We start from the raw sequence: 55,567 nt of genomic DNA, 5'->3' as shown, positions 1-55,567 counted from the left end.
TTCTCGTACTTCGGCAGGACCTTGTCGTCGAGGTAGGCGGTCCCGGCCATGTGGTCCTGGAGTCCGAGCTCCAGCATCACTTCGGTGGTGTGCTGGTTCATGGTGACGGCGCGCTCGGGGGGTGCGTCGTACGTCGTCTTCACGCCGCAGTTGGTGACGGTGTACGGGAACCCGGCCGTCTTGGCCGCGGGCTTGTCGTCGCCTCCGGCCTGCGATGACGAGCACGCGGCGAGCGGGACGAGCAGGGTGGCCGCGGCGAGCGCGCGTATGCCGGTGTGGCGGCGGGACATGGCTGGACTGCCTCCTCCAGGGGATTTCCGCGTCCCCTGCGTTGCGTGGAGCAAGGCGGCAGGTCAGTTCCTGACTCCCCCGCCCCGGAATGGGGTCTCCCCTTCTCGAGCGGAGCCGAGAGATTGGGGAAGGGCGGGGTCACAGTGGCGGGACCGTGCCGGGTTCGCACCGGCTTCCTGGCTCCTGCCGCCTCAATGGTGTGTGTCGGGGCTCAGTATGCCTCTACGACCTGCACGTCTTCCTCGGTGACCTCGCCGTCCACGATGCGGAAGGAGCGGAACTGGAAGGGGCCCGCGTCGTCGGTGTCCGCGGTGGAGACCAGGACGTAGTGCGCGCCGGGCTCGTTGGCGTACGTGATGTCGGTGCGCGAGGGGTACGCCTCCGTCGCGGTGTGCGAGTGGTAGACGATCACCGGCTCCTCGTCGCGGTCGTCCATCTCGCGGTAGAGCTTGAGCAGGTCACCCGAGTCGAACTCGTAGAACGTGGGCGAGCGGGCCGCGTTCAGCATCGGGATGAAGCGTTCCGGGCGGCCCGTGCCCTCCGGGCCCGCGACCACGCCGCAGGCCTCGTCGGGGTGGTCCTGGCGCGCGTGCGCGACGATCTGGTCGTGGAGGGCCTGGGTGATGGTCAGCATGGCAGTCAGGATAAGCAGAGGGCCCGCACCGTACCGAGGCGTGGTACGGGCGGGCCCGAATGCTGGACAGCGGCCTCTACGGAGAGGTCACTCCGGAGATCACTTCTTGTCGGCGGGCGCGTCTGCGGGGTCGAGGACGACGCCCGTCTTGCGCTTGCTGAACGCGGCCGCCTGCGGGTTGCGGCGCTTGAGGATCAGGTAGGCGACCGTCAGGATCGCGGCCCAGACCGGAGCGGCGTACAGCGAGATCCGCGCGTCCTTGTCGACGCCCATCATCACGATGACCATGCCGATGAAGGCGAGCGCGAACCAGCTGGTGAACGGGGCGCCCGGGGCACGGAAGATGGACTGCGGCAGCTCGCCGCGGTCGGCCTTGCGGCGGTAGCGGATCTGGCAGCACAGGATCATGATCCAGGCCCACATGCCGGAGATGGTCGCGAAGGAGACGACGTAGTTGAACGCCTCGCCCGGCCACTGGTAGTTGATCCAGACGCCGAACAGCATGAAGCCGGCGGAGACCGCGGTGCCGATCAGCGGCAGGCCGTTCTTCGTGAGCTTGGTGAAGAACTTGGGGCCCTGGCCGTTCATCGCCAGGTCGCGCAGCATGCGGCCGGTGGAGTACATGCCGGAGTTGCAGGAGGAGAGCGCGGCGGTGAGCACCACGAAGTTCACGATGGCGGCGCCGACGCCGAGGCCCATCTCCTCGAAGGCCTTCACGAACGGCGAGACGCCGGGCTTGAAGGAGGTCCACGGGACGACCGACAGGATCATGATCAGCGCGCCGACGTAGAAGACGGCGATGCGCCACGGCACGGTGTTGATGGCCTTGGGCAGAACGGTCTTCGGGTCCTTGGACTCGCCCGCGGTGACGCCGACGAGCTCGACGGCGAGGAAGGCGAACATCACGATCTGCAGGGTCATCAGCGTGGAGCCGATGCCGTTCGGGAAGAACCCGCCCTGGTTCCACAGGTGGGCGACGGTCGCGGTGTCACCGGCGTCGGAGAAGCCGATGGTGAGGATGCCGACGCAGATCAGGATCATGCCGATGATGGCGGTGACCTTGACCATCGAGAACCAGAACTCCAGCTCGCCGAAGAGCTTCACGGAGATGAGGTTCGCGCCGAACAGAATGACCGTGAACACCAGGGCATAGGCCCATTGCGGGAATGAGTCGTGTGTCCAGTACTGCATGTACTGGGCGGCCGCGGTGACTTCGGTGATGCCGGTGACGACCCAGAAGAGCCAGTACGTCCAGCCGGTCACGAATCCGAAGAACGGGCCCATGAATTCGCGTGCGTACTCCGAGAAGGAGCCGGACACGGGGCGGTACATGAGGAGCTCGCCGAGCGCCCGCATGATGAAGAAGATGACGAGACCCGCGATGGCGTACGCCAGGATGAGGCTCGGTCCGGCCTTGTGGATGGCCTTGCCCGCGCCGAGGAACAGGCCGGTGCCGATGGCACCGCCGATCGCGATCATCTGGATCTGCCGGGCACCGAGTCCTCGCTGGTACCCCTCGCCCTCGCCGGACGGGCCGGCGGCGGCCTGCACGGCCTCATTGCCGTCGTGATGCTCTTCGACCTGCACTGAGGTCATGGTGACGCCTTTCTCCATGCTGATCCGCGCCCGCACATCTGCGTTGGTGGCTGCGGATCAGGTCCTGATCCCCCCGGATATGGAATGGAGTGCTACCGGCGGTCTGCCGGCCCGAGCGCCCTCGGCGACATGGGTGGCGTCACCGAGCGGTCGTGAAGATTTATCACGGCGACAACAGTGAGGGAACAAGCCACTTGTGGCGCAGACCACAGGAAGAAGCGGACAAAATTCCCTTGACGTGGCAAACGCGGGCATTGAAGTGACGCGATCGTTATCCGGATTTGAGGCTCCACTGAGCGAACGGTCCGCCCGGTGAACGAAAGCTGTCACTTACACCGTTTTTCGGCCCCGCTCAGCCCAGCAACGTCCCGACCAGCGTCTCCTGCAGACCGCCGAGCCACAGATAGGCCATCACCATCGGCTTGCGGGGGTCGGAGTCGGGCAGCCGGTAGAGCAGATCCGCGTCCTCCTCGTCGCTGACCTCCAGACGCGTGCCGATCGCGAGACGGAGGTCGTTGAGGGCGCCGAGCCAGTGCCGGGACTCCTCGACCGACAGTTTCAGGACAGCTCCGCCCTCGCCCGAGGACGTCGTCGAGTCCAGCGAGCGGATCACGGCCAGGGCGTCGTCACGCTTCTTGGCGCGCAGGTCGTTCTCCGTGAATCGGCGGAACTCCGCCGAATACGCCCGCAGTTCGTCCTCGTCGCCCCGCTCGGTGCCGGGGCCGCCGTACGCGTCGGGGAGAAGGCGCTTCATCACCGGGTCGGCGGGCGGCTCGCTGGGGCCCTCGGCGAAGAGCTCCGCGAGGGGGTCGTCGGAGGCCTCGCCGCCCGGCCCCGGGCCGATCAGCTCCAGGAGCTGAACGGCGAGGGAGCGGATGATCGAGATCTCGACCTCGTCGAGCGCGACGGCGGCGCCGCCCCCGGGGATCGGTTCGAAGTGTCCTGGCATCAGATGCGTCGCTGCTTCCGGTCCGTGCGCTGCTTGCGGGCCGCTACTTGCGGTCCTGCTGAAGGGTGGCCCAGAGGCCGTAGCCGTGCATGGCCTGCACGTCGCGCTCCATCTCCTCGCGGGTGCCGCTGGAGACGACCGCACGGCCCTTGTGGTGCACGTCCATCATCAGCTTCGTGGCCTTCTCCTTCGAGTACCCGAAGTACGTCTGGAACACGTACGTCACGTAGCTCATCAGGTTGACCGGGTCGTTGTGCACGAGCGTGATCCAAGGAACGTCCGGCTCGGGGACGACGAACGTCTCTTCGTCCGATTCCGGGCGTGTGATCTCTGCGGGAGCCGTACTCACTTGCCCCATGCTGCCACCCCCAGGGGGGCCTCGCACAAATGGCCTCCCCAAGACCTCCTTGAAATCGTCAGAGTGACGAGATGCGGGGTAGCATCCCTCGTATGAACACAGCGGACCTTGGCCTGCCGGTGGATGTTCCGTCGACAGCGCTCTTCACGGACCAGTACGAGCTGACGATGCTGCAGGCCGCGCTGAAGGCGGGGACGGGCGAGAGGCGTTCGGTCTTCGAGGTCTTCACCCGCAGACTGCCCGAGGGCCGGCGCTACGGCGTGGTGGCCGGAACGGGCCGGGTCCTGGACGCCGTCGAGAACTTCCGCTTCGACGCCGACGTCATCGGCTTCCTGCGCGAGCGCTCCATCGTCGACGAGGCCACGCTGGAATGGCTGTCGGGGTACCGCTTCAGCGGCGACATCTGGGGCTACCCCGAGGGCGAGGTCTACTTCCCCGGCTCGCCGATCCTGCGGGTCGAGGGCTCCTTCGCGGAGTGCGTGCTCCTGGAGACCGTGATCCTCTCCATCCTCAACCACGACTCGGCCATCGCGGCCGCCGCGTCCCGCATGTCGTCGGCCGCCGGCGACCGCCCGCTGATCGAGATGGGCGCCCGCCGCACCCACGAGCTGGCCGCCGTCGCCGCCTCCCGCGCCGCCTACGTCGGCGGCTTCGCGACCACCTCGGACCTGGCCGCCGGATTCCGGTACGGCATCCCCACCGTCGGCACCAGCGCCCACGCCTTCACGCTGCTGCACGACAACGAACGCGACGCGTTCCAGGCCCAGGTCGACTCGCTCGGCCGCGGCACGACGCTGCTCGTGGACACCTACGACGTCACCGAGGCCGTCCGCACGGCCGTCGAGGTCGCGGGGCCCGAGCTCGGCGCCGTCCGCATCGACTCGGGCGACCTGCTGCTCGTGGCCCACCGGGTGCGTCAGCAGCTGGACGAGCTCGGCGCCACGAACACGAAGATCGTCGTGACCTCCGACCTCGACGAGTACGCCATCGCCTCGCTCGCGGCGGCGCCCGTGGACGCGTACGGCGTGGGCACGCAGCTCGTCACCGGCTCCGGGCACCCCACCTGCTCCATGGTCTACAAGCTGGTGGCCCGCGCGCACTCGGCGGACCCCAAGGCCCCGCTGGAGCCCGTCGCGAAGAAGTCGCTGGGCGCCAAGAGCTCCATGGGCGGCCGCAAGTGGGCCGCGCGCAGGACCGACGAGCACGGCGTCGCCGAGGCCGAGGTGATCGGCACCGGCCCCGTGCCGCCGGGCCTGGTCGACCGGCAGCTCCTGGTCGAGCTGGTCAAGGGCGGCGAGGTCGTCGCCCGCGAGCCGCTGGACGCGGTGCGCGACCGGCACGCCGCCGCCCGCGGCCGCCTTCCGCTCTCGGCGACACAGCTGTCGCGGGGCGAGGCGGTCATCCCCACCGAGTACGCGTGACACGTGCGATCGGGCGTCCGGCGCTGCCTCGCGGCGCCGGATGCTTCAATTGCCCCCTCCCGCAACGTACTTGAAGTCTCTACGCTCGTAGTCTCCCCAGCAGAAGGACACCCCCCATGCGCCGCGCACTGATCGTCGTAGACGTGCAGAACGACTTCTGTGAAGGCGGCAGCCTCGCGGTCGCCGGCGGCGCGGACGTGGCCGCCGCCATCACCGAGCTGATCGGCCAGGCCCCGGCCGGCTACCGCCACGTGGTCGCCACCCGCGACCACCACATCGAGCCGGGCGCCCACTTCTCCGAGAACCCCGACTACGTCGACTCCTGGCCGCCGCACTGCGTGGCGGGCACGGAGGGCATCGGCTTCCACCCGAACTTCGCCCCCGCGGTCGCCTCCGGGGCCATCGACGCGGTCTTCGACAAGGGTGCGTACGCGGCGGCGTACAGCGGCTTCGAGGGCGTCGACGAGAACGGGGTCTCGCTCGCGGAGTGGCTGCGGGCCAGGGAGATCACGGAGGTCGACGTGGTGGGCATCGCCACGGATCACTGCGTTCGGGCCACCGCGGTGGACGCGGCTCGGGAGGGGTTCAGGACCACCGTCCTGCTGGACCTGACCGCGGGGGTCGCCGAGGCGACCACGGAGCGGGCGCTGGATGAGCTGCGCTCGGCCGGTGTGGAGCTCACGGGTAAGCCGGTCGTCTGAACCGACACGGGCCCCGCCCCCGGACCCCGCTCCTCAAACGCCGGAGGGGCTGATTCTGCCGGCCCCGCCCTGCCTCTTGAGCGCCCTGATCGGATGCCACAGCTCCTCCGCGTCATCCGGTGCCGTCCGCCATATCAGGCCGTCCGGATGGTGCAGGACCGCCGTGATCTCGTCCGGCGTCGGCGGCTCCGCGTTGCCGCGGAGGTAGACCGCCCGCAGGCCCAGGTTCCGTAGCCGCGTCAGGGCCCTCGCGCGGTTCACGGCGTGCACGATCATGCGGACCGTGCCGCCAGCCGGCGACGGGTTCGGCAGGGTCAGTGCCACCACCACGCTGCCGTTCGGCAGCTTGCAGAAACCTCCTGCGGACATGCTTCGTCACACCCCCGTGAGACATCGCACGGGGTCCCTGGCCGGACCCCGCGTCAATAAGAAATCCACAGCACGCACCTAAACACGATCGGCCGCCGCCCGCTAGAGGGCGACGGCCGATCATGGCTTGACCTGCGAAAACACTAATTACTTCGTCGAGGGACCCACCTGGACCGTGATCGTCGAGCCGTCCTTGGGCTGCTTGATGATCTTGATCTGAGTGTTGGTGTCAGTGACCTTGACACTTCCCGTGGGGTTCTCCTTGTACCAGTAGGTGCCCTTGTGGTCGTCGAAGACCGAGACACCCTTCTGGGACTTGATCTTGAGCGCGACGTCCGCGTTGTGGAGCGTCAGCTTGTCGGTCGCGTACTTGCTGAACGGCGCGTCGAACGGCTGGATCTTGTTGCGCAGGAGCGTGCCGTCCTTCCACTTCAGCGGCTTCGCGTGCGCGTCGACCGGAAGGATCAGGCCCTGGCCGGGGTGCTGGCTGGTGTTGTTGTCCTTCTGCGAGGTGTCCCACTGCCAGACCAACAGGCCGGTCTGGTACGGGTAGTGCTCGACCCAGTCGGGGCGGGCCTTCGAACCGAAGTTGTACGGGCCGACCTTGAGGGTCTTGTCGTAGGACACGTACTGACGGTTCTCGGCGAGGTAGTACTGGTCGTACTTCTTGGTGAAGGACTCGCCGATGCGCGAAAAGCCCTTCGCCGTCCAGCCGTTGTCGTCGCCCTCGGCGCCGTCCTCGAAGAGCTTGGCGCCGTCCGCGGTGATCGCGAGGGAGTCGGCCGCGAAGCCCTTGCCGCCCGCGCCGCCGTCCGTGGAGTAGCGGAAGCGGACGTCGACCTTCTTGCCTGCGTACGCGTCGAGCGGGAAGACCAGCTTCTTGTACTTGGCCGAGGCGCCGGTCAACGCGGGCTTGTCACCGGCGTCACGGGTGATCGGCTTGCCGTCCGCGGTGCCGTCGATCGGCGTCCAGTTGGCGCCGTTGTCCGTCGAGACCTCGGTGTAGAGGTAGTCGTAGTTGGCCTCGATGTCCCACCAACCGTCGAGCGAGAGCTCGGCCTTGGACTTGCCGGTCAGGTCGACCGAGCGCGTCAGGGTGTTCTTGAGGTCGTCGCCCTGGTCGCTCCACCACTGCTTGGCGCCCTCGGTGGGCTTCACGACGGTGGTGGTGACGGACTTCTTCGGCAGGTCGACGACGAGCGCCTGGCGGTGGCGGGTGTTGTACTCCGCGACGCCCAGCTTGTGCTCGGAGGTCGTGGCCGCCTTGGCCTTGGCGTAGTCGAGCCAGCCCAGCTGGAACTTGTCCCAGGCGGTCATGTCGCCCGGCAGGTCACCGATGGAGTCCTTGCCGGTGCCGAGCCAGGAACCGGCCGACATCAGCGACCAGAAGCCGACCGAGTTCTCGCCCTTGCCCGTGGTGTCGTACAGGTCGGGCAGGCCGAGGTCGTGGCCGTACTCGTGGGCGAAGACGCCGAGGCCGCCGTTCTCCGGCTGCATCGTGTAGTCGCCGACCCAGATGCCCGAGTCGCCGATCTGGGTGCCGCCGGCCTTGTTGTTCGAAGGGCCGGTCTTGCCCGCGTCGTTGCCGTACGCGTACCAGCGGTGGGCCCACAGGGCGTTCTCGCCCTCGGCGCCGCCGCCGGCCGACTCGTCCTCGCCCGCGTGGACGATCTGGAAGTGGTCGATGTAGCCGTCGGGCTCGTTGAAGTTGCCGTCGTTGTCGAAGTCGTAACGGTCCCACTGGTCGTACTTGGCGAGGTCCGTCTTGATCTGCTCGTCCGTACGGCCCTTGGCCTTCTGGTCCTTGGTCCAGGCGGTCACGCCGTCCTTGACCGCGTCCCAGACGTTCGGGCAGTTGGTGTCGCCGCAGTAGTTCGAGCCGTAACGGGCCTCGTTGTAGTCGACCTTGACCCAGTCGGAGACCTCACCGTCGACCGAGTAGCGGCCGGACGAGGTCTTCTCGTAGTAGGTCTTCAGGGACTCCTTCTGCTTGCCCTTGGAGTCCTTGCCCTTCCCGAAGTACAGGTCCTGGAAGTGCTTCTGGTTGTAATCCGCCTGCCAGGCCGTGCTGTTGTCCTTCGCACGGTCCGGCTTGGCTATCTTGTTGTGCAGCGGTCCCGGCTTGCCGCCGTACTTCTTGACCGGCTGCTCCGGGCCCTCGGGGCCGTCCGGGTCGTACATGGTCGTGTCGTCGACCTTGTCCCCGAACTCCACCAGGATCGTGAAGATCTTGTCGGTCTTCTCCCGGCCCAGCTCGACGTACTTCTTGTCGTCGAGCTTGACGACCTTGGAGGCGCCCTTCTTCTGGACCTTGGCGTCTCCCGCGACGACCTGCTGCAGGGCAGCCTTGCGCTGCTGCGCCTGCTGCTTGCTGAACGGTCCTTCGAGGTCGTGGTCGACCTCGGCCTTGGCCCGCGACGGGTCCTGCCGGTCGACGGCCGGCGCGCCGCCCCAGGACGTGTCGGCCGAAGCCGTCGCCGCCGAGAACGTCGCGGCGGCCGCGGCCATCGCCACGGCCACCGCGGTGGCTCTGAACGTCCGTGTTCTGCCTGTCACTTGATGCTTTCCTCCCCCGCGCCCGCGCGAAAATGGCGGACCGAGATCCCGGTCGGAGGAGGTCCGCGCGCGATGTACGCGTCACAAGTGACGACATTCGACCGGAAGTACGGGAGAAAAGACAGACCTTGACTTGAACAGGCCAAGTGCACTATGCAGACCCCGCGCTCCGGTATCCGGACACGGGGCACTCGCCCACGGGAAACATCAACAGGCGCGCCGCACCGTCCACTTGATGGACGCCATGAACCCGTGCGCCCCCTGTGCTCCGGCACCGTGGGTAAGGTCACGCTTACCACTCGTTCCCGTCGGGCAGACAGCGGAATAGAGTCAATGGAACAAAGCCAATCGACGGTGCGCTACAGCGCGAGGCGGCACATCCCAAGTCGTCGCCGTCGAGTGCCCTTTGATTCGCAAACGACCAGATCACCATCTGCTGTCTTGAGGACGGATCCCGTCATGCCTCGTCCCATGCCTCGTCCGACCGCCGCGCAGACCGTCTACGGCGCCGTGACCGTCGTCTTCTCCACGCTCGCCATGCTGCTTCTGTCCCAGACGAGTTCAGGCGTGGGAATCATGGTGATAGCCCTGGCCGCACTCGGCCTCGGCTTACTCGTCGCAATGACGGTCCCGCTGCCGAAACCGGCACCCGCGGCCGCCTCTACACCCGCGGCCCGCACCGCGGAAGAGCGCGTCCCGGCGCAGCGCGCGATGCTCGCCGAGTCCGTCCACGAGCCCGCGGGTCCGTGAACGCGGACCGGCGGACCCGTGGATCACGAGCCCGCCGGTCGAGAGGTGCCGCCGCACCAGGCACCCTCTGTCAGACGCTGACCACCACCGTCTTGGCGGCCTTGTCGTGCAGGCCCTGCTTGTAGGGCTTGTCGAAGAAGCTCCAGCCTCCGCAGATCGCCGTCCAGATGCAGGCGCAGCAGAAGGCGAACGGCAGCCAGAGCACCGCCGCGCGGGCGAGCGCGGTCTGCATGCTCGGCGTGGCCCCGTCGTTGAGGTTCGCGACGCGCAGCCCCAGCCACTTCTTGCCGAGCGTCTGGCCGGTCTTGGAGATCATGAAGGTGTCGTACGCGATGTAGAGCACCGCGGCCAGCAGGGACTGGCCGAACGACTTGCCCGTGTTCACCTTGTCCGGGTCGATGTCGTACTCGGCCGTGCCGAACAGCCAGGACAGCAGTCCGACGACGATGCCCACCAGAATCATGTCGATGATGCGGGCCAGGACACGCTTCCCGCTGTCGGCGAGCGGGGGCATTCCGGCGAGGGGATCCTGGCCGCCGTAGCCGCCGGGTCCACCGCCGTAGGGGTCGCCTCCGTAGGGCGGGGGCGGCGCTCCGTAGGGGGAGCCACCGCCCGGGGGCGGGGTACCCCCGCCCGGTGGCGGGGCCCCGTAGGGCGAACCGCCGCCCGGGGGCGGGGTGTCGTACGGTGAGCCGCCGCCCTGTGGGGGCTGCTGCGGCGGCTGCTTCTTGAACGGGTCGTCGTCCGGCGGCGGGTATTGCGGCGGTTCGGTGCTCATGGCCCGAGTCGACCGCGCCGCTCCCCTCTCCGCATCCGGCGAGCGGCTGACCGGGTTACCCGGCCCTCACCCCGCGACGAACGTGCCCGCCGCCTTGTCGTGCCAGCACTGCCGCCAGGGCCGGTCGAAGAGGCACCACAGAACGCCTACGACGCCGATGACGAGGACGCCCGGCACGCTGTACACCAGCCAGCGCTTCAACGCCGCCCCGAACGTCGGCGCCTCGTGCTCCTCGATGTCCCGCACCTCGATGCCGCACACCTTCTTGCCGAGGGTGCGGCCCCACTTGGCGGTGGGCAGCGCTTCGTAGACGACGCCGAAGAGCAGGAGGACGGCGAGGACGAGGCCGAGGTAGCCCGCGGTCGTGCCGTCGAGCAGCCAGACCGTTGTCTTCTCTCCGGACAGCTTCGCCGCGTCGATCTTGCTGTCGATGTGGTCGGCGGCCTTCGTGCCGAGCGGCAGCGCGGCGGCGCCGGTGACGGCGACGAGGACGACGGTGTCGACGAGCCGTGCGGCGAGACGCCTGCCGAGTCCGGCGGGCCGGGCCGCGGCCTGGCTCCGCACCGCCGCGAGGAACGGGTCCTCGGTCACCGGCTTCCAGGGCACGACGGGCTGTCCCTCGCCCTCCTGGGCGGGGCCCGGCGCGGCCGGGGACTGTGCGAGTTGGTGCACCTGCTGGGCCCAGGAGGGCGAGCCGCCGCCGGGCCCGGAGGTGACGGGGGTGGGGACGCCGCCCTGCGGGGGCACGGGGCTCGGCTGGGGCTGCGGCTGGGGCTGCTGGACCGCCGGAGCCGACGGTGCGGGCGCGGCCGCCTGCGGGGGCGCCGAGGGGGTCTGCTGCTGCGGTACGGAGGTCTGTGCGGCGGCGGTCCGACCGCCCCGCTGCCCGGACTTGGGGCGGATCGCGCGGATCGCCATGGTGCCGTCGGTACCGGCGGAGGCGGCGGGCGTGGCCTGCCCACCGGGCTTCCCCGCCACGGGCGCGACCGGGCCCGTGGGCCGACGGAACGTCACTGTGCCTTCACCGGTGGGCGGCTTGGCGGCACCGGGCTTGGCCGTGCCCGGCTTGACGGCGCGGATGGTGACGGTGCCGGGGTTGCTGTCGTCCTCCGACGGCTCGGGCGTCTTCGAGGCCGCGGCGGCCTGGGGGGCTTCCGCGCGGGGCGCGGCGTCGCTCGGCACGCGCGGGTCGGCCTGGCCGGGGGCGCCCCAGGACACCCGGCGCTCCTGCTCGCCGCCGAGGCCGGACTGCCGGGCGGCGTCGGCCTGCCAGGCGGACGCGGGCTCGGGCCTCGCGCCGTGCTGCGCGGAGTCGTCGGCGGCGGGGGCGGGTTCGGCGGCGGGCTCGGCCTCGGGCTCCTCGTCGAAGAAGACGGGGCCCGTCTCCTCCACGGGCGCGGGGGACGCCGGGGCCGCGGCGCCCGCGCCGGGCGGGGCCGGCAGCGGTTCTCCGTCGGACGGGGCGGGACGGCTCGTGCCGGGTACCCAGGCGGCGCCGTTCCAGTACCGGACATATCCGGGAATGGACGGGTCCGGGTAGTAGCCTTCGCGCGGCCGGTCGTCGCCTGGGGCCGGAGTTGGGGCGCTCATGTCCGTCGTCCCGTATCTGCTCGGGGGTCTTTTGAGGGCTCCACATCTATCAGACCTCCGTGTCCCACCGGGCGGGTCCCGCCCTTCGGACCACTTTCCGGGCACGCTCCCCACACATTCACTCGCGTCCCCTCACGACGGTCGGGCCCCCTCCTGGTCACCGCTTCAAAAGTCGCGCGAAGAAATTTTCCGGAACCCGCGTAATGCTTCGGGGATCACGCGCTCTCCACTCGTACGGGTCCGCTCCCAGGGCCCCTACGAGGAAGGAAGCACACGACATGCACTCCGTGGTGGAACGCGAGCTCGAACTCAAACTGGTCCTCTCCCCGGAACGGGCCATCCCCGTCCCGGCCCGCCTCAGCTACCGCACCGACGACCCCTTCGCCGTCCACATCGCCTTCCACATCGGCTCCGAGCATCCGGTGAACTGGACGTTCGCCCGCGAGCTCCTGGTGGAGGGGGTGTTCAGGCCGTGCGGCCACGGCGACGTGCGGGTCTGGCCGACGAAGGTGGAGGGGCGCAGCGTCGTCCTGATGGCGCTCAGCTCACCGGACGGCGACGCCCTCCTGGAGGCGCCGGCCGCCGCCGTGTCCGCCTGGCTGGAGCGGACGCTGCGGGTGGTCCCCCCGGGCTCTGAGGCCGAGCAGCTCGGCATCGACGACGGCCTCGCCGAGCTGCTCGCGCCCACACCGGGCCGTGTCGACGAACTGTGGCTGCGCGACCCGTGGCCCTCGGACGAGTCCAAGGACGGTGAGTGAACTCCGCCGCCACGGGGGCGGGAGCGGAGTCAGACCTTCACGAGGAGCGTCAGAACAGCTTGCCCGGGTTGAGGAGTGAGTGCGGGTCGAAGGCCGCCTTGACGGCCTGCTGCATCTCCACTCCCACCGGGCCGATCTCGCGTGCCAGCCACTCCTTCTTCAGGACCCCGACGCCGTGCTCGCCGGTGATGGTGCCGCCGAGCTCCAGGCCGAGGGCCATGATCTCGTCGAAGGACTCGCGGGCACGCCGGCCCTCGTCGGGGTCTGCCGCGTCGAAGCAGACGGTGGGGTGGGTGTTGCCGTCGCCCGCGTGCGCGCAGACCCCGATGGTCAGGTCGTACTTCTCGGCGATGCGCTCGACGCCGTCGAGCATGTCCGCGAGCCGGGTGCGCGGCACGCACACGTCGTCGATCATCGAGGTGCCCTTGATCGCCTCGAGTGCGGTGAGCGAGAGCCGCCGCGCGTGGAGGAGCATCTCGGACTCGGCGGCGTCCTCGGCCGGCACCACCTGGGTGGCGCCCGCGGCCTCGCAGAGCGCGCCGACGGCGGCGAGGTCCGCCGCGGGGTCCGGGGTGTCGAAGGCCGCGAGCAGGAGCGCCTCGGTGGTCTCGGGCAGTCCCATGTTGGCCAGCGCGTTCACGGCCTTCACGGTCGTACGGTCCATCAGCTCGAGGAGCGACGGGACATGACCGCCCTCCATGATCCGGCAGACGGCGTCGCATGCGGCCTGCGTCGAGGCGAACTCGGCCGCGAGGACCAGCTGCCCGGGCGGCTGCGGCTTGAGCGCGAGGACGGCGCGGACGACGATGCCGAGGCTGCCCTCGGAGCCCACGAACAGGCGGGTCAGGTCGTACCCCGCGACCCCCTTGGCGGTGCGGCGTCCGGTGCTCATGAGCCGTCCGTCGGCGAGGACGACGTCGAGCCCGAGGACGTACTCCGCGGTGACCCCGTACTTCACGCAGCACAGCCCGCCGGAGGCGGTGCCGATGTTCCCGCCGATGGTGCAGGTCTCCCAACTGGAGGGATCCGGCGGGTAGTACAGGCCGTGCTCGTTCACCGCGCGGGAGAGGGCGGCGTTGACGACGCCCGGCTCGACGACCGCGATGCGGTCGACGGGGTTGATCTCCAGGATGCGGTCCATCTTGATCAGGGACAGGACGATGCAGCCCTCGCTGGCGTTCGCGGCACCGGACAGGCCGGTGCGGGCGCCCTGCGGGACCACGGGGACGCGCAGCTCGGTGGCCGTGCGCATCACGTGCTGGACCTGCTCGACGGTGCGGGGCAGGACCACGACGGCGGGGACGCCCGCATCGCAGAAGCTCGCCATGTCGTGGGAGTACGAGGAGGTGACGTCGGGGTCGGTGAGGACCGCCTCGGCCGGGAGGCCCTCCTCGAGGCGTTCGATCAGGGTGCGGCTCATGATCACAGCCTCGCACTCGGGGCCATCGGTGTGAACCCGTGTGCGACGCCGTTCCGCGCCGCCGGGATGTGCTCTTCGTATTGAAGTGATTGCCGCACAGTGAGCGTCATGGAGCCTTCCAAGTCCCCCATGAAGCCTTCGATGAAGCGTGTGCTGATCGCGTCCGTCGCGGGGAGCGTGGTGCTCGGCGGCGTCTTCGTGCTGCTGCCCCCGGACGGCGGGGACGCGGCGCCGCCCGCCCTGGGCCCCGCGGGGCGTGCGATGGCGGCCGTGGGGGCGGGTGCGCCCGCCGCGCTGCCGGATCTGACCGCGCTGATCGGGGAGCGCGAGACGCATGTGCGGGCGCACCCCGGCGACGACCAGTCCTGGGCGGTTCTCGGCCAGGCGTACGTGGCACAGGGCGTGCGGAGCGCCGATGTCGCGTACTACCCCAAGGCCGAGAGCGCGCTGCGTACGTCATTGAAGGCCAGGCCCCAGGGCAACGCGGAGGCCCTGACGGGGCTCGCCGTCCTCGCCAACGCCCGGCACGACTTCCGCGCCGCGAAGAAGTGGGGCGAACTGGCGGCGAAGCAGGCACCGAAGCGGTGGACCGCCTACCCCGCGCTGATCGACGCCTACAGCGGGCTCGGCGACGCGAAGGGTGTCGGCAGGGCCCTGGAGTCCCTGCAGGAGCTGGGCTCGGGCCCCGCGGTGATGACGCGCGCCGGGCAGGTCTACCGAAGCCGCGGCTGGCGCGAGGACGCGAACGCCGCGCTCACCGACGCGGCCGCGCTCGCCGAGGCCCCGGCGGAGAAGGCGGCGTGCCTGCACCGCGTGGCCGAACTCGCCTGGGAGCGGGGCGAACCGACGGAGGCACTGCGCTACTACGACGCGGCGCTCGCCGCCGACGCCGACCACCACCCCTCGCTGGCGGGCCGGGGCCGCGCCCTGGCCGCCCTCGGCCGTTCCTCGGAGGCGCTGCACGCCTACCGCTCGGCGCTCACGAAGCAGCCGCTGCCCGAATACGCCCTGGAACTGGGTGAGTTGTACGAGTCGCTGCGCCTTGCTCCCGCGGCGCGTGCGCAGTACGACGTGCTGCGGGCCCGGGTGAAACAGGAGAGCGTGGGCGGCGTCAACAACGAACGGATCCTCGGCCTCTTCGAGGCGGACCACGGCGACGCGGACGCGGCGGTGGAGCTGCTGACCGCGGAGTACGAGCGGCACGGCAGCCCGGAGACCGCGGACGCGCTGGGCTGGGCCCTGCATCGTGCCGGGGACGGCGAGGCGGGCCTGAAGCTGGTCACCAAGGCCATGGAGAAGGGGCCGCGCAGCGCCCTGTTCGCCTTCCACCGGGGCCAGATCGAGCGGGAGTTGGGCTACTACGGGGCGGCGCGGCGGCACCTCGGCGAGGCGCTGCGCATCAATCCGTACTTCTCGCCGCTGGGGGTGCCTGCGGCCAAGGAGGCGCTCGATGCCCTGGGCGAGCCGCCCGAGGGCGGGCCCGCCCAGATGTACGCGCCCCGGCCTGCGGCCCCCAGGCAGACTGCGAAGCCCACGTCGCCCCGCAAGCCCTCGGCTTCGGCGCCCGCCGGAAAGCCTCGCTGAGTCTTCGCCTGCGGGTGCGTCGTGGCTTGTCGCGCAGTTCCCCGCGCCCCTGACGGGGCGCGGACAACGCTCGGCAGGGAAAGACCCTTACAGATTGCCCCGCTTCTCCTGCTCCCTCTCGATCGCCTCGAACAGGGCCTTGAAGTTGCCCTTGCCGAAGCCCATGGAGCCGTGCCGCTCGATCATCTCGAAGAAGACGGTCGGGCGGTCCTGGACCGGCTTGGTGAAGATCTGCAGCAGGTAGCCGTCCTCGTCGCGGTCGACGAGGATCTTCAGCTCGCGCAGGGTCTCCACGGGCACGCGGGTCTCGCCCGCCCACTCGCCGAGGGTGTCGTAGTACGAGTCGGGGGTGTCGAGGAACTGCACGCCCGCCGCGCGCATCGTGCGCACGGTCTCGACGATGTCGTTCGTGGCGAGCGCGATGTGCTGGACGCCCGCGCCGCCGTAGAACTCCAGGTACTCGTCGATCTGGGACTTCTTCTTGGCGATCGCGGGCTCGTTGATCGGGAACTTCACCTTGAGGGTGCCGTCCGCGACCACCTTGGACATCAGCGCCGAGTACTCGGTCGCGATGTCGTCGCCCACGAACTCCTTCATGTTCGTGAAGCCCATGACCTTGTTGTAGAAGCCGACCCACTCGTTCATCTTGCCGAGCTCGACGTTGCCGACGCAGTGGTCGATCGCCTGGAAGGTGCGCTTGGCCGGCGGCTCGACGATCGGGTTCGCGGCGACGAAACCGGGCAGGTAAGGCCCGTCGTAGTCGGTGCGCTCGACCAGCGTGTGGCGGGTCTTGCCGTAGGTGGCGATGGCGGCGAGGACGACCGTGCCGTTCTCGTCCTTCTCCTCGTACGGCTCCGTGATGCCGCGGGCACCGTGCTCGACGGCGTACGCGTACGCGGCGCGCGCGTCCGGGACCTCGATGGCGAGGTCGACGACGCCGTCGCCGTGCTCGGCCACGTGCGAGGCGAGGAAGGTGCCCCGCTCGGTGGAGGCCTTGATGACGGAGGTGAAGACGAAGCGGGCGGCGCCGTTCGTGAGCACGTAACTCGCGGTCTCGCGGCTGCCGTTCTCCGGTCCGGAGTAGGCGACCAGCTTCATGCCGAACGCGGTGGAGTAGTAGTGCGCCGCCTGCTTGGCGTTGCCCACGGCGAAGACGACCGCGTCCATTCCCTTGACCGGGAAGGGGTCGGCCTCGCGCGCGGTGTCGGGGGTGGTGTGGGTGGTGGTCTCAGTCATGCCCTGAGGCTCCCGCCGATCCACAAGGTGCGCAATAGTTCGCGTTTTCAGTGGTCAATCTGTCCAGCCACTGGCCAGGATGGGCGGGCTATCTGTACATCATGACCATCACGGAGGCGTCATGGCGATCGATCATCTGGACGGCCGGCTCATCGTGCTCCTGGCGCGGGAGCCGCGTATCGGGGTTCTTGAGGCGTCCCGCAGGCTCGGCGTCGCGCGCGGCACGGTGCAGGCGCGCATGGACCGGCTTCAGTCCAATGGAGTCATCCGGGGATTCGGCCCGGAGGTCGATCCGGCGGCGCTCGGCTACCCCGTGACGGCCTTCGCGACGCTGGAGATCAAACAGGGCCAGGGGGCGGACGTACGGGCGCATTTGGCGTCCGTGGCCGAGGTCCTCGAACTGCACACCATCACGGGCCACGGCGACATGCTCTGCCGTCTGGTGGCCCGGTCGAACGCGGATCTCCAACGTGTGATCGACCGGGTGGTGGGTTTTGATGGCATCGTCCGGGCCTCCACGGCGATCGTCATGGAAAACCCCGTTCCGCTGCGGATCATCCCGCTGGTGGAGCAGGCGTCCGAAGACTCCTGAGTCCGAGACCACCGAGCGCCTTCGGCAGGACGAACCTTCGGCAGGGCGAACCTTCGGCAAGACTCGGAAAGACGAGGTGAGCACTTCAGTGAACTTCTGGGACTACCTCGGCAACCGTCACCAACAGTTGCTGACGGACGCGTACCAGCACGCGAGCGCCGTCTTCCAGTGCATGGTCGTCGCGACCGTGATCGGCGTACTGATCGGCGTCTTCACCTACCGCAGCGAGTGGGCGGGCAACCTGGCCACGACCGCCACCTCCACCATTCTGACCATCCCCTCGCTCGCCATGATCGGCCTGCTGATCCCGGTCGTGGGGCTCGGCGTCGCGCCGACCGTCATCGCACTGACGCTGTACGGGCTGCTGCCGATCGTGCGGAACTCCATCGTCGGCCTTCGCGGCGTCGACCCGTCCCTGGTCGACGCCGCGAAGGGCATCGGGATGTCCAGGATCGCCCGGCTCTTCAAGGTGGAACTGCCGATCGCCTGGCCGCCGATCCTGACCGGCATCCGCGTCTCCACGCAGATGCTGATGGGCATCGCGGCCATCGCCGCGTACGCGTCGGGGCCCGGCCTCGGCAACGAGATCTTCCGCGGCATCGGCTCGCTCGGCAGCAAGAACGCGCTCAACCAGGTGCTCGCGGGAACGCTCGGGATCATCGTCCTCGCGCTGCTGTTCGACGCCGCGTACGTCCTGATCGGCCGGCTGACCATTCCGAGGGGTATCCGTGTCTGAGACCACCGCCACCGAGAACGCGACGACGGACGAGGCCGAGGGACAGGCCCCCGCCACCACGTCCGGAGCGACGATCGAGCTGGAGAACCTCACCAAGCGCTATCCGGGCAGCAGCGACCCGGCCGTGGACAGCGTCAACATGGAGATCAAGGCGGGCGAGATCGTCATCTTCGTGGGCCCGTCCGGCTGCGGGAAGTCGACCACCCTGAAGATGATCAACCGGCTCATCGAGCCGACCAGCGGCCGCATCCGCATCAACGGCGAGGACGTCACCGACATCGACCCGGTGAAGCTGCGCCGCAAGGTCGGCTACGCGATCCAGTCCTCGGGCCTCTTCCCACACATGACGGTGGCTCAGAACATCGCCCTCGTACCGAAGATGGTGGGCTGGGGGAAGTCGAAGATCAAGTCTCGGGTGGAGGAGATGCTCGACCTGGTGGGGCTCGACCCGGCCGAGTTCCACGGCCGTTATCCGCGCCAGCTCTCCGGCGGTCAGCAGCAACGCGTGGGAGTGGCACGGGCGTTGGCGGCCGACCCACCCGTCCTTCTGATGGACGAGCCGTTCGGCGCCGTCGACCCGATCACCCGCGACCACCTCCAGGACGAGCTGATCCGGCTCCAGCACGAGCTGCACAAGACCATCGTCTTCGTCACGCACGACTTCGACGAGGCCATCAAGCTCGGCGACCGCATCGCCGTCCTGCGGGAGCGCTCGCACATCGCGCAGTTCGACACCCCCGAGGCCATCCTCACCAACCCCGCCGACGACTTCGTCTCCGGGTTCGTGGGCGCGGGCGCGGCGCTCAAGCGGCTGAACCTGACCCGCGTACGCGACGTGGAGATCGCCGACGTGCCGACGGTGACCATCGACGACCCGCTCCAGGACATCTTCGACAAGCTCCGCGGCGGCGGCACCAACGAACTGCTCCTGCTCGACAAGCGTGGCCGCCCCTACAAGTGGCTGCGCCGCGGCGACCTGATGCGCGCCAAGGGCTCGCTGGCCCGCGCGGGCACCCTCGTGCACGACACGGTGACCCGCGACGCCACCCTGCGCGACGCCCTGGAGGCGGTCCTCACGGACAACGCGGGCCGGGTCGCGGTGACCGGGCGGCGCGGCGAGTACACGGGCGTCGTCGACATGGAGACGCTGATGAACTCCGTCCACGAGATGCTGGAGGCCGACCGTCTCGAAGCCGTCGAGCACCAGCACGAACTGGAGGAGCAGCGCCAGCGGTTGACCCACCAGGAGCAGGAGGGCGACAGCGGGGAGGCGAAGGCATGAGGCCGTCGTCGCGCGACGACACGCGCCCCGAGGGAGAGCACGAGGTCAAGGGCCTCGCCTTCCGCGACGTGGGCGAGGGCGAGCAGGAGGCCCCTCCCCCGGACGTCCCCGACAGGCAGCCGCGCCGGGTCACCTGGCAGAGGCTCACGTTCCTGCCCGCCGTGCTCGCGGTGATCCTGCTGCTGACCTGGTGGTGGTTCCAGCAGGCCGACCTGGACTCGATCTCCAGGAACGCGCTGGCCAACGGCAATGTGTGGCTGCGCCTTCGCCAGCACATCCAACTGACCGCGATCTCCACCTTCTTCGTCCTGATCATCGCGATCCCGCTGGGCATCCTGCTGACCCGCAAGCGGCTGCGCAAGGCCGCCCCGGCCGCGATGGCCCTGGCCAACATCGGCCAGGCGACGCCCGCGATCGGCCTCCTCGCGCTCCTGGTGATCTGGCTCGGCATCGGCGAGAAGGCGGCCCTGATCGGCATCATCATCTACGCCGTCCTGCCGGTCCTCTCCAACACGATCGCGGGCCTGAAGGCGAACGACCCGACCCTCCTCGAAGCGGCGCGCGGCATCGGCATGTCGCCGCTCGGCGTCCTGACGAGGGTCGAACTCCCGCTGGCCGTACCGCTGATCCTCGCGGGCGTGCGCACGGCTCTCGTCCTGAACGTCGGCACGGCGACGCTGGCCACCTTCGGCGGTGGCGGCGGCCTGGGCGACCTGATCACCACGGGCATGACCAACCAGCGCATGCCCGTCCTCATGCTCGGTTCGATCCTGACGATCGCGCTCGCGCTCCTGGTGGACTGGCTGGCCTCGCTGGCCGAACTGGTCCTGCGCCCGCGCGGGTTGGAGGTGCGGTCATGAGGGTCACGTTGCGTACGTCGGTCATCGGCGCCCTGGGGGCCGCCCTGCTGGCCGGGTGCGGGCTCACCAGCGGCAGCCCGATGGTGGACGACGTCAAGCCCGGCTCCATCGGCAAGGGCCTGCCCCTCAAGGGCGCCGATCTCACCGTCACCTCCAAGGAGTTCACCGAGCAGCTGATCCTCGGCGCGATCATGGGCATCGCCTTCCAGGCGGCCGGCGCGGACGTGCTCGACCGCACCGGCATCCAGGGCTCGATCGGCGCGCGCGAGGCCGTCAAGGGCGGCGACGCGGACGCCATGTACGAGTACACGGGCACCGCCTGGATCACCTACCAGGGCAACTCCGAGCCCATCGACGACCCGCAGAAGCAGTGGCAGGCGGTGCACGACGCGGACCTGAAGAACGGCATCACCTGGCTGCCGCCGGCCGCGCTCAACAACACGTACGCGCTTGCGACGAACCAGAAGAACGAGGCGAAGTACAAGACGAAGACGCTCTCGGACGTGGCGGCCCTGTCCAAGTCCGACCCGAAGGCCGTCACGCTGTGCGTGGAGAGCGAGTTCGCGTCGCGGGACGACGGCCTGCCGGGCATGCAGAAGGCGTACGGGATGAGCATCCCGTCGTCCAACATCACCAAGATGGACACCGGGATCATCTACACGCAGGCGTCCAAGGGGTCGTGCACGTACGGCGAGGTCTTCACCACCGACGGCCGCATCAAGGCGATGGACCTGACGGTGATGGAGGACGACAAGCACTTCTTCCCCAACTACAACGCCGCACCGGAGATCAACAGCAAGTCCCTGGAGAAGTACCCGGAGATGGCGGAGGTCCTGGACCCCATCACGAAGAAGCTGAACAACACGGTCGCGCAGGACCTCAACTCCAAGGTGGACGTGGAGGGTCAGGACCCGCACGAGGTGGCGAAGGACTGGCTGATCCAGGAGGGGTTCGTCAAGGAGTGAGCGAAGCGGCGGAACCGCTTCCGGAAGTTACAAAGACTCCGTTGCAAAGAAACCGTTGCAACGGAGTCTTTGCATAGCTACGTTGAGGGCATGACGGAAGAGCCGCAGCCCCGGAAGGTCCACTACCTCAACCCGCGTTCACTGCGCGGCCTCGCACACCCTCTGCGAATGCGGCTGATCGCCTCGCTGCGCTTGGAGGGACCGGCAACAGCCTCCCAACTCGCCGCGCGTCTGGGCGAGTCCAGCGGTGCGACCAGCTATCACCTCCGCCAACTCGCGGAGTACGGATTCGTCGAGGACGATCCGGAGCGGGGGAAGGGACGGGAACGGTGGTGGCGCTCCGTCCACCAGGGCACGTTCACCGGCGAGGACCTCATCCGCGATCGGGACCCGGCAGTACAGGCCGCGCTCAGCACTCTCCTGTACGAGTACGCCGCACAGCGCTCGCAGGAGGTGACCACCTGGATCGCCACCCGGCACGAGTGGTCACAGGAGTGGGACGAGGCCGCGGACACCAGTGACTTCACCCTGACCCTGACACCCGCGCTCACCTCCGAGCTGGGCCACAAGGTCCATGAACTCATGGAGAGTTACCGGGCTCTGGCGCTGGAGGAAGACGCATCGGACGTCGCCCAGGTCCGCGTCCACTCCCACATCTTCCCGACCCGGCCGATGACCGACGACACCTGAGGGACAACGCCCGAGAGGAGCACGACATGCACTCCGACGTACACCTGATGCTGCATCACGACCGCGCCGAGGAGTTACGACGGGCGGCCCCCGTGCGACTCCCCCGCCCTCAGCTGCGTACGCAACTCGGCTGGACCCTCGTCGAGTTGGGCCTGCGTCTCGTCAGCAGCTCGGGACCTTCTCGCCCTTCTCCAGGGCCCGCAGCGCGTCGACCGTGCCCGACAGTGTCGTGACGGGAATCAGCTTCAGGCCCTTCGGCAGCTCCGCCTGAGCGTCCTTGCACTCGGCCTTCGGGACCAGGAAGACGGTCGCGCCGTCGCGCGCCGCGCCCTGCGTCTTCATGGACACGCCGCCGACCGGGCCGACCTTGCCGTCGGCCGTGATCGTGCCGGTGCCCGCGATCTTGCGGCCGCCGGTGAGGTCGCCTCCGCTGCCGTTCCCGTCCAGCTTGTCGATGATGCCGAGCGAGAGGAACAGGCCGGCGCTGGGGCCGCCGATCTTGCCGAGGTCGGCCTCGACCTCCACCTTGTCGGTGTTGTCGACGCCGTTCGCCTTCAGATAGTTCAGCGCCGCCTTCGTCGCGTCGTCCTGCGACTCCTTCATGTCGCCGAGGTTGTGCTTCTCGACTTCCTTCACGTTGTCGCCGACGGGGTAGACCGAGTCCTTCGGCATCACCGCGCGGTCCGTGCGGAACCAGCCGTCGATCACGTCGCCCAGGTACACGTCCATCTGCGGCCCTGTGGCGACGATCGTCGTCATGCGCAGCTCACCGGTGGTCGGCCGCGTGGGGGCGCCGGTGATCGTGAGGACCGGCTTGCCCTCGTGCTCCCCGAGGACGTTCGTCGTGCCGCCCGGCTGGGCCACGGCGAACGGCAGCGGCGCGAGCCCGGCGACGGCGAGCAGGGCCACCACGGGGAGGGCGCAGACGGCGAGGGCCTGGGGGCGCGTGAAACGAGAGAACACAGGATCAATCTAACCCGCGGGGCAAAGCCGGCCAGTCTCGCACCTGACGACGAGCGCCGACTGTCCAGCCTGTCCGGCGTTCGAGGACGAGCTCGGCGCAGCCGGCGAGCGGCCGAGCCCCGTGGCACCGTTCGCCCGCGCGGCCTCAGCGCAGGGCATCCGCCACTTCGCGGGCCGCGTCGACCACCCGGGGGCCCACCCGCTCCGGTACCGAGTCCGCGAGCATGACCACTCCTACGCTGCCCTCTATCCCCGTCACGCCCACCAGCGGAGCCGCCGCTCCGCTCGCGCCGGCCTCCAGCTCGCCGTGGGTGAGGGCGTAGCCGGGGTCGGTGACCAGGCCTTGGCGGGCGGCGAGGATGGCGCGGCCCGCGGCGCCGCGGTCCAGGGGGTGACGGAAGCCGGTGCGGTAGGCGACGTGGTAGTCGGTCCAGGTCGGCTCCACGACCGCGACGGCCAACGCCTCCGTGCCGTCGACGAGGGTCAGGTGCGCCGTCGCGCCTATGTCCTCGGCGAGCGAGCGCAGGGCGGGCAGCGCGGCCTCGCGCACCAGCGGGTGCACCTGGCGGCCCAGGCGGAGCACGCCGAGGCCGACGCGGGCGCGGCCGCCCAGGTCCCGGCGGACGAGTGCGTGCTGCTCCAGCGTGGCGAGCAGGCGGTAGACCACGGTGCGGTTCACGCCGAGCTTGTTGGACAGCTCGGTGACCGTGAGTCCATGGTCGGTGTCGGCCAGCAGCTTGAGGACGCGCAGTCCTCGGTCGAGCGTCTGGGAAGTCTCCGCGGTCACGACGCCCACTCCTTAGGTGAGGGTCGGCGGCCCCCCTACGCGGCGGATGCGCCGCCGGTCCCGTGGGCGACGCGCGTCAGAGGCCGCCGGTCGGAACACCGGCTGCGCTCCGCGGCGGCGCTGCCACGGGGCGTGTGCGTTGCGGGGACAGTAGCGAGGCCGTCCCGCTCAGCGGAAGACTTCGTCCAGAATCCGGGCACGTCGGCGTCCCTGGCGCCCCCATTGCCCCGTTACGCACAGGGCGGGTGGGAAGAGGCGTGCACGACCTCCGCACACGGCCTCCCCACCCGGAACGCGCCGCTCCCTACTCGGCGGTCACTTCGTGCGGACGACCCTCGGGTCACGTCATGCGGACGACCCTGAGGTCACTTCATGCGGGTGGCCCACTCCTGGACCTTCTCGATGCGCTGCCGCAGCTGTCCCGCCGTGGCCTCCGCGCTGGGCGGCCCGCCACAGGTGCGGCGCAGCTCGGTGTGGATCACGCCGTGCGGCTTCCCGCTCTGATGGACGTACGCGCCGACCATCGTGTTCAGCTGCTTCCTGAGCCCGAGGAGCTCCTTGTGGGAGACCACCGGGCGCCGCTCGGCGGGGAGTTCGAGGAGATCGGCCTCCTCGTCCGGCTTCTTCTTGCTGTGGGCGATCTGCCGGGCCTGCCGCTTCTGCAGCAGCATCTGCACCTGGTCGGGTTCGAGGAGCCCGGGGATGCCGAGGTAGTCCTGCTCCTCCTCGCTGCCCGGGTGCGCCTGCATGCCGAACTCGGCACCGTCGAAGAGCACCCGGTCGAAGACGGCCTCGGACTCCAGCGCCTCGAAGGAGAACTGCTCCTGCTCGCCGGTGTCCTCGTCCTGCTGCTTGTTCGCCTCGTCCATCTCCGCCTCGGACTCGGCGTAGGGGTCCTCCTCCCCTTCCTTCTTCGGCTTGTCGAGCACGTGGTCGCGCTCGACCTCCATCTCGTTGGCGAAGCCGAGCAGGTCGGGGACGGTGGGCAGGAACACGGACGCGGTCTCGCCGCGCCGCCTGGACCGCACGAAGCGGCCGACGGCCTGCGCGAAGAAGAGAGGAGTCGAGATCGTCGTCGCATACACGCCCACCGCCAGGCGCGGCACGTCGACGCCTTCGGACACCATGCGGACCGCGACCATCCAGCGGTCGGTGCCGGCGCTGAAGTCGTCGATGCGCTGGGAGGCGCCGGTGTCGTCGGAGAGGACGACGGTCGCCTTGGTCCCGGTGATCTCGCGGATCAGCTTGGCGTAGGCGCGCGCGGAGTCCTGGTCGGAGGCGATGACGAGGCCGCCCGCGTCGGGGATGGCCTTCCTGACCTCGCTGAGCCGCTTGTCGGCGGCCTTGAGGACGTTCGGCATCCATTCGCCGCGCGCGTCCAGCGCGGTGCGCCAGGCCTGCGAGACGGCGTCCTTGGTCATGGGCTCGCCGAGGCGGGCCGCGATCTCGTCGCCCGCCTTCGTGCGCCAGCGCATGTTGCCGGAGTACGAGAGGAAGATGACGGGCCGCACGACGCCGTCGCCCAGCGCGCTGCCGTAGCCGTAGGTGTAGTCGGCCGAGGAGCGCCGGATGCCGTCGTTGCCTTCTTCGTACGTGACGAAGGGGATCGGGTTGGTGTCGGAGCGGAAGGGCGTGCCGGTGAGCGCGAGGCGGCGGGTCGCGGGCTCGAAGGCTTCGAGGCAGGCCTCACCCCAGGACTTGCTGTCTCCCGCGTGGTGGATCTCGTCGAGGATCACGAGGGTCTTGCGCTGCTCGCTGCGGTTGCGGTGCAGCATCGGCCGCACGCCCACGCCCGCGTAGGTCACGGCGACGCCCTGGTACTCCTTGCTGAGCGGCCCGGCGCTGTACTCCGGGTCCAGCTTGATGCCTATACGGGCGGCCGCTTCGGCCCACTGCTTCTTCAGGTGTTCGGTGGGGGCGACCACGGTGACCTGCTGCACCACATGGTGGTGCAGCAGCCACGACGCGAGCGTGAGCGCGAACGTCGTCTTGCCGGCGCCGGGGGTGGCGACGGCCAGGAAGTCTCGCGGCTGCTCCTGGATGTACTTCTCCATCGCGCCCTGCTGCCAGGCACGCAGCTTGTTGGCGGTGCCCCAGGGGGCCCGGCCGGGGAAGGCGGGAGAGAGGTGGTGGGAGGAGTTGGCGGCGGCGCTGGTGGTAGTCACGGTCTCCGGGTTTTGACTTCTCGGGTACGTACGACAACCGGGCCACCTTACCGGTGACGGGTTGACGTACCCGTGAGATCGAGGCGGTGCCGGGAGCGGGTGGGACAGGTGTCACACCCGCGGCTCAGGACGCCGTCAGGGGGTGCGCTCCTTCAGCCGCGTGCCCACCCAGGCCCCGACCAGGGCGACCGCCGCCATGGGCAGGAACACGGCGACGAAGGCGGCCGGATGGGATCCCGCGGCCTCGCCCGCCCCGTGTGTCGCGCCCACCGTGCCGCCGCCGAGCGCGGCGAAGGCGGCGCCGCCGACGGCGAGCAGGATCACGTTCGAGAGGCCGTCGGAGATCTGCAACGCGGCCGAATTCGACCCCGCGTCCTCGGGCGGCGAGAGCCTCAGGAGCAGCACGCTCGTCGATGCGATGACCATGCCCATGCCGAAGCAGCCGAAGGCCCAGGCGACCGCGACGATCCACACGGGCACGGCCTCGACGAGGACGGTCGGCGCGGCGGCGATGGCAAGGGCGACGAGCACCATCCCCGCGGCCACGAGCCGCCCGCGGTAGGGCTCCATGCGGGGCCGCGACTGGACGTACGAGCCAAGGGCCCAGGTCGCGCCGCCCACGGCGAGCGAGAGCCCGGCCATGGTGGGGCTGAGCCCCCGCTGGGTGACGAGCATCAGCGGCACGAAGGACTCGGCGGCGATGAACGACCCGGCGGCGACGCCGCGGAGCAGCACGACGGAGGGCAGCCCGCGGGCGGCGCGGTAGGTGCCGCGGGGCAGCAGACCGAGGACGGAGGGCACGAGGAGCGCCCCACCCACCACGGCGGGCAGCAGCGAGAGCCACCGCAGGTCCTGACCGGCGTACTGCAGGAGCCCCGCGCCCAGCGAGATCCCCAGCGCAAGGCGGATACGACGCCGGTCGAAGGCGGCGACGGGCGCGTCCGGGTCGACGGGCCCGGAGGCGGTGCGCCGGATCTGGGGCAGCGCGAGGGCGAGCGGGGCGGCGACGAGCGCGGGAATCCCTACGAAGACCCAGCGCCACCCGAGGTGCTCGGTGACGGTCCCGGAGACCAGCGGCCCGACGACCGAGGGCACGACCCAGCTGGCCGCGAACGCCGCCATGATGGACGGCCGCAGATGCTCGGGGTAGGCCCGGCTGACGATGACGTACAGCGAGACGATCACGAGCCCGCCGCCGAGCCCCTGCACGGCCCGCCCCAGGATGAACAGCCACATCGCCCCGGCGGTCCCGCTGAGCAGCAGCCCGGCCGCGAAGAGCGAGATCCCGGCGGCGAGCGGTCCGAGGGGCCCGCGCCGGTCGGCCCACTGGCCGCTGAGCACCATGCCGAAGAGGCTAGTCGTGAAGTACCCGGAGAAGGCGAAGGCGTACAGCGAGACCCCGTCGAGCTCCCGCGCGGCCACGGGCATCGCGGTCCCGACGGCGGTCGCCTCGAAGGCGATGAGCAGGACGACGGAGACGATGCCGATGCTGAGGGCGCGGTAGGGCTTGCGCAGCACACCGTCCCCCGACGCTGAGGGTGGCGATATCGGCGGGTCTGCTGTGACGTCGGTGTCACCGGATTCCAGGGCGGTCATGCGGCCAGAGTAAGGGGCGTTCTTCTCGGTGACCCCTGTCCGGAGGCAGTGACCTTCTGGTCCCTTGGTCGTACGTCTCTTCAGCAGGCGCCGTCGCTGACGTCGGCGCGGATGAGGTAGTCCTTGCGCGCGACGTGCATGCAGTAGAGGTGGTCGGTGTGGGCGGTGCCGACCTCGTAGCGGTCGCCGGACGTCCCGTTCACCCGGAGCCCGGTCTTCGGCGCACCGTCGGTGGCCTCCAGCTCCCGCCGTATCCGCTCCGCATAGCCGCCGCCGTAGCCGCTCTCGTACCCTTCCGGGCTTCCGTCGTACGAGCCGTCGAGGTCTTCCGTGACGGCGTACACGGCATCGCGCAGCTCGCCCTCGCTCCAGCGCGAGCTGGAGTACATGTAGTACATGCCGCCGCCGGCGAAGAGCACCGCCGCGATGATGAGGGCGAAGCCGATGGGGTTGCCGGGGTTGTAGACGTAGCGGCTGGTGCCCCATGCACTGCGCTTGAAGACGGGTTCGTGGCTCACGCCCGGACTCTACGTCCCGTTGATCAACCGGCGGTGGCTCCGTGCCGGTTCCCGGACGCGTACGTGACGAAGTAACGCCAGGCGCCGACGTGCCCCGTGCCGGCTCAGCCCATGGTTCGGGAACCGTCCAGCGACTCACGGATGATGTCGGCGTGCCCCGCGTGCTGGGCGGTCTCCGCGATGACGTGGAGCAGGACCCGGCGGGCCGACCAGCGGGCGCCGGGCTCGGACCACGGGGCTTCCGGCAGCGGGTGGCTCACGCCCAGCTCGGGCAGGGCGCCGACCAGGGCGTCGGTGCGCCGGGCGGCTTCGGCGTAGTCGTCGAGGACACCCGCCAGGGTCTCGCCCGGCAGCATCCGGAACTCGTCGGCCCGCCGGGCCCGGTCCTCCTCCGTCATGTCGGTCACGCCGCCCAGCGCCGATGGCCCGTCCGCGATGAAGGCCACCCAGGTCCGCTCGACCGAAGTGACGTGCTTGACCAGGCCCCCCAGGCACAGCTCGCTCGCGGTGGTGCGCAGCCCGGCCTGCTCGTCGGTGAGGTCGCGGACGGTGAAGCGCAGGAACTGCCGGTGCTTGGCCAGCGCGTCCAGGAGGTCGGCGTGCTCGCCGGTGGTGCTCGGGGTGCCGGTGGTGCTCGGAGTGCTGGTGGGGCTGGTGGGGCTGGTGGGGCTGGTGGGGCTCGGGGTACTGGTGGTCGTCGTCTCGCTCATCGTCTCCGCCTCACGTTGGTTCCGCTTCGTCGGTCGGACACCACGCTAGAAGCCAACTAGGCCAGTTCTTGTCCTAGTTGGCGAGGGTTGGCAGGGGGCGGCCGGGGCGTCGGCAGGGACGTCGGCAGGCACCGGTCCCACGGCGCCTCCCCCGCGCGGCGGAGCCGCATCCGGCAGCTTCGGACCGTCGGCGGATCCCTGGACGGACCCCTGATTGACAGCCTTCTGGCCATGACGACACCGACACCGGCACCGGCACCGGCACCGGCACCGGCACCGGCACAGACATCGACACCGCTCACCACGCCGCCACCCCCCGGCGGCCGCCTCCGCACCGCCTGGCGGAAGGCGCACGCACCCGTGCCGGGAGTCCCCCGCTGGGCCCGGAACGCCGCGTACGCCATCCCGCTCGTCGTCCTGCCGTCGAGCATCTGGCGACTGGGCGGAGCGTTCTCCTCGGAAGCCGACGGAAAGGACGGCAGCCTCCCCTCATGGCTCTCCGGCGAGGTGTACGTGTTCCTCCTGTCGATCCTGTCCGAGCTGCTCGCCTTCACCGCGGTCGGCCTGGTGGCGGCGTGGGGCGAGGTGTTCCCACGTCGGCTCCCGTGGCTGGGCGGGCGCAGGATCCGGCCCCTGGCCGCCGTGATCCCGGCCGCGCTCGGTGCGCTCGCCGTGACGGCGATGTGGACGACGGCGGCGATCAGTGACCTGCGCGGCGTCACGATCCGCGGCGACGAGTCCCCCGCGGACTACCCCGGGAACCAAGGGGGTTGGGAGGGAGCCGTCTTCTACGTCAGCTATCTGCCGCTGCTGCTGTGGGGGCCGCTGCTCGCGTCGGTGACGGTGGCGTATTGGAGGAGGCGGCGGGCCGGCTCCGCCGTCAGCGGCTGCCGTCCGTGACCCCGGCGCCGGCGAGGGGGCCGACGAAGTGGCCGACGAAGTGGCCGACGCGCGAGACCGTCATGCAGTAGACATCCTCGGGTGTGGGTGGAGCTGACCTCGTAGCGGTCTGCGGACGTCCCACGAACCCAGAGCCCCGTCGAAGGCCCCTCACCGGTCGCCGCGCTTGAAGACGGCCGCTTCAGTCGTCACCCTGCGACCACGCGGCCACCGGAAGCGAGAGATAGACACCGAAGTCACGCAGCCCCGTCGCGACCCCGATGCTGTTGTGCAGCAGATCCACCCGCTCCTGGCGGTTGGCGGCCCTGCTGTCGAACCACTTGGACCGCACCTCGATCACGAGGTCCAGGCCGCTGCGGTCGAACGGCCCGAGCCGACGAAAGCGCAGCTCCACGTCACCCGGCTGAAGGTGCCCGTCATAGGGCTCCTCGGGACACTCGACCGCCTTGGAGACCAAGTGCGGGAGGACAGACCCCAGTTCGCGAAGCGTCGCCTCGGGAACCTCGGGCGCGTAGGTGATCTCGACAAGCGGCATCGACACACTCTATCCACGCCTCCCCAATGATCCTTGGGCGCCCTTTTGGCCGCATCGAGGTTTCCACGACCCGGCGGCCCCGAACTCGGTGAGGCACGACATCAAGAACGTAAGGAACGAGGGCGGGAACCCCCCAACCCGCCCCAAACCCCAACCCACCCACCCGGACGGGTGATCAGCCCCAACTGGGCTGATGCATAAGCCTGTTGGCGGTGCAAGCCCGGCCTCGACAACCGCAGAAACAAATCGGCCCCCGCCGGGACTGCCATCCCACTGCGGCCATCCCACTGCGAGGGCCTGACACCAAGGAAGCCCAAACCCTTCCCGATGACTGATCAGCAGCCCAACGCTCCCTTGTGCGCGGGGCCCCCGATTCCGCCCCCTTTCTCTCCTCCGGGAAGGGCCCCCGCTACGCGACCCGCAAGGACTTCATCTACGGCGAGCCCGTCACCGTCGCGGACTGGACGATCCCCACGGACAACCTGCCGCCCTACACCTGAGCACTCCCCGCCCGGCCGCCACGGCCACCGTGGTCAGCCCATGGTCCGGGCGCCGTCCAGTGACTCCCGGAGGGCGTGCGACACGTCCAGGTGAGGCAGGGCCCGATCAACTCATCCGCGCGGCGGGCGGCTTCGGCGTACGACCCCGACGCCAGAAGCCATATGGGCCAGGTTCCGACCTATACGCAAAAGGCGTGCGCGACAGTGGTGCCCGAGGGGACGATGGGGTTCACTGATCACCCCGAAAAGCCTATGGACAGGGGGAGTTGCCGTGGGTACAGGATTGCGCGGCCTGGCTCTGGCGGTCGTCTGCGTGGCGGCCGGGCTCTCCGCCTGCGCGGGGAGCGACGACGGCGAGGCGGCCGTCGGGCTCACGGCGGAGCAGATGCGCGACGCCATGCCCGACCGCGAGGACCTCCCCCGCGGGTGGCGCGGCGAGGCCGGCCCCGAGGTACTCAAGGGCAAGGAGGCCGTCAAGCAGTGCGCGTCGATGGCCGCGAAGTGCTCCCGCACCGAAGTGGTCGCCGTCGGATCCGACACGTACGACGAAGGCACGGTGAACCGGGCCGAGGGGGATCGCGAGCACAAGGCCCATGTGGTCGTCCTGTCCTTCGAGTCCGAGGACGGGGCGAAGTCGGTCATGCGGAATCTGGTCGGCGTGGGCCGCAGCGAAGGGTCACAGCCCGTGAAGATCGACGCGGGCGCGCAGGACACCGAGGCATGGTCCACGCACGAGTCGGGGTTCCACGCGGCCCAGGTGACGATGCGCGTCGGCAAGGTGGTGGTCGGCGTCGCGGGAGAGGACCTCAAGGAGCCCGGTGACGTCCAGCCGGTCGCGGAGTTGCTCGTCGACCGGGTCAAGGACGCGTCATAGCGCACCGGAAGCCAACACCCACCGCCGTTCATGAACGCCGCATGGCAGTCCCGTTGCGGCGCGCCTTGATCCCTTGAGGGTTCCGGCAGGCCACGGCTACGTTCGAGAGGTCAAGTCAACGGCTTGGCCGTGTGCCCGAGTGGCTTAGGGGCTGGACTGCAAATCCAGTAACGCGGGTTCGATTCCCGCCACGGCCTCTGGCGGCACGATGACACCGTGCCGCGGGAGCGGTAGGCAGAGGGTGGCCCCTTATGGGGGTCACCCTCTGCTCGTCGTTTCAACTTCTGCGTACGACTGGCTAGTTACCCAGACCCTCGGGTCGCCCCGGCGCCACAATGGCGACAGGACGACGCGCGCGAACCACGGGCGAGAGGTGCCGGGTGGAGGCTGGGGACTACATCACTGCGGCGAACTCCGCCGTCGCAGGCGGCGCCGTCGCCGTCGCGTGGTGGCAGGCCCGGGTGGCCAAGCAGGCGACCAACGCCCAGTTGGAGGCGCAGCGCGCACAGCGGGACCAGGCCCGGGACGAGCGGGACAAGGCGGACTGCCCGCGGTTCATCGTGCAGGAGACCGACGTACGCGGCGGCGAAGGCGCCGCCCTCGAAGTGATCGCCGTCATCAAGCAGACTGCGGGCTCGGACCTGGACGAGGCCAGGGTCACCGTCCACCTGAACCATGAACCGGCCCGTGTCATCGGTGGCGCCGAGGACGGCACCCTTCTCTGGCCGCACACGGGCATCAACGCCATGCGGCATCTGAAACTCCTGGCGCCGGACGGGCACAGGGGGCTGCTCGAGATCCGCGCCGACCTCGTGTGCCGCGAAGCGGGTGGCGAACGGACGTGGACGTGCCGCGTGTTCGGGTATCCCCAGGCCGAATGGGAGCAGATCCTGGAGAACGCGGCGTCCCCTTCAGCCACGGACGACACGGACGACCAGGTCACGGACACCACGGACACCACGGACACCACGGACGCCGCACACACCACGGAGGCGGCGGAGCCCCGAGGCCGCAGAGCAGCCAGGGACACCCCGACCCCCCTGAGCTCTCTGCACACCACACCCACACGCCCCGCCACCCCGCACCCCCCGAGCGCAGCCCTTCGCCGGGAGCTCCAAGCCATGACGCACTGGCGGACGACCCTCCCCCACTTCCCCGACGACGCCCACCGGCTGCCGTTCCCCGAGGCCGTGTACCCGACCCTGGTCCACCCCGAGGACATCGGCATGCTGGCCGTGACCCCCGTCCTGACGAGCACGGCCGGCCGAAGCGACCTGGAGGACGGCATCTGGTGACTGCTCAGGAGGAGCCTTCGACCCGCGCCTCGTCCAGTCGCGCCAGAATCGCGTCCACGGTCTGCTCCACCGTCAACTCCGAGCTGTCCAGCCAGAGTCCGATCCGCAAAGTGGTCTCGCGCAGGCCCGCGTCCAGGTCCTCCACCGTCCATGCGCCGTACCCCGTCTTGCCGCGGCCGGCCTCGCGGGCGGCGACCGCGTCGGGGCGCGGGGCGAGCACGACGACGTACACGGGGCGGGTGCGGATGAGATCCACGTACGTCTTCAGCGGCGGGCCCAGGATGACGTCCTGGACGACCGCGGTGAAGCCCGCGTCCGCGTACGCGTCGGCCGTCGAGGCCGAAAGCCGGTAGCGGAGCAGGAGTTGGGCCTCCGCCTCGCCCCCGGCATCGGGTTCGTAGTCGACGCCGCCCGAGACGATCATCCGCCGGTAGACGTCGCCCCGCACGTGCACGGCCTTCGCCAGACGCTCGGCCAACGCCTGCGCCACCGTGGACTTTCCGGACGCCATGATGCCGGTGATGACGACGACGCCACCGGGGTCAGAGGTAGGGGTAGCCATGGTGCCCATCGTGCCAGCGCACCCGGCACCCCCGCCTCCGGATTACTGCGCCACCGCCGCCTGCGGACGGATCGGGAGGCGGTTGACCGGGCGGCCGGTCGCCGCGCGGACCGCCGACGCGATGGCCGCGGGGGACGTGACGACCGGGACCGCGCTGGCCGCCTTCGCGCCGAAGGGGGCCACGACGTCCCGCTCCTCCACCAGCTTCACGATGCGGATGTCGGGGGTGTCCAGGGCGGTGGGCAGGGCGTAGCCGGTCAGGTCCGGATGGCGGACCAGGCCGCGCGGCGTGCGGAGGTTCTCCGTGAGGGCCGCGCCCACGCCCTGCGTGACACCCGCCTCGATACGGGCCTTCAGCTGGGCGGGGTTGAGGATGCGGCCCACGTCCTGGGCGACGGCCAGTTCGACGACGCGGACCGAGCCGATCTCGATGTCCACGTCCACCACCGCGCGGATCGCGCAGAACGCCATGCCCACGAACGCGTCGCCCTGACCGGCCTCGTCGAGCGGCTCGGTCGGATGCGGGCGGCACTGGGCCGTGGCCCACAGTTCCTTGCCGTCCATGGCCTCGGTGACGGTCGTGGAGAGCACGCCGTCGTACGAGGTGATCTTGCCGTCGGTGATCTGGAGCAGCTCGGTGGACATGCCGAACTTGTGGGCGAGCGGCTGGAGGAGCTGCGTACGCACCATCTTCGCCGCGCGCTCCACGGCGCCGCCCGACACCCAGGTGTGGCGTCCTCGGCAGCTCGGGCCCGCCGGGGGCTGGTCCGTGTCCACCGGGGCCACGCGTACGTCGTCGATGCCGAGCGTCTCCTGGACGATCTGCCGGGCCAGCGTGGTGAAGCCCTGGCCGGTCTCGACGGCCGCGCAGATCACCGTGGCCCGGCCGTCCTGGACCTTCACGGTGGCCGTGGAGACCTCGTCCGCGCCCTCGGCGCCCAGGAGTTGGACCATGCCGAGGCCGTAGCCGACGCCGCGGCGCACCGCGGCGGGTTCGCCCGCGCCCTCGGGGCCGCCGGGCAGCAGCCACTCCTCCTCGGGGGTGTCCTTGGGCAGGTCCGGGAGGGGGAAGTCCCGTACCGCAGTGAGGAGTTCGGCGACCGGGGCCGGGCACGTCACCGTCTGGCCCGTGGGCAGGATGTCGCCCGTGGCCATGGCGTTGCGCAGCCGCACCTCGGCCGGGTCGATCCCCAACTTCTTGGCGATCTTGTCCATTTGGGCTTCGTACGCGGCGCACACCTGCAGCGCGCCCTCGCCGCGGACGTGTCCGGAGGGCGGGTTGTTCGTCCGCACCGCCCAGCCCTCGATGAAGGCGTTGGGCACGACGTACGGACCGCAGGCGAAGGCGACGGCCGCGGCGAGCGCCTCCGCCGAGGTGTCCGCGTACGCACCCGCGTCGAGCAGGATCTGCGCCTCCACCTTCACCAGGCGGCCCTCGGCGTCCGCGTGGTGGCGGTAGCGCAGGAGCGTGGGGTGGCGGTGGGCGTGGCCGAGGAAGGACTCCTCGCGCGTCGCGGTGAGCTTGACCGGGCAGCCGGTCCGCAACGCAAGGAGCCCGAGCGGGAGTTGGAAGCTCGCGTCCTCACGGTCGGCGCTCGCCCCGGGCACGCCCGTGACGACGATCTTCACCTGGTCCGGGGTGAGGCCGTAGCAGGCGGCGGCGCGGTCGCGGTCGGCGTGCGGGTCGGTGGAGGCGGTGTACAGCTCCACTCCCCCGTCCGGACGCGGCACGGCGAGGCCCGCCTCCGCGCCGATCGGCGCGGGGTCCTGGCGGCCGATGCGGTACAGGCCCTCGACGACGAACTCGCCCGCCGCCTCCGGGTCGCCGTGCCGCAGCGGGATGTGGCGGATCAAGTTGCCGTCGGGGTGCAGCGGTTCGGCCTCGAATGCCTTCTCGGGGTCGGTGACCGGTTCGAGCACCTCGTACTCGACGATGATGGCGGCGGCCGCCATGCGCGCGGTGTCGGGGTGGTCGGCGGCGACGGCCGCGATGGGCTCGCCGTGGTGGCGTACGACGTCGGAGGCGAAGACCGGCCGGTCCGGCGTCCTGCGGCCGTGCAGCTGCTCGCCCGGGACGTCCTGGTGCGTGACGATCGCGCGGACGCCCGGCATCTCGTGCGCGTGGCTGGTGTCGATGGACACGATGCGCGCGTGCGCGTGCGGGGAGCGCAGGACCGCCGCCCACAGCAGGCCCTCGGCCCACAGGTCGGAGGCGTAGGGGAAGGTGCCCTCCGTCTTGGCGCGGCACTGCGCCGACGGCAGCGACGAGCCGATGCCGTGCGGCAGTTGCTCGGGCGCCGAGGGCGCGGCGGCGGGCGTGGCCGCGGTGATGGATTCGTTGCTCACGCCTGGCCTCCGTCCTGGCCGTAGGGCCCCTGTGGTCCGGGGCCGTCGTACCCGCCGGGTGTTCCGCCGCCGTACATGCCGCCGTGGACACCGCCGGCACCCGGGCCCGCCTGGTGCGGGATGCGGGCCTCGTCCGCGTGCTCGTCCTGCGCCGCGGGCTCGGCGGCGGCGACGGCCTCGCGCTCGGCCACGACCTCGCGCACGGCGTCGAGCACACCGCGGTAGCCGGAGCAGCGGCAGAGGTTGCCGCACAGGGCGCGGCGGGTCTCCAGGTCGCTGGGGGCGGGGTTGCCCTCCAGGAGGTCGTGCAGGGTCATGGCCATGCCCGGCACACAGAACCCGCACTGCACCGCTCCGCACGCGGCGAGCGCGCGCTGCACGTCGGAGGGCTGCCCGTCGACGGCGAGGCCCTCGACGGTACGGATCTCGCTGCCCACGGTGGTGGCCGCGGGCACCAGGCAGGAGGCGACGAGGCGGCCGTCCACCTGGACGTTGCAGGCCCCGCACTCGCCCTGCGAACAGCCGTCCTTGGCGCCCGCGAGGCCGAGGCGCTCGCGCAGGACGTAGAGCAGGGACTCGCCGATCCAGGCGTCGGTGACGGGACGGTCGGTGCCGTTCACGCGCAGGACGTAGGAGACGAGGGGGTGGTCGTCGTGGAGCGGGGCGTGGGTGGACTCGGCGGCTTCGGGGGCGGCTTCCGCGGCTGCGACCGCCGCGGCGGTCTCGTCCGGCTCACCGGCCTGGCCCGCGTCGGCACCTTCGAGGCCTTCGCCGCCTTCGGCTGCGGCTGCGGCTTCGGCGAGTTCCATGCCTTCGGCCAGTTCGACCGATTCAACAGATTCAACCGGTTCGACGGATTCAACCGGTTCGACAGATTCATTCGATGCAGCTGATACAGCCGATTCAGTCGATTCGGCCTGTTCACCCGAAATGACCGCAGGAGCAAGGGACTCCAGAGGCTCAGATGCCCCCAGAGACTCAAGTGACTCCAGAGACTCAGCCGCCTCGGGGACCTCCGCAGCCGCTACAGCCTCGACGACCTCGACGGTCCGCTCCCCGGCGACGTCGAGAACCTCCACAGGCTCGACGGACTCGGCGGACTCCACCTCCGCGTCCGGCACTTCGGCCACGTGCTCCGCAGGCTCCCCCACCGGCCGGGAGGGCTCGGCGGCGGGCTCGGCGACAGGCCTCTCCCCGGGCGTCACACTGATCGCCCGCAGCAGCGTCGTCTGCTCGAAGCGGCTCTCCGGCCTGCTCTCCGGCCTGCCCTCCGGCTCCGAGGCGGGGGCCTCCTGCGGCTGCTCGACGTCCTGGTCCTGCGGCCGCGCCCCCCAGGGCGCGCCTGCACCGACCCCCGTCGCCCACGGCGCGGGCGCCCCGCCCGGCAGGGTCGCGGGAGGCGTGCCGCCGCCCCACTGGGCGGCGAGCGAGGACGTCGTGAACTCGCCCGATTCGTCCGGAAGATCACCGTCGGCGACCGGGATGGACCACTGCCCCGTGACGTCGGACGAGGAAGCCGCGGCCCCGTGCCCGTAGTCGTAGGCCTGACCCACGGAGTGCCCGCCTGAGTGCCCGCCTGAGTGGCCGACGGAGTGCCCGCCGGAGTGCCCGTCCGCCTGCTCGGCGGCCTGGCCGTACCCCTGGTCGTAGCCCTGCTCGTAGGCCCGTTCGGCGGCCTCCGCCTCGGCGAAGCTCCACTGGCCGGTCGCCCGGGGGTCGTACCCCTGGTTCTCGGCAGTGGCCTGCGCCGGAGCCTCCGGCCGCTGCTCCTGGACCGTGCCGGCGTCGGGCCACTGCACGGCCCGTCCGCCGCCGGCCGCGCCGGTCACCTCGGGCGGCATGACCCACGCGCCCGTGGCCGCCGGGTCGGTGGCGTCGGCGGTGGTGGGGGTGACCGTTATCTGCGGCGGCACATAGCCGTGCCCCGGCGCGGCGAGCGGCGCGTCCAGCATGCCCTCGGGGAGCTGTACGAACGCGGTGGCGTCCGAGTCGTACTCACCCTGCGGATGCGGCTGCCAGCCGCCGCCCGCCAGGTCCTCGTCGTGCCGGTCGTCGCTCACGACAGCGCCCTCCCCAGTGCTCGTCGGGCCAGTGCGGCGACGGTGCGCCGCAGGTGCAGTACGGCGGGCGGCAGCGGCTGTTCGGTGCCGTCGGCCGCCGGAGGCAGCTCGGGGACGCACGCGGCGGCGACGTACTCGCCGAAGGCGGTCACCGCCTCGGGCACGAGGCTGCCGCGCTCGCCGTCCCAGTCGATCAGCGACGCCACCCACTCCTCGGCCTCAAGGGGCCGCAGCGGCATCGGGGCTATGGCGCCGACCGCGCACCGCACCCCGCGCCGCGCGGGGTCGAGGACCAGCGCGACGGACGCGATCGCCCGGCCGGGTCCGGTGCGTCCGGTCGCCTTGAGGAAGACCTGGGGGGCATGCAGCAGCGGTACGCGTACGAAGCCGATGAGCTCGCCGGGGCGGAGCATCTCCATGCCCGCGAGCAGGTGCGAGACGGGGACCTCGCGACGGACGCCGCCGGGTCCCGCGACGATCAGGACGGCTTCGAGCGCGGCGAGCACGGGCAGCGCGTCACCGGTGGGCGCGGCCGACGCGATGTTGCCGCCGAGGGTGCCCGCGTTGCGGATCTGCGGCGGCCCCGCGGCGCGCGCGGCGGCGGCCAGGGCGGGGATCAGCGCGGCGAAGTCGGGGCGGCCCATGCGGGCGTGGGTGAGACCGGCGCCGAGCAGCGCGTGCCCGTCCTGGTACTGCCAGCCGCGGATCTCGCTGATGCGGCCGAGGCCGACGAGGGCGGCGGGGCGCAGCTGTCCCGAGTTGACCGAGGCCATCAGGTCCGTGCCGCCGGCGACGGGCACGGCGGCGGGCATGGCGGCGAGTGCCGCCACTGCCTCGTCGAGCGTGGCGGGCAGCTTCACCGACTGCGGTGTCTGCGCCGCCTGCGGTGCGTGCGTGGTCAAAACCGGCTGCCCCTTCCCGATGCCCGGCCGCGTACCTCACGTACGTCGCGTACATGAGGTGCTCGCCGTTCGCGCGTCTCACCGTTACGCCTGTTCCGCCGTACGGTACGTGCTCACAACCCGGACGTGGCAACTCTGGCACATCTTCCCCGGGCCCCGACGCGGGGGTCCGCTAGGAGGCATTCGTCCGGAGACCAGGGGGATATGCCGATTTCACGCGCTCTGCACGGCACCGGCCGCTCCCGGCGGCCCACGCTCCCAGCGCGGACCGCCGGGAGCACGCGCCGGGCGGTTGCCTCACACGTTTGGGGGCGCCCCCTCGATCGGGCGTCCGAGCACCCCCGGTCGCTGGTGTCGCGGCAAAGGACCGCTCGGCGGACGGTAGTCGACGCCGAGGGCATCAAGTCGCATGTAATGCGTGGTCATTCGCCGGTCGAAGTCGGCGAAGTCCCGCTCGGCGGAGGCCGGGAGCTCCCGCCAGGCCACCTCGGCGAAGGCGGCGAGGCGCGGGAACACCTGGTAATCGACGCGGTCCTGGTTCTCCATCACCTCGGTCCAGACGTTGGCCTGGGTGCCGATGACGTGCGCGGCCTCCTCCTCGGTGAGCTCCGCGGGGACGGGCTCGAAGCGGTATACGTCCTCCAGGGTGCGGACGTAGGCGATGGGCATCGGCTCGTCCGGCCCGCCGTCCTCACGGAAGTTCAAGTACACCTGCTGCTCGGGGCACATGACGACGTCGTGGCCGGCCTTGGCCGCGTCGATGCCGCCCCGGTAGCCGCGCCAGGAGGAGACGGTGGCGCCCTCGGCGAGGCCGCCCTCCAGGATCTCGTCCCAGCCGATGAGCCGCCGCCCGCGCGCGGTCAGCCACGTGTCGAAGTGCCGGATGAACCAGCTCTGCAGCTCGTCCTCGTCGGCCAGGCCCAGTTCCTTGATGCGGGCCTGGGCGGTCGGCGAGGCCTTCCACTGGTCCTTGGGGCACTCGTCGCCGCCGACGTGGATGAAGGTGGACGGGAAGAGGTCGAGGATCTCCTCGAAGACCCCTTCGTAGAAACGGAGTACGTCCTCGGTCGGGGCGAGGATGTTCTTGCTGACGCCCCAGGAGTCCCAGACGGTCATCGCCTCGGTGTCGACGACGTCGCTGTTGCCGAGGTGCGGGTAGGCGGTGATGGCGGCCTGCGAGTGGCCGGGGATGTCGATCTCCGGGACGACGGTGATGTGCAGGGAGTCCGCGTACGCGACGATCTCGCGGATGTCGTCCTGGGTGTAGTAACCGCCGTGCGGGTGCTCCGTCCAGAGGGGTGAGGCGCGGTGGCCCCACCTGGTGCGGGCCCGCCAGGAGCCGACCTCGGTGAGCCTCGGGTGACGCTTGATCTCCACGCGCCAGCCCTGGTCGTCGGTGATGTGGAAGTGGAAGACGTTGAGCTTGTGCGCGGCGAGCAGGTCGAGGTAGCGCAGGACCCCGTCCTTCGGCATGAAGTACCGGGAGACGTCGAGCATCATGCCGCGCCAGCCGAAGCGGGGCGCGTCCTCGATGACGCCTGCGGGCACGGAGTGCTCGGCGCCGGGCCGCAGTTGGGCGCGGCGGAAGGCGTCGGGGCCGAAGAGCTGACGCAGCGTCTGCGCGCCCCAGAAGACGCCGGCGCCCGCGCCGCCGCGGATCTCGACGCGGTCGCTGTCCACGGTGATCCGGTACGCCTCCGGCTCCAGGGAGCCGTCGACGTACAGGGAGATGGAGTCGCCCGCGCCCTCGGCGCCGGCGCGGAGCGGCAGGCCGAGCGACGCGCCGAGCGTGGCGCGCAGCCAGCGTTCGGTGGACTCGGTGCCGGGGCCCGCCCACAGAGTGGTCGACGGGCCGGTGACGAAGGAGGAACCAGGCACGGTCTCGGCGCGTGCGGGCGCCGGGATGAGTTGCTCAAAGGTCATGGAGCCAGAGGCTGCCATGCGATTGCGCTACGCAAAAGGGGCGTTGCGGCAGGCGCAACGCCCCTCGGGCGAAGGGGTCTCACAAGGGGACGAAAGGGGCTACTTCTTGCCGCCCTTGCCGCCGTCCTTGTCCTTGTCGCCGCCGGCGCCCATGGACTCGTAGATCTCCTTGCACATGGGACAGACGGGGTACTTCTTCGGGTCGCGGCCGGGGACCCACACCTTGCCGCAGAGCGCCACGACGGGCGTGCCGTCGAGCGCGCTCGCCATGATCTTGTCCTTCTGGACGTAGTGCGCATAGCGCTCGTGGTCGCCGTCACCGTGCGACACCTGAGGCGTCGGCTCAACGAGGGTCCCCGTACCTGCCCCGCGCTCGGGCTCGGGCTCAAGAGTGCTCATAAGGGCCAAGGGTACCTACGCGCGCGGTGCCCCGGCATAGGCCCGCGCCCCCGCGGGCTCCCGGGCGGCGCGGAGCCCGAAGAGGTGCAGCACGAGGCCGAGCGCCGCGACGGCGGCCGCCGCCCACGGCAGGTGCCGGGGCTCGAGCCCTGCGGAGAGCGCGAGGCCCGCCACGGCCGAGCCGACCGCGCTGCCGAGGTAGAGCGCGGAGTTGTTGAGGGCCAGGGCGACCGTGCCGCGCTCGGCGCTCAGGGCGAGCAGCCGGTGCTGCTGCGGGACCTGGAACGCCCAGCCCGCGGCGCCCCAGACGACGAGCGCGGGGAAGGCCCAGGCGCCGAGCAGCGGCAGCAGGCCGATCGCGACGACCAGGGTCGAGATGATCCCCGTCACGAGCGCGACCACCCGGCCCGTGCGGTCCACCAGCGGCCCCGCGAGCACACTGCCGAGCACACCACCGATCCCCCACGCCCACAGGTACGGCGCGACCTCGCTCTCGCCCACGCCGCCCGACGAGTCGAGCACCGGCGCGAGATAGGTGTAGAGACCGAGGCTCGCCACCGCCCCCAGGAAGGAGACGCTCACGACGGGCAGCACCTTCTTGTCGGTGAGCGCACCGAGTCGCGCCCGCACCGGGACCGCGGGCCCTGCCGGAACCTCGGGCAGCCCCACGGCGAGGCCCACGAGCGCGACCGCGCCGAGCCCCGTCACCAGCCACATCGTGGCCCGCCACGAGGTGTGGTCGGCGAGCAGCACGCCCAGCGGCACGCCGAGCACCGTGCCCGAGCTCATCCCGCCCATCACCAGCGCGAGCGCCCGCCCGCGGCGCTCCTGTCCCGCCAGCGAGGCGGCGGCCGCAGTGGACAGCGCCGAGTAGACCCCGGCCCCCGCACCCGCCACCGCACGCGAGACGAGCAGGACGGCGAGGCTCGGCGCGAGCGCGGTGAGTCCGTTGCCGAGTGTGAAGACGGCAAGGGCGGCGACGATCAGCACACGCGGCCGTACGCCGGAGAGCAGCCCGGCGACGAGCGGCGCGCTCACCGCGTAGGCGAGGGTGAAGACGGTGACCATCTGCCCCGCGAGCGAGACGGTGGTCCCCAGGTCCTTGGCGACGACCGGCAACAGCCCGGCCATCACATAGGCGTCGAGCCCCAACGTGAAGGCCCCCACCATCAACAGCCACACTTTGCGCACGCGACCCAACTCCCTTGCTTCCGCACGCCGCTTCCCCCGGCACGAATCCCGGCACATCCACCGGGAGACCGGAACCGTAGGCAGCCTCCGGATCCGGGGGGAAATGCCTGCGCCGCACATTTATGCTCGGGAGGCATGGATCACGTACGCCCTGCGGATCACCCGCACACGGACGACGTCGAGCTGCGGCACCTCCGTGGATTTCTCGCCGTCGCCGACGAGTTGAGCTTCACGCACGCCGCCGACCGGCTCCGGGTCGGGCAGCCCGCGCTGACCCGTACCGTGCGCGCCCTGGAGGAGAGCCTCGGGGCCCGGCTCCTCGAGCGGACGACCCGGCGCGTCGAACTCACCGAGGCCGGGCGGCGGCTGCGCGACGACCTCGCCCCGCTCCTCGCCCGCATCGACACCACCCTGCGCACCGCGGCGGGCGCCGAGCCGCCCCTGCTGCGGCTCGGCTTCACCTCGGTCCTGCCCGAGGTCTGCGTCCCGCTCACGAACTCCTTCAAGGCGGCGACCGGCGCCGGGGTCCGCCTGGTCCGGCGCGACAGCCCGCTGGCGGGCCTGGCGTCAGGGGCCTGCGACGTCGCGGTCGTACGGGGCGACGTCCCGCCCGGCAGCGCGGTGCGCGCACGCCTGCTCCTGCACGAGCCCCGCGTCGCGGTCGTCGCCCGCGGCGCGGCCGAGCTCGCCGGGCGCCGCGTGGTGGACTGGGCCGAACTCGCGGACGTGCCCCTGGTCGTGAACACCGTCACCGGCACCACCCGCCCCGAGCTGTGGCCCTCCGCCCGCCGCCCCCGCCTCGCCTGCACCGCCGACAACTTCGACGAGTGGCTGGAAGCCGTCGCCGCGGGCCACGGAGTGGGCGTGGCCCCGGAGCCGGTGGCCCGCAGGCACTCCCACCCGTCCCTGCGCCACGTACGCCTGAAGAACGCCCCGCCCGTCGCCGTCCACCTGGCGATCCCGGCCAGGGACGCGCACCCCCTGGCCGAGCGCTACCTCAGCCAGTGCGGTCAGCCTGATCAGGCCGTGCAGCCGGGCCGGGCCGACCGGTAGACCAACCCGGCCGGTAGACCAACCCGGTCGCAGGCCGACCCGTCAGTTCATCGACGGGTCGTCCGGATAGGTCGCCACCATCGCCAGCTCACTGCGCTGGCGCCTGAGCACCGCCCGCCACAGCCGCTCCGGATCCGGGGAGGAGACGTCCCCGGGCTCGGACTCGACCACGTACCAGGCGCCTTCCACCAGTTCGTCCTCCAGCTGGCCCGGGCCCCAGCCCGAGTAGCCCGCGAAGATCCGCAGCGAGCCGAGCGCCGAGGCGAGGAGCTCGGGCGGGGCCTCCAGGTCGACGAGGCCGATCGCGCCGTGCACACGGCGGAAGCCAACGGGGTCCCCCCTGCCCGAGCGGAGCCGAGAGCCCGGGGAAGGGTCGCCGGAGCGCCGCCGCGTGGCGGGCACGGCCGTCTCCTCGCCGGGGATCACCGCGACCCCCAGCGCCGAGTCCAGCGAGACGGGGCCGCCCTGGAAGACGACGCCGGGCGCACCCGCCAGCTCTCCCCAGCCCTCCAGGATGTCGGCGACGTCCACCGGGGTCGGACGGTTCAGGACCACGCCGAGCGAGCCCTCCTCGTCGTGGTCGAGGAGCAGCACCACCGCACGGTCGAAGTTCGGGTCCGCCAGGGCCGGTGTCGCCACGAGAAGCCGCCCTGTGAGCGAGGACACCTCGGTCATGAACCACATGATCCCGCATCTTCGCCCTGAGCGGGGAGGTAATGGCCGTACGTGAGCCAACGCAGTTCAGGGCGCATAAGCGCACCTGGAGCGCACACGCACGACAGTGACCCGGAGTGTCCGGTTCCGCACGGTTCGTGTTGTGGCGAACTCATGACGTGTTCTGCACGCCCTCAGCCTTACGGAAGGGGGGTACGCGGCCATTACGCTTGCCCTTTGGCCCCCCGTCCATCCAATCGGAACGCGAGATTCATGACCGTCACCGGCATTGACGATGTACTGCTTGTCCACGGCGGCACCCCGCTGGAGGGCGAGATCCGTGTCCGCGGCGCGAAGAACCTCGTGCCCAAGGCCATGGTCGCCGCGCTGCTCGGCAGCGCTCCGAGCCGGCTGCGCAATGTCCCCGACATCCGGGACGTCCGAGTCGTACGCGGCCTGCTGCAGCTGCACGGCGTGACGGTCCGCCCCGGTGAGGAGCCGGGCGAGCTCATCATGGACCCGTCGCACGTCGAGAGTGCGAACGTCGCCGACATCGACGCCCACGCCGGTTCCTCGCGCATCCCGATCCTGTTCTGCGGCCCGCTCCTGCACCGCCTCGGGCACGCCTTCATCCCCGGCCTCGGCGGCTGCGACATCGGCGGCCGCCCCATCGACTTCCACTTCGAGGTGCTCCGCCAGTTCGGCGCGACCATCGAGAAGCGCGAGGGCGGCCAGTACCTGGAGGCCCCGCAGCGCCTGCGCGGCACCAAGATCCGCCTGCCGTACCCGTCCGTGGGCGCCACCGAGCAGGTCCTGCTCACCGCCGTGCTCGCCGAGGGTGTGACCGAGCTCTCGAACGCCGCGGTCGAGCCGGAGATCGAGGACCTGATCTGCGTCCTGCAGAAAATGGGCGCGATCATCGCCATGGACACCGACCGGACCATACGGATCACCGGTGTCGACAGCCTCGGCGGCTACAACCACCACGCCCTCTCGGACCGCCTGGAGGCCGCCTCCTGGGCTTCCGCGGCCCTGGCGACCGAAGGCAACATCTACGTCCGCGGCGCCCAGCAGCGCTCGATGATGACGTTCCTGAACACCTACCGGAAGGTGGGCGGTGCCTTCGAGATCGACGACGAGGGCATCCGCTTCTGGCACCCGGGCGGCTCGCTCAACGCCATCGCCCTGGAGACGGACGTGCACCCCGGCTTCCAGACCGACTGGCAGCAGCCGCTGGTGGTGGCCCTGACGCAGGCCGCGGGCCTCTCCATCGTCCACGAGACGGTCTACGAGTCCCGCCTCGGCTTCACCTCCGCGCTCAACCAGATGGGCGCGCACATCCAGCTCTACCGCGAGTGCCTGGGCGGCTCCGACTGCCGCTTCGGCCAGCGCAACTTCCTGCACTCGGCAGTCGTCAGCGGCCCCACGAAGCTGCAGGGCGCCGATCTGGTCATCCCCGACCTGCGCGGTGGCTTCTCGTACCTCATCGCGGCCCTCGCGGCGCAGGGCACGTCCCGCGTCCACGGCATCGACCTGATCAACCGCGGTTACGAGAACTTCATGGAGAAGCTGGTCGAGCTCGGCGCGAAGGTCGAGCTCCCCGGCAAGGCGGCGCTCGGCTAGCCCGCACGCGGACATGACGAAGGGGCGGCCACCCGGTCCGGGTGGCCGCCCCTTCTGCGTACCAACGGAGCCTCACGGCCCCGAGCGGGTTACTTCCCCTTGGCCGCTTCCTTCAGCTTGGAACCAGCCGAAACCTTGACGCTGAAACCGGCCGGGATGTTGATCGGCTCGCCGGTCTGCGGGTTACGGGCGGTGCGAGCGGCACGGTGGGTGCGCTCGAAGGTCAGGAAGCCGGGGATGGTGACCTTCTCGTCGCCCTTGGCAACGATCTCGCCGACGGTCTCGGCGAACGCGGCCAGCACGGCGTCGGCGTCCTTGCGGGTCACCTCGGCGCGGTCGGCCAGCGCGGCCACCAGCTCACTGCGGTTCATGTTTGTACTCCCGTGTTCTTTTGCCGTTGAGGCGTGCCACGCGGCAGAGCCGCATGATGGGCACAGCGAAGACGATGCTGCCAGGGCCCTTGGACAGTCCCCGGACCCGGGTCTGACGTCAGACCCTCGCGCCCGATTACGCATCCTGCCCCCACCTGCGGCGGGAAAGCGAATCCGGCGCCCTTGGGGGTCACACGAAAAGCTTCCGCCGCCCCTCAAAAGAAGGGGCCGGAGGGGCTTGCTGCCAAGCCACCCTAGAGGGGCCCGTCGGGCCCGCGTCCGGCGACGCGCCGTGGCGCTAGGCCGTGGGACCCGTCACAGAGGCCCCCGCGGCCTTCGCGGCGGTGCGCACCGCACCGGCCACGGCGCCCGCGACCTTGTCGTTGAAGACGCTGGGGATGATGTAGTTCGGGTTCAGCTCGTCCTCCGCGACGACGTCCGCGAGGGCGCCCGCCGCGGCCAGCATCATCTCCGTGTTGACCGTGCGCGACTGGGCGTCGAGCAGGCCTCGGAAGACACCGGGGAAGACCAGGACGTTGTTGATCTGGTTCGGGAAGTCCGAGCGTCCGGTGGCCACAACTGCCGCCGTCTGGCGGGCGATTGCGGGGTCGACCTCGGGGTCCGGGTTCGCGAGCGCGAACACGATGGCGCCGTCGGCCATGGCCGCGACGTCGTCGCCGTTCAGCACGTTCGGGGCCGACACGCCGATGAAGACGTCGGCGCCGACGACGGCCTCCTTGAGGGTGCCGGTGAGACCCTCGGGGTTGGTGTTGTCGGCGATCCAGCGCAGCGGCGAGTCCGTGTCGGCGGAGACCAGGTCCTCGCGGTCGGCGTGCACGACGCCGTGGATGTCGGCCACGACGGCGTTCTTGACGCCCGCGGCGAGCAGCAGCTTCAGGATGGCCGTACCGGCCGCGCCGGCGCCGGACATGACCACGCGCACGTCCCCGATGCCCTTGCCCACCACGCGCAGGGCGTTGGTGAGGGCGGCCAGGACGACGATCGCGGTGCCGTGCTGGTCGTCGTGGAAGACGGGGATGTCGAGGGCCTCGCGCAGGCGGGCCTCGATCTCGAAGCAGCGGGGCGCGGAGATGTCCTCGAGGTTGATGCCCGCGAAGCCGGGGGCGATGGCCTTGACGATCTCGACGATCGCGTCGGTGTCCTGGGTGTCCAGGCAGATCGGCCAGGCGTCGATGCCCGCGAAGCGCTTGAAGAGGGCGGCCTTGCCCTCCATGACCGGCAGCGCGGCCTTCGGGCCGATGTTGCCGAGGCCGAGCACGGCCGAGCCGTCCGTTACGACCGCAACGGAATTGCGCTTGATGGTGAGGCGGCGCGCGTCCTCGGGGTTCTCGGCGATCGCCATGCAGACCCGGGCGACACCCGGGGTGTAGATCATGGAGAGGTCGTCACGGTTGCGGATGGGGTGCTTCGACGCCATCTCGATCTTGCCGCCGAGGTGCATCAGGAACGTACGGTCGGAGACCTTGCCGAGGGTGACGCCCTCGATGCCGCGCAGCTGCTCGACGATCTCGTCGGCGTGCGTCGTGGAGGTCGCCGCGATCGTGACGTCGATCCTGAGCTTCTCGTGGCCGGACGCCGTGACGTCGAGGCCGGTCACCGAGCCTCCGTGGGACTCGACGGCCGTGGTGATCTGGGAGACCGCGGTGCCGCTCGCGGGCACCTCCAACCGGACCGTGTTCGAGTAGGAGACGCTGGGCGCCGTTGCCATGGCCGACTTCCTCTGCTTTCACCTTGTAGCTCTTGCCGTCCGATGGTCGCACCTACCGCCGAGTACGTGGTAGCCGCCCCGGATTGAGAACGTTTTGTTCATCGGCCAGTGCGCTGCAGTTTCGGAAACTTGTTTCCACCATACGAGAAGTTCGCTCGTCTTGGAAGGGGCCTCCGGAAGGAACCGGGACAACAGAAAGAGGCCCACGTCACGTGGTGACGTGGGCCTCTTTCATACGTTCATGACACCGACCCGCCATGCTCGCCTCGCGGCAAGTGGTCGCTCGTAGCGACGAAGGTTGGGCCCGGGGGCTTGGATCGAGCCGGTGCCACATCCAAGGTAACAAACGATCCCCGTAAGGCAATTCCCGTCTCACCGAGCAAAAGTGTTCAGTCTCGGAGCAGGTCCGGCACCCCGTCCGCGTCCGGCTCGTCGCGCTCGCCCGAGAGGACCGTGAGCTGCTGGGTCGCGCGCGTCAGCGCCACGTACAGGACACGCAGGCCCGCCGGGGACTCGTCCGCGATCTCCGCGGGCGAGACGACGACCGTCGCGTCGTACTCCAGGCCCTTGGCCTCCAGGCTGCCGAGCGCCACCACGCGCTCCCCGAGCCCCGCGAGCCAGCGGGCCGCCTGCTCACGGCGGTTCATCGCCACGACGACGCCCACGGTGCCGTCGACCCGCTCCAGGAGCCGCGCCGCCTCCTCGCGCACCGACGCGGCGAGGTCCTTGTCCCGTACGACGGAGAAGCGGGGCTCCACGCCGGTGGAGCGGACCGCCGACGGGGACTCGGCGCCCGGCATCGCCAGGGCGAGGACCCTGGCGGCGAGATCCGCGATCTCGGCGGGGTTGCGGTAGTTGACGGTGAGCGTGAAGCGGCGGCGCGGGCGGGTACCGAGGGCCTCGTCGCGGGCCTCGGCCGCCTCGTCCGGGTCGGACCAGGAGGACTGGGCCGGGTCGCCGACGACGGTCCAGGTGGCGTGCCGGCCGCGGCGGCCGACCATGCGCCACTGCATGGGGGTGAGGTCCTGGGCCTCGTCCACGATGACGTGGGCGTACTCGGTGCGCTCCGCCGCGAGGCGTTCGGCGCGCTCGCGCTGGGACTCCTCGCGCTGCGGCATCAGCTCCTCGAGGCCGGTGAGCAGGTCGAGGGGGTCGAGTTCACGCTTCTTCTTGGGGCGGTGCGGGGTGCCGAGGATCGCCTGGAGCTCGTCGAGGAGCGCCACGTCGTGCACGGACAGGGCGTCGCGCCGCAGCGAGCGGGCGACCTTGCGGACCTCGCCGGGGTTCAGGACGCGGCGGGCCCAGCGGCCCAGACGCTTCTCGTCGCCCATCGCCGTGAGGACGGCGCGGGGCGTCAGCTCCGGCCACCAGGCGTCGAGGAAGTGGATGAAGTCGTCCTCGGACGTGATGTCGTCGTCGAAGGAGGAGCGGAGCTCGGCGGCGAGCTCGGGGTCCGTGTGGCGGCCCGCCGCGCCCGACTGGGACCACAGGGCGTCCAGGAGGAGCTTGCGGGCCCGCGGGCGCAGGAGGTTGACGGGGGCCGTGCCGCCGAGGGCGTTGCGGCGGATGCGGTTCAGCTGGTCGGCGTCCAGCTCCAGGCGGCGGCCGAAGGCCACGACGCGGAGGCGGGTGGGGGTGCCCTGGGGCCGTGCGGGCACCGCGGACTCCTCCGGCCCCTCGGACTCCTCGGACTCCTCGCCGAAGGACAGCTGTCCGTCCTGTGGGGCGGGAAGCGGAGAGGGAAGCGAAGCGGCCACCCCTTCCAACGCTCCGCGCGCCGCCTTGCGCAGCACCTTCAGCATGCGGGACGAGCCCTTGACCCTGGCCACCGCCGGGCTGTCGTACTCCGTCGCCTCGACGCCGTCCACCAGGGAGCCGACCGCGCGGATCGCGACCTGGCCCTCCTCGCCGAGGGAGGGCAGGACGCCCTCGGTGTAGGCGACCAGGAGCGGGGTCGGGGAGACGATGAGGATGCCGCCCGCGTACCGGCGGCGGTCCTGGTAGAGGAGGTAGGCCGCGCGGTGCAGCGCCACCGCCGTCTTGCCGGTGCCGGGGCCGCCCTCCACGTACGTCACCGAGGCGGCGGGCGCGCGGATCACCATGTCCTGCTCGGCCTGGATGGACGCCACGATGTCCCGCATCGAGTGGCTGCGGGCCTGGCCGAGCGCGGCCATCAGGGCGCCGTCGCCGATCACCGGCAGCGCCTCGCCGTCGAGGTAGGCGGTGAGCTCCGGGCGCATCAGGTCGTCCTCGACGCCGAGGACCTTGCGGCCCTTGGAGCGGATGACGCGGCGGCGCACGACCCGGCCCGGGTCGACCGGGGTCGAGCGGTAGAAGGGCGCCGCGGCCGGCGCGCGCCAGTCGATGACCAGCGGGGAGTAGTCCGCGTCGAGGACGCCGATGCGGCCGATGTGCAGGGTCTCCGCGATGTCCGCGTGCTTGCCGTTCCCGTCCTCGCGGACCGCGCCCTCCGCGGGCTCGACCGCCGTGTACGCGCCGTCGGGACCCTTTTTGCCGTCCTTGCCCCGGAGCAGGTCGATACGGCCGAAGAGGAAGTCCTCGAACTCGTTGTTGAGCCGGTTGAGATGGACGCCCGCGCGGAAGACCTGCGCGTCGCGCTCGGCGAGCGCGCCCGGCGTACCGACCTGGGAGCGCTTGGCCGCGTCGTTCATCAGGAACTCGGCCTCGTGGATCTTCTCCTCGAGGCGTCGGTAGACCTGGTCGAGATGTTCCTGTTCGACGCTGATCTCGCGGTCGCGTGTGCCTGACGGCATTACTGCGTTGACGTCGGCCACCGAGGCCCCTTTCACACCGTGCTGCTGCCCGTACCGAGCAGCCGTCCACCTTAGGCGAAAGGGGCCCCTGCTGTGCACTTGTCGTGCGCTATACGTCGACCTTGACCAGGCGCTCGCCGTCGAACGTCGTCACCTCGAAGTGATCGATGTCGTTGCGGTCCATCGCGGCTCCCCCGTGGACGTACAGCGGACTGCGCGCCCATTTGTTCGGGCTGTCCTTGATGCCGTACCCCCACTTGGGCACCGACCACGTGCTGACCGTCTCCTTGCTGCCGTCCTTGCCGACGGCGATCAGGGAGCACTTGAGCGGGCCCTTGACGTTCTTCAGCTCCAGGACGGTATGCGTGCCCCAGGCCTTGCTCTCCGTGCCGACGGTGGCGCTGACCTTGGTCGCCGGGTCCGTGGCCTTCGACTTCTCCTCCATGTGATGGAAGAAGGCGTCCTCGGCGGGGCTGGAGGGATGCGGGTCGGCCGCCACCTCCTGGGAGCCGCCGTCGTCGGTCACCGCGAGGACCGTGAGCGGGCCGCCGATGATCAGGGCGGCCGCCGCCGCGACCAGGTACAGGCCGCGCCTGCGCTTCCGGTCCCGCTTGGCCGACACCTCGTCCACGAGGCGCTCGGCGAGCCGGGGGCTCGGCCGGACCGCGAGCTGTTCACCGATCTCGGGGACGCCGTCCGGCCCCGGCATGTCGGCGAGCGCGGCCAGCATCGGTTCCATGCCGGAGAACTCGTCCAGCTGGTGCTGGCAGATCTCGCACACCGCGAGGTGTTCCTCGAACCGGGTGGCCTCCGCGTCGTCCAGGATGCCGAGGGCGTAGGCCCCGACGGTCTCGTGGACGGTGTCGTCGTCCTGCCGCGCGCCATGGCGGCCGTAGGAATCGGTCATGCCGTCACCCCCCGCTCCTCGAGCGCCAGCTTCATCGAGCGAAGCGCGTAGAAGACCCGCGAGCGAACCGTACCGCTGGGGATACCGAGGGCCTCTGCCGCCTCATTGACCGTACGCCCTTTGAAGTAGGTCTCCACAAGTACCTCCCGGTGCGCGGGAGTCAGGTCCTCCAGCGCGTCCGAGAGCGTCATCAGCCACAGTGCCTTGTCTATCTCGTCCTCCGCGGGGATGACCTCCAGCGGCGACGGATCGACCTCCTGCGGCCGGGCCTGCCGGCTGCGGTGGCCGTCGATGACGATGCGCCGGGCGACCGTCACCAGCCAGGGGCGTACCGAACCGGTCGCCCGGTTGAGCTGACCGGCGTTCTTCCAGGCACGGATGAGCGTTTCCTGTACGACATCTTCGGCGCGCTGGCGGTCTCCCGCCACCAGGCGGAGCACATAGGCAAGAAGCGGACCCGCGTGCTCGCGGTAGAGCGCGCGCATCAACTCCTCGTCCGGACCCGGTGGTTGGCCGAGGCGATGTCGTGGCGACTGCGGGCGTTCATCGGCCACGGCGGAATCCTTGCGCACGCGCACCTCCGTTGTCCGCGCTTCGGGCGGGTCTCATGTCGGAGGTACGTAGGTGGGGCGAGCGGTGTTCAACGCGCGGGTACGTTCCCGCTCAACGCGCGGGTACGCTCATCCGCCGCCCTCGCAGGTACGTTCCTTCGCTCAGGTCCGGGCGAGCGCGGCCCTGCGGCGGTGCCTCGCCACCCGTTCGCGATTGCCGCACACCTCGCTTGAGCACCAGCGACGGCGCCGCCCGCGGGACGTGTCGAGGTACACGATGGGGCAGTTGTCGCCCTCGCACTGGCGGAGCAGGGCGCGCGCCACGGAGTCGGTGAGCAGGTCGACGGCGTCCCTGGCGACGGCGGCGACGAGCGCCGCGCAGCCCGGGTCGCCGCGCAGGGTCCGCACCAGGGTGCCGTCGGCGGCGCGCACCGCGCACGGGGCCGGGGGCGCCGCGGCGGCGGCCAGCGCGTTGACGCGGTCGAGCGCGGCGACGGTGTCGGCGGGGCGGCCCTCGATCTCGCCGCGCACCAACTGGGCGATGTGGCCGCGCAGTTCACGGAACCCGGTGAGCCAGGGCGGGCCCGCGCCCGGCAGCCGCGCGCCCGCCGGGACCAGGCCGGCGCCGGCGAGCCAGGCGCGCAGCTGCTCCACGGAGTCGAGCCGTTCCACGGGATGGTTCGTCGCCACGAGGTCCAGGCAGATCCGCCCGGAGTCGAATCGCAGCTCGTACGGAGCCGGGGCCGCGCCCAACGCCATGCGCCTGTCACCGCCTTGGGGGTCACCGGTGAGTGAGTGCCGTTGCGTACCCCTACAGTGCCCTTCCGCCGCCGGGTCCGGAACCCCTCCCACCGGGAGAGACGGTCGCGTATGGGGGTGCGACGCGGAGCCATGGCCGCGGGGCCGCCACGGCAGTTGACTCATACCCATGACACAGGAGTCGACGCAGCCACGGATGACGGGCAGTCAGGGACGGTGTACGGCGGCCGGGGCCGTCCTGGGGGTGGCCACGCTGGCCATGGGCCTGATCTCCGGGGCCTTCTACGTCTTCGCGTGCGCCGTCATGCCGGGACTCGCCCGCAGTGACGACCGCGTCTACATCGAGGTCGTACAGCACATCAACGACGTGATCCAGAACCCGGTCTTCTTCGCGAGCTTCTTCGGGGCGCTGCTCTTCACCGCGGCCTCCGCGTGGCAGCTGCGCCGCACCCCGCTGCGGTGGTGGGTGCTCGCGGCGCTCCTCGTGTACGCCGCCGCGTTCGTCCTGACCTCGGGCGCGAACGTCCCGCTGAACGACGAGCTCATGAAGTCCGGCGACCCGGCACGGATCGCCGATCCGGCGGCGGTGCGGGGGCGGTTCGAGGACGCGTGGGTGGCGTGGAACGTGACGAGGACGGCGCTCTGCACAGTGGCGTTCGGGCTGCTGACGCGGGCATTGGTGCTGTTCGGGAGAGGGCCGGGGCGGGCGCGGCGGTGAGGCGCCGGTTCGGTCCGCGTACGTCGCCTCAATCCCCGTACTTCACCTCCGCCGACGGGTCGATCGCGAGGCGGTAGCCGCGCTTGACCACCGTCTGGATCAGCTTGGGTGCCCCGAGTGCCGTGCGGAGCCTGGCCATCGCCGTCTCCACCGCGTGCTCGTCGCGGCCCGCGCCCGGCAGCGCGCGCAGCAGTTCGGCGCGGGCCACCACCCAGCCGGGGCGGCGGGCCAGGGCGCGCAGGAGCGCCATGCCCGCGGGCGGCACGGCCCGCAGTTCGTCGTCGACCAGGACGGCGTGACCGCGGATCTCCACACGGCGCCCCGCGATGGGCAACGCCCTTGCGCGGGAGGGCAGTTCCTGGCAGAGCACCTGGACGAGCGGGCCGAGGCGGAACCGCTCCGGCTGCACGGTGTCCACGCCGAGGGACTGCAGCGGCAGCGCGGTGACCGGTCCCACGCAGGCGGGCAGCACGTCGTGGTGCAGGGCGGCGAGGACCTCGGCGGCCATGCCCCGCTCCTCGGCCCTGGCGAGCAGGGACGCGGCGGCGGGCGCGCTGGTGAACGTCAGCGCGTCGACGCCCCGCCCGACCGTCGCGTCGAGCAGCCGGTCCACGGGCGCGAGGTCCTCCGGCGGAAGCCACCGGTAGACGGGCACCACGACGACCTCCGCTCCCCCGGCCCGCAGCGCCTCGACGAAGCCGGGCAGCGGCTCGCCGTGCAGCTGCAGCGCGACGCGCCGCCCGTCGACGCCCTCGCCGAGCAGCCGGTCCAGGACCTCCGCCATGGACTCGGAGGAGGGCGACCACTCCTCGGTGAGCCCGGCGGCACGCACGGCGCCCTTCACCTTCGGGCCGCGGGCGAGCAGTTCGACGCCGCGCAGACAGCGGAGCAGGTCCTCGCCGTGCCCCCAGCCGTCGGCGGCCTCGATCCAGCCGCGGAACCCGATGGCGGTGGTGGCGACCACGACGTCCGGGGCGTGGTCGATCAACTCCTTGGTGGCGGCGAGGAGTTCGCTGTCGTCGGCGAGCGGCACGATGCGCAGCGCGGGCGCGTGCAGCACGGTCGCCCCGCGCCGCTGCAGCAGCGCGCCGAGCTCGTCGGCACGCCGAGCCGCGGTCACGCCGACGGTGAATCCGGCGAGGGGGCCGTGCGCGGCCGTCGGGGCATTCGTGGGAGTGGCGTGCATAGGTCTGTCCCCGTCTCGTCCCGCTCTTCTCGTCCCGCTCTTCTCGTCCCGCTCGTGTGCCGTCCCGCTCCTGGCTCGTGGGCGGCGGACGACCGAGCCTGTCAACGGCGCGTGACAGGCCCGGATCATGCCGATGTCCGCCGTGTTACGTCACACCTCGGCGTAGCTGAGCTGCGGCTTCTCCTGCGGGTCCACCCCGGGAACCGTACGCGGGGCGGCCTGCCCACGAAGGTATACGGCCCAGGTCACGACGGAGCACACGGCGTAGAAGCCGAGGAAGGAGACGAACGCCCCGGTCCCCGAGCCGACCGTCTGGAAGGACTGCCGCAGCGCGAGGTTGATGCCGAGCCCGCCGAGCGCACCGACGGCCCCGATCAGCCCCATCGCGGCTCCGGACAGGCGCCGCCCGTAGGCGGCGGCCTCCTCCCCCGCCAACCCTTTCGCCTCGGCCTTCGCCTGGAAGATGCCGGGGATCATCTTGTACGTGGACCCGTTGCCGAGCCCGGTGAGCACGAACAGGGCGATGAAGGCGCAGACGAACAGCGGCAGCGACTGCCGCACGGAGGCGATCACGACGACACCGGTCGCGGCGCCCATCCCGGCGAAGTTCCACAGCGTGATGCGCGCCCCGCCGAACCGGTCGGCGAGCCGCCCGCCCACGGGCCGGATCAGCGAGCCGAGCAGCGGGCCGATGAAGGTGAGCTGGGCGGCCTCCAGCGGGGTCCGCCCGAACTGCGTCTGCAGGACGAGTCCGAAGGCGAAGCCGTAACCGATGAACGACCCGAACGTCCCCACGTACAGAAGGGACATGATCCAGGTGTGGCCGTCCCGGACGGCCAGCTTCACCGCACCCGTGTCATTGCGCACGGACGAGATGCTGTCCATGTAGCGGGCGGCGCA

52 protein-coding genes, 1 tRNA gene, 1 pseudogene and 1 riboswitch (2 of these 55 cut by a window edge) are annotated in these 55,567 nt (G+C 70.8%); of the genes and pseudogenes, 20 read left to right on the top strand and 34 right to left on the bottom strand.

The genetic code is table 11. The features are described from left to right. From AB0B50_RS35025 to clpS, 5 genes are all read right to left on the bottom strand, one after another. A protein-coding gene (locus tag AB0B50_RS35025; protein ID WP_362339860.1) for an ABC transporter substrate-binding protein crosses the window boundary here: on the bottom strand, positions 1 to 290 show its 5' portion. Its footprint begins 682 nt before the window's first position; the window shows 290 of its 972 coding nt (coding positions 1-290); its start codon is at positions 288 to 290; the stop codon falls past the left edge of the window. A gap of 64 nt (positions 291 to 354) precedes the next feature. After that, positions 355 to 470, bottom strand: a riboswitch (cobalamin riboswitch). Between the two features lie 32 nt (positions 471 to 502). After that, a complete protein-coding gene (locus tag AB0B50_RS35020) occupies positions 503 to 925 on the bottom strand; it encodes a M67 family metallopeptidase (protein WP_362339859.1) in 423 nt (140 codons plus the stop codon). A 99-nt stretch (positions 926 to 1,024) separates the two neighbouring features. Beyond that, complete coding sequence (locus tag AB0B50_RS35015) at positions 1,025 to 2,521, bottom strand: amino acid permease (protein ID WP_362339858.1); 1,497 nt, start codon at positions 2,519 to 2,521, stop codon at positions 1,025 to 1,027. Positions 2,522 to 2,873: 352 nt separating this feature from the next. Beyond that, positions 2,874 to 3,470: a DUF2017 domain-containing protein gene (locus AB0B50_RS35010; RefSeq protein ID WP_362339857.1), complete on the bottom strand. Its 597-nt coding sequence runs from the start codon at positions 3,468 to 3,470 to the stop codon at positions 2,874 to 2,876. A gap of 43 nt (positions 3,471 to 3,513) precedes the next feature. Further along, a complete protein-coding gene (gene clpS / locus AB0B50_RS35005; RefSeq protein WP_362339856.1) occupies positions 3,514 to 3,828 on the bottom strand; it encodes an ATP-dependent Clp protease adapter ClpS in 315 nt (104 codons plus the stop codon). Between the two features lie 92 nt (positions 3,829 to 3,920). Between clpS and AB0B50_RS35000 the strand changes: the two genes are divergently transcribed. Both AB0B50_RS35000 and AB0B50_RS34995 read left to right on the top strand, forming a co-directional pair. Then, positions 3,921 to 5,249, top strand: a complete 1,329-nt coding sequence (locus tag AB0B50_RS35000) for a nicotinate phosphoribosyltransferase (RefSeq protein WP_362339855.1) — start codon at positions 3,921 to 3,923, stop codon at positions 5,247 to 5,249. A gap of 116 nt (positions 5,250 to 5,365) precedes the next feature. After that, on the top strand, positions 5,366 to 5,950 hold the full coding sequence (locus AB0B50_RS34995; protein WP_362339854.1) for an isochorismatase family protein: 585 nt from the start codon (positions 5,366 to 5,368) through the stop codon (positions 5,948 to 5,950). 33 nt (positions 5,951 to 5,983) lie between these two features. Here the strand turns inward: AB0B50_RS34995 and AB0B50_RS34990 are convergent, their stop codons facing one another. Together AB0B50_RS34990 and AB0B50_RS34985 are read right to left on the bottom strand one after the other, a co-directional pair. Beyond that, entirely contained in the window at positions 5,984 to 6,319 is a 336-nt protein-coding gene (locus AB0B50_RS34990; RefSeq protein ID WP_362339853.1) for a hypothetical protein, read from the bottom strand. Between the two features lie 147 nt (positions 6,320 to 6,466). After that, complete coding sequence (locus tag AB0B50_RS34985) at positions 6,467 to 8,875, bottom strand: immune inhibitor A domain-containing protein (protein WP_362339852.1); 2,409 nt, start codon at positions 8,873 to 8,875, stop codon at positions 6,467 to 6,469. A 471-nt stretch (positions 8,876 to 9,346) separates the two neighbouring features. Here AB0B50_RS34985 and AB0B50_RS34980 point away from each other — a divergent pair, with 471 nt between their 5' ends. After that, on the top strand, positions 9,347 to 9,625 hold the full coding sequence (locus AB0B50_RS34980; RefSeq protein WP_362339851.1) for a hypothetical protein: 279 nt from the start codon (positions 9,347 to 9,349) through the stop codon (positions 9,623 to 9,625). A gap of 70 nt (positions 9,626 to 9,695) precedes the next feature. Here the strand turns inward: AB0B50_RS34980 and AB0B50_RS34975 are convergent, their stop codons facing one another. Together AB0B50_RS34975 and AB0B50_RS34970 are read right to left on the bottom strand one after the other, a co-directional pair. Next, positions 9,696 to 10,403, bottom strand: coding sequence for an RDD family protein (locus AB0B50_RS34975; RefSeq protein ID WP_362339850.1), 708 nt, complete (start codon positions 10,401 to 10,403; stop codon positions 9,696 to 9,698). Between the two features lie 66 nt (positions 10,404 to 10,469). Beyond that, positions 10,470 to 11,993: an RDD family protein gene (locus AB0B50_RS34970; RefSeq protein ID WP_362339849.1), complete on the bottom strand. Its 1,524-nt coding sequence runs from the start codon at positions 11,991 to 11,993 to the stop codon at positions 10,470 to 10,472. Positions 11,994 to 12,271: 278 nt separating this feature from the next. Between AB0B50_RS34970 and AB0B50_RS34965 the strand changes: the two genes are divergently transcribed. Continuing rightward, positions 12,272 to 12,751, top strand: coding sequence for an SsgA family sporulation/cell division regulator (locus tag AB0B50_RS34965; RefSeq protein ID WP_362339848.1), 480 nt, complete (start codon positions 12,272 to 12,274; stop codon positions 12,749 to 12,751). Positions 12,752 to 12,800: 49 nt separating this feature from the next. On the opposite strand, the gene AB0B50_RS34960 is transcribed toward AB0B50_RS34965, so the two are convergent. Then, positions 12,801 to 14,171: an FAD-linked oxidase C-terminal domain-containing protein gene (locus AB0B50_RS34960; protein WP_362339847.1), complete on the bottom strand. Its 1,371-nt coding sequence runs from the start codon at positions 14,169 to 14,171 to the stop codon at positions 12,801 to 12,803. Between the two features lie 141 nt (positions 14,172 to 14,312). On the opposite strand from AB0B50_RS34960, the gene AB0B50_RS34955 reads away from it, so the two are divergent. Beyond that, positions 14,313 to 15,755: a tetratricopeptide repeat protein gene (locus tag AB0B50_RS34955; RefSeq protein WP_362339846.1), complete on the top strand. Its 1,443-nt coding sequence runs from the start codon at positions 14,313 to 14,315 to the stop codon at positions 15,753 to 15,755. A gap of 87 nt (positions 15,756 to 15,842) precedes the next feature. Here the strand turns inward: AB0B50_RS34955 and hppD are convergent, their stop codons facing one another. Beyond that, positions 15,843 to 16,991, bottom strand: coding sequence for a 4-hydroxyphenylpyruvate dioxygenase (gene hppD, locus AB0B50_RS34950; RefSeq protein WP_362339845.1), 1,149 nt, complete (start codon positions 16,989 to 16,991; stop codon positions 15,843 to 15,845). 121 nt (positions 16,992 to 17,112) lie between these two features. On the opposite strand from hppD, the gene AB0B50_RS34945 reads away from it, so the two are divergent. The 7 genes from AB0B50_RS34945 (at position 17,113) to AB0B50_RS34915 (ending at position 22,349) form a co-directional block, all read left to right on the top strand. Continuing rightward, on the top strand, positions 17,113 to 17,583 hold the full coding sequence (locus AB0B50_RS34945; protein WP_362339844.1) for an Lrp/AsnC family transcriptional regulator: 471 nt from the start codon (positions 17,113 to 17,115) through the stop codon (positions 17,581 to 17,583). Between the two features lie 88 nt (positions 17,584 to 17,671). Continuing rightward, the gene (locus AB0B50_RS34940; RefSeq protein WP_362339921.1) at positions 17,672 to 18,319 is read left to right on the top strand and encodes an ABC transporter permease; all 648 of its coding nucleotides are present in this window, start codon (positions 17,672 to 17,674) and stop codon (positions 18,317 to 18,319) included. A gap of 73 nt (positions 18,320 to 18,392) precedes the next feature. Continuing rightward, complete coding sequence (locus AB0B50_RS34935; RefSeq protein ID WP_362339920.1) at positions 18,393 to 19,601, top strand: betaine/proline/choline family ABC transporter ATP-binding protein; 1,209 nt, start codon at positions 18,393 to 18,395, stop codon at positions 19,599 to 19,601. Beyond that, positions 19,598 to 20,461 (top strand): ABC transporter permease, encoded by an 864-nt coding sequence (locus AB0B50_RS34930; protein ID WP_362339843.1) that lies wholly within the window; start codon positions 19,598 to 19,600, stop codon positions 20,459 to 20,461. The genes AB0B50_RS34935 and AB0B50_RS34930 overlap by 4 nt, the downstream gene beginning before the upstream one ends. Further along, complete coding sequence (locus tag AB0B50_RS34925) at positions 20,458 to 21,426, top strand: glycine betaine ABC transporter substrate-binding protein (protein WP_362339842.1); 969 nt, start codon at positions 20,458 to 20,460, stop codon at positions 21,424 to 21,426. The genes AB0B50_RS34930 and AB0B50_RS34925 overlap by 4 nt, the downstream gene beginning before the upstream one ends. 90 nt (positions 21,427 to 21,516) lie before the next feature. Further along, positions 21,517 to 22,116 carry a helix-turn-helix domain-containing protein gene (locus tag AB0B50_RS34920; protein WP_362339841.1) on the top strand — a complete coding sequence of 200 codons (600 nt, stop codon included), beginning with the start codon at positions 21,517 to 21,519 and terminating at the stop codon, positions 22,114 to 22,116. 26 nt (positions 22,117 to 22,142) lie between these two features. Then, positions 22,143 to 22,349 carry a hypothetical protein gene (locus AB0B50_RS34915; protein ID WP_362339840.1) on the top strand — a complete coding sequence of 69 codons (207 nt, stop codon included), beginning with the start codon at positions 22,143 to 22,145 and terminating at the stop codon, positions 22,347 to 22,349. Here AB0B50_RS34915 and AB0B50_RS34910 read toward each other — a convergent pair. The 6 genes from AB0B50_RS34910 to AB0B50_RS34885 all read right to left on the bottom strand — a co-directional run bounded on the left by AB0B50_RS34910 (position 22,279) and on the right by AB0B50_RS34885 (position 28,855). Next, the gene (locus AB0B50_RS34910) at positions 22,279 to 23,079 is read right to left on the bottom strand and encodes a S16 family serine protease (RefSeq protein WP_362339839.1); all 801 of its coding nucleotides are present in this window, start codon (positions 23,077 to 23,079) and stop codon (positions 22,279 to 22,281) included. The genes AB0B50_RS34915 and AB0B50_RS34910 overlap by 71 nt on opposite strands. A gap of 145 nt (positions 23,080 to 23,224) precedes the next feature. Beyond that, entirely contained in the window at positions 23,225 to 23,866 is a 642-nt protein-coding gene (locus AB0B50_RS34905) for a helix-turn-helix domain-containing protein (protein ID WP_055702359.1), read from the bottom strand. Between the two features lie 365 nt (positions 23,867 to 24,231). After that, the gene (locus AB0B50_RS34900) at positions 24,232 to 26,031 is read right to left on the bottom strand and encodes a DEAD/DEAH box helicase (RefSeq protein ID WP_362339838.1); all 1,800 of its coding nucleotides are present in this window, start codon (positions 26,029 to 26,031) and stop codon (positions 24,232 to 24,234) included. Positions 26,032 to 26,166: 135 nt separating this feature from the next. Further along, a complete protein-coding gene (locus tag AB0B50_RS34895; protein ID WP_362339837.1) occupies positions 26,167 to 27,627 on the bottom strand; it encodes an MFS transporter in 1,461 nt (486 codons plus the stop codon). 80 nt (positions 27,628 to 27,707) lie between these two features. Then, positions 27,708 to 28,145: a hypothetical protein gene (locus AB0B50_RS34890; RefSeq protein ID WP_362339836.1), complete on the bottom strand. Its 438-nt coding sequence runs from the start codon at positions 28,143 to 28,145 to the stop codon at positions 27,708 to 27,710. A gap of 104 nt (positions 28,146 to 28,249) precedes the next feature. Next, the gene (locus tag AB0B50_RS34885) at positions 28,250 to 28,855 is read right to left on the bottom strand and encodes a DinB family protein (RefSeq protein WP_362339835.1); all 606 of its coding nucleotides are present in this window, start codon (positions 28,853 to 28,855) and stop codon (positions 28,250 to 28,252) included. A 231-nt stretch (positions 28,856 to 29,086) separates the two neighbouring features. Between AB0B50_RS34885 and AB0B50_RS34880 the strand changes: the two genes are divergently transcribed. Beyond that, the gene (locus tag AB0B50_RS34880; RefSeq protein ID WP_362339834.1) at positions 29,087 to 29,755 is read left to right on the top strand and encodes a hypothetical protein; all 669 of its coding nucleotides are present in this window, start codon (positions 29,087 to 29,089) and stop codon (positions 29,753 to 29,755) included. A 181-nt stretch (positions 29,756 to 29,936) separates the two neighbouring features. Here AB0B50_RS34880 and AB0B50_RS34875 read toward each other — a convergent pair whose 3' ends face one another. Further along, on the bottom strand, positions 29,937 to 30,290 hold the full coding sequence (locus tag AB0B50_RS34875) for a hypothetical protein (RefSeq protein ID WP_362339833.1): 354 nt from the start codon (positions 30,288 to 30,290) through the stop codon (positions 29,937 to 29,939). Between the two features lie 401 nt (positions 30,291 to 30,691). Between AB0B50_RS34875 and AB0B50_RS34870 the strand changes: the two are divergent. The 4 genes and pseudogenes from AB0B50_RS34870 to AB0B50_RS34855 form a co-directional block, all read left to right on the top strand. Further along, positions 30,692 to 30,790 (top strand): annotated as a pseudogene (locus tag AB0B50_RS34870) (Uma2 family endonuclease); the annotation flags it as partial. 271 nt (positions 30,791 to 31,061) lie between these two features. Continuing rightward, on the top strand, positions 31,062 to 31,664 hold the full coding sequence (locus tag AB0B50_RS34865; RefSeq protein WP_362339832.1) for a hypothetical protein: 603 nt from the start codon (positions 31,062 to 31,064) through the stop codon (positions 31,662 to 31,664). A 125-nt stretch (positions 31,665 to 31,789) separates the two neighbouring features. Beyond that, positions 31,790 to 31,861, top strand: a tRNA-Cys gene (locus AB0B50_RS34860). 183 nt (positions 31,862 to 32,044) lie between these two features. Next, complete coding sequence (locus tag AB0B50_RS34855) at positions 32,045 to 32,959, top strand: hypothetical protein (protein WP_362339831.1); 915 nt, start codon at positions 32,045 to 32,047, stop codon at positions 32,957 to 32,959. Positions 32,960 to 32,963: 4 nt separating this feature from the next. On the opposite strand, the gene AB0B50_RS34850 is transcribed toward AB0B50_RS34855, so the two are convergent. From AB0B50_RS34850 to AB0B50_RS34820, 7 genes are all read right to left on the bottom strand, one after another. Continuing rightward, entirely contained in the window at positions 32,964 to 33,521 is a 558-nt protein-coding gene (locus tag AB0B50_RS34850) for an AAA family ATPase (RefSeq protein WP_362339830.1), read from the bottom strand. Between the two features lie 42 nt (positions 33,522 to 33,563). Next, the gene (locus AB0B50_RS34845) at positions 33,564 to 35,867 is read right to left on the bottom strand and encodes a molybdopterin cofactor-binding domain-containing protein (RefSeq protein WP_362339829.1); all 2,304 of its coding nucleotides are present in this window, start codon (positions 35,865 to 35,867) and stop codon (positions 33,564 to 33,566) included. Beyond that, the gene (locus tag AB0B50_RS34840) at positions 35,864 to 37,927 is read right to left on the bottom strand and encodes a 2Fe-2S iron-sulfur cluster-binding protein (RefSeq protein WP_362339828.1); all 2,064 of its coding nucleotides are present in this window, start codon (positions 37,925 to 37,927) and stop codon (positions 35,864 to 35,866) included. Before AB0B50_RS34840 ends, AB0B50_RS34845 begins: the two co-directional genes overlap by 4 nt. Then, positions 37,924 to 38,829 carry an FAD binding domain-containing protein gene (locus tag AB0B50_RS34835; RefSeq protein ID WP_362339827.1) on the bottom strand — a complete coding sequence of 302 codons (906 nt, stop codon included), beginning with the start codon at positions 38,827 to 38,829 and terminating at the stop codon, positions 37,924 to 37,926. Before AB0B50_RS34835 ends, AB0B50_RS34840 begins: the two co-directional genes overlap by 4 nt. A 297-nt stretch (positions 38,830 to 39,126) precedes the next feature. After that, a complete protein-coding gene (locus AB0B50_RS34830; protein ID WP_362339826.1) occupies positions 39,127 to 40,752 on the bottom strand; it encodes a beta-N-acetylhexosaminidase in 1,626 nt (541 codons plus the stop codon). A 99-nt stretch (positions 40,753 to 40,851) separates the two neighbouring features. Further along, entirely contained in the window at positions 40,852 to 41,151 is a 300-nt protein-coding gene (locus tag AB0B50_RS34825; protein ID WP_079036916.1) for a DUF3039 domain-containing protein, read from the bottom strand. Positions 41,152 to 41,166: 15 nt separating this feature from the next. Next, the gene (locus AB0B50_RS34820) at positions 41,167 to 42,342 is read right to left on the bottom strand and encodes an MFS transporter (RefSeq protein ID WP_362339825.1); all 1,176 of its coding nucleotides are present in this window, start codon (positions 42,340 to 42,342) and stop codon (positions 41,167 to 41,169) included. A gap of 135 nt (positions 42,343 to 42,477) precedes the next feature. On the opposite strand from AB0B50_RS34820, the gene AB0B50_RS34815 reads away from it, so the two are divergent. Continuing rightward, on the top strand, positions 42,478 to 43,395 hold the full coding sequence (locus AB0B50_RS34815) for a LysR family transcriptional regulator (RefSeq protein WP_362339824.1): 918 nt from the start codon (positions 42,478 to 42,480) through the stop codon (positions 43,393 to 43,395). A 42-nt stretch (positions 43,396 to 43,437) separates the two neighbouring features. Here AB0B50_RS34815 and AB0B50_RS34810 read toward each other — a convergent pair whose 3' ends face one another. Further along, positions 43,438 to 44,079: a YqgE/AlgH family protein gene (locus tag AB0B50_RS34810; protein ID WP_362339823.1), complete on the bottom strand. Its 642-nt coding sequence runs from the start codon at positions 44,077 to 44,079 to the stop codon at positions 43,438 to 43,440. Positions 44,080 to 44,322: 243 nt separating this feature from the next. Between AB0B50_RS34810 and murA the strand changes: the two genes are divergently transcribed. Next, positions 44,323 to 45,672 carry a UDP-N-acetylglucosamine 1-carboxyvinyltransferase gene (murA, locus tag AB0B50_RS34805; protein ID WP_362339822.1) on the top strand — a complete coding sequence of 450 codons (1,350 nt, stop codon included), beginning with the start codon at positions 44,323 to 44,325 and terminating at the stop codon, positions 45,670 to 45,672. 89 nt (positions 45,673 to 45,761) lie between these two features. On the opposite strand, the gene AB0B50_RS34800 is transcribed toward murA, so the two are convergent. From AB0B50_RS34800 to AB0B50_RS34775, 6 genes are all read right to left on the bottom strand, one after another. Next, a complete protein-coding gene (locus tag AB0B50_RS34800) occupies positions 45,762 to 46,043 on the bottom strand; it encodes an HU family DNA-binding protein (protein ID WP_030680681.1) in 282 nt (93 codons plus the stop codon). 298 nt (positions 46,044 to 46,341) lie between these two features. Next, on the bottom strand, positions 46,342 to 47,772 hold the full coding sequence (locus AB0B50_RS34795; protein WP_362339821.1) for an NAD-dependent malic enzyme: 1,431 nt from the start codon (positions 47,770 to 47,772) through the stop codon (positions 46,342 to 46,344). A 389-nt stretch (positions 47,773 to 48,161) separates the two neighbouring features. After that, positions 48,162 to 50,546: a UvrD-helicase domain-containing protein gene (locus AB0B50_RS34790; RefSeq protein ID WP_362339919.1), complete on the bottom strand. Its 2,385-nt coding sequence runs from the start codon at positions 50,544 to 50,546 to the stop codon at positions 48,162 to 48,164. Positions 50,547 to 50,655: 109 nt separating this feature from the next. Continuing rightward, a complete protein-coding gene (locus AB0B50_RS34785) occupies positions 50,656 to 51,453 on the bottom strand; it encodes a zf-HC2 domain-containing protein (protein WP_362339820.1) in 798 nt (265 codons plus the stop codon). Continuing rightward, positions 51,450 to 52,031 carry a sigma-70 family RNA polymerase sigma factor gene (locus AB0B50_RS34780; protein WP_362339819.1) on the bottom strand — a complete coding sequence of 194 codons (582 nt, stop codon included), beginning with the start codon at positions 52,029 to 52,031 and terminating at the stop codon, positions 51,450 to 51,452. The genes AB0B50_RS34785 and AB0B50_RS34780 overlap by 4 nt, the downstream gene beginning before the upstream one ends. Before the next feature lie 135 nt (positions 52,032 to 52,166). Next, entirely contained in the window at positions 52,167 to 52,763 is a 597-nt protein-coding gene (locus AB0B50_RS34775) for an ABATE domain-containing protein (RefSeq protein WP_362339818.1), read from the bottom strand. Positions 52,764 to 52,932: 169 nt separating this feature from the next. Here AB0B50_RS34775 and AB0B50_RS34770 point away from each other — a divergent pair, with 169 nt between their 5' ends. Further along, positions 52,933 to 53,481, top strand: coding sequence for a DUF1772 domain-containing protein (locus AB0B50_RS34770; protein ID WP_362339817.1), 549 nt, complete (start codon positions 52,933 to 52,935; stop codon positions 53,479 to 53,481). Positions 53,482 to 53,509: 28 nt separating this feature from the next. Here the strand turns inward: AB0B50_RS34770 and AB0B50_RS34765 are convergent, their stop codons facing one another. Both AB0B50_RS34765 and AB0B50_RS34760 read right to left on the bottom strand, forming a co-directional pair. Further along, a complete protein-coding gene (locus AB0B50_RS34765; protein WP_362339816.1) occupies positions 53,510 to 54,667 on the bottom strand; it encodes a uroporphyrinogen-III synthase in 1,158 nt (385 codons plus the stop codon). Positions 54,668 to 54,817: 150 nt separating this feature from the next. Then, a protein-coding gene (locus tag AB0B50_RS34760) for a nitrate/nitrite transporter (RefSeq protein WP_362339815.1) crosses the window boundary here: on the bottom strand, positions 54,818 to 55,567 show its 3' portion. The gene runs 594 nt beyond the window's last position; only the last 750 of its 1,344 coding nucleotides appear in the window; the start codon falls outside the window, past its right edge; its stop codon occupies positions 54,818 to 54,820.

Source organism: Streptomyces sp. NPDC041068 (assembly GCF_040647455.1).
Taxonomy (GTDB): Bacteria; Actinomycetota; Actinomycetes; order Streptomycetales; family Streptomycetaceae; genus Streptomyces.
This window is presented reverse-complemented; position numbering and strand designations above follow the sequence as displayed.

What these genes read in the sequence shown, in the direction of transcription:
- AB0B50_RS34785 (WP_362339820.1), bottom strand. Translation starts at nt 51,453, where the DNA reads ATGACCGATTCCTACGGCCGCCATGGCGCGCGGCAGGACGACGACACC.
- AB0B50_RS34815 (WP_362339824.1), top strand. Translation starts at nt 42,478, where the DNA reads ATGGATCACGTACGCCCTGCGGATCACCCGCACACGGACGACGTCGAG.
- AB0B50_RS34990 (WP_362339853.1), bottom strand. Translation starts at nt 6,319, where the DNA reads ATGTCCGCAGGAGGTTTCTGCAAGCTGCCGAACGGCAGCGTGGTGGTG.
- AB0B50_RS34925 (WP_362339842.1), top strand. Translation starts at nt 20,458, where the DNA reads ATGAGGGTCACGTTGCGTACGTCGGTCATCGGCGCCCTGGGGGCCGCC.
- AB0B50_RS34880 (WP_362339834.1), top strand. Translation starts at nt 29,087, where the DNA reads ATGACGACACCGACACCGGCACCGGCACCGGCACCGGCACCGGCACCG.
- AB0B50_RS34795 (WP_362339821.1), bottom strand. Translation starts at nt 47,772, where the DNA reads ATGGCAACGGCGCCCAGCGTCTCCTACTCGAACACGGTCCGGTTGGAG.
- AB0B50_RS34800 (WP_030680681.1), bottom strand. Translation starts at nt 46,043, where the DNA reads ATGAACCGCAGTGAGCTGGTGGCCGCGCTGGCCGACCGCGCCGAGGTG.
- AB0B50_RS35020 (WP_362339859.1), bottom strand. Translation starts at nt 925, where the DNA reads ATGCTGACCATCACCCAGGCCCTCCACGACCAGATCGTCGCGCACGCG.
- AB0B50_RS34945 (WP_362339844.1), top strand. Translation starts at nt 17,113, where the DNA reads ATGGCGATCGATCATCTGGACGGCCGGCTCATCGTGCTCCTGGCGCGG.
- AB0B50_RS35015 (WP_362339858.1), bottom strand. Translation starts at nt 2,521, where the DNA reads ATGACCTCAGTGCAGGTCGAAGAGCATCACGACGGCAATGAGGCCGTG.
- AB0B50_RS34960 (WP_362339847.1), bottom strand. Translation starts at nt 14,171, where the DNA reads ATGAGCCGCACCCTGATCGAACGCCTCGAGGAGGGCCTCCCGGCCGAG.
- AB0B50_RS34775 (WP_362339818.1), bottom strand. Translation starts at nt 52,763, where the DNA reads ATGGCGTTGGGCGCGGCCCCGGCTCCGTACGAGCTGCGATTCGACTCC.
- AB0B50_RS35010 (WP_362339857.1), bottom strand. Translation starts at nt 3,470, where the DNA reads ATGCCAGGACACTTCGAACCGATCCCCGGGGGCGGCGCCGCCGTCGCG.
- hppD (WP_362339845.1), bottom strand. Translation starts at nt 16,991, where the DNA reads ATGACTGAGACCACCACCCACACCACCCCCGACACCGCGCGCGAGGCC.
- AB0B50_RS34995 (WP_362339854.1), top strand. Translation starts at nt 5,366, where the DNA reads ATGCGCCGCGCACTGATCGTCGTAGACGTGCAGAACGACTTCTGTGAA.
- AB0B50_RS34770 (WP_362339817.1), top strand. Translation starts at nt 52,933, where the DNA reads ATGACACAGGAGTCGACGCAGCCACGGATGACGGGCAGTCAGGGACGG.
- AB0B50_RS35000 (WP_362339855.1), top strand. Translation starts at nt 3,921, where the DNA reads ATGAACACAGCGGACCTTGGCCTGCCGGTGGATGTTCCGTCGACAGCG.
- AB0B50_RS34975 (WP_362339850.1), bottom strand. Translation starts at nt 10,403, where the DNA reads ATGAGCACCGAACCGCCGCAATACCCGCCGCCGGACGACGACCCGTTC.
- AB0B50_RS34875 (WP_362339833.1), bottom strand. Translation starts at nt 30,290, where the DNA reads ATGCCGCTTGTCGAGATCACCTACGCGCCCGAGGTTCCCGAGGCGACG.
- clpS (WP_362339856.1), bottom strand. Translation starts at nt 3,828, where the DNA reads ATGGGGCAAGTGAGTACGGCTCCCGCAGAGATCACACGCCCGGAATCG.
- AB0B50_RS34790 (WP_362339919.1), bottom strand. Translation starts at nt 50,546, where the DNA reads ATGCCGTCAGGCACACGCGACCGCGAGATCAGCGTCGAACAGGAACAT.
- AB0B50_RS34830 (WP_362339826.1), bottom strand. Translation starts at nt 40,752, where the DNA reads ATGACCTTTGAGCAACTCATCCCGGCGCCCGCACGCGCCGAGACCGTG.
- murA (WP_362339822.1), top strand. Translation starts at nt 44,323, where the DNA reads ATGACCGTCACCGGCATTGACGATGTACTGCTTGTCCACGGCGGCACC.
- AB0B50_RS34970 (WP_362339849.1), bottom strand. Translation starts at nt 11,993, where the DNA reads ATGAGCGCCCCAACTCCGGCCCCAGGCGACGACCGGCCGCGCGAAGGC.
- AB0B50_RS34885 (WP_362339835.1), bottom strand. Translation starts at nt 28,855, where the DNA reads ATGAGCGAGACGACGACCACCAGTACCCCGAGCCCCACCAGCCCCACC.
- AB0B50_RS34930 (WP_362339843.1), top strand. Translation starts at nt 19,598, where the DNA reads ATGAGGCCGTCGTCGCGCGACGACACGCGCCCCGAGGGAGAGCACGAG.
- AB0B50_RS34965 (WP_362339848.1), top strand. Translation starts at nt 12,272, where the DNA reads ATGCACTCCGTGGTGGAACGCGAGCTCGAACTCAAACTGGTCCTCTCC.
- AB0B50_RS34915 (WP_362339840.1), top strand. Translation starts at nt 22,143, where the DNA reads ATGCACTCCGACGTACACCTGATGCTGCATCACGACCGCGCCGAGGAG.
- AB0B50_RS34825 (WP_079036916.1), bottom strand. Translation starts at nt 41,151, where the DNA reads ATGAGCACTCTTGAGCCCGAGCCCGAGCGCGGGGCAGGTACGGGGACC.
- AB0B50_RS34920 (WP_362339841.1), top strand. Translation starts at nt 21,517, where the DNA reads ATGACGGAAGAGCCGCAGCCCCGGAAGGTCCACTACCTCAACCCGCGT.
- AB0B50_RS34810 (WP_362339823.1), bottom strand. Translation starts at nt 44,079, where the DNA reads ATGTGGTTCATGACCGAGGTGTCCTCGCTCACAGGGCGGCTTCTCGTG.
- AB0B50_RS34850 (WP_362339830.1), bottom strand. Translation starts at nt 33,521, where the DNA reads ATGGCTACCCCTACCTCTGACCCCGGTGGCGTCGTCGTCATCACCGGC.
- AB0B50_RS34895 (WP_362339837.1), bottom strand. Translation starts at nt 27,627, where the DNA reads ATGACCGCCCTGGAATCCGGTGACACCGACGTCACAGCAGACCCGCCG.
- AB0B50_RS34980 (WP_362339851.1), top strand. Translation starts at nt 9,347, where the DNA reads ATGCCTCGTCCGACCGCCGCGCAGACCGTCTACGGCGCCGTGACCGTC.
- AB0B50_RS34765 (WP_362339816.1), bottom strand. Translation starts at nt 54,667, where the DNA reads ATGCACGCCACTCCCACGAATGCCCCGACGGCCGCGCACGGCCCCCTC.
- AB0B50_RS34955 (WP_362339846.1), top strand. Translation starts at nt 14,313, where the DNA reads ATGAAGCGTGTGCTGATCGCGTCCGTCGCGGGGAGCGTGGTGCTCGGC.